General features: G+C 42.0%; 42 protein-coding genes and 6 pseudogenes (2 of these 48 cut by a window edge). 23 read left to right on the forward strand and 25 right to left on the reverse strand.

Annotation, left to right across the window (positions count from 1 at the left end):
- On the reverse strand, window positions 1–2,562 hold the 5' portion of the coding sequence (locus tag KA717_05820) for a valine--tRNA ligase (protein UXE62321.1). It extends 159 nt beyond the left edge of the window; the window shows 2,562 of its 2,721 coding nt (coding positions 1–2,562); its start codon is at window positions 2,560–2,562; its stop codon lies beyond the left edge, outside the window.
- Between the two features lie 257 nt (window positions 2,563–2,819).
- Between KA717_05820 and KA717_05825 the strand changes: the two genes are divergently transcribed.
- Window positions 2,820–6,005: an N-6 DNA methylase gene (locus KA717_05825; protein ID UXE62322.1), complete on the forward strand. Its 3,186-nt coding sequence runs from the start codon at window positions 2,820–2,822 to the stop codon at window positions 6,003–6,005.
- A 216-nt stretch (window positions 6,006–6,221) separates the two neighbouring features.
- Here the strand turns inward: KA717_05825 and KA717_05830 are convergent, their stop codons facing one another.
- The gene (locus KA717_05830) at window positions 6,222–6,887 is read right to left on the reverse strand and encodes a cytochrome b/b6 domain-containing protein (protein UXE62323.1); all 666 of its coding nucleotides are present in this window, start codon (window positions 6,885–6,887) and stop codon (window positions 6,222–6,224) included.
- Between the two features lie 612 nt (window positions 6,888–7,499).
- Between KA717_05830 and KA717_05835 the strand changes: the two genes are divergently transcribed.
- Entirely contained in the window at window positions 7,500–8,366 is an 867-nt protein-coding gene (locus KA717_05835; GenBank protein UXE62324.1) for an EI24 domain-containing protein, read from the forward strand.
- On the opposite strand, the gene KA717_05840 is transcribed toward KA717_05835, so the two are convergent.
- On the reverse strand, window positions 8,347–9,303 hold the full coding sequence (locus tag KA717_05840; protein UXE62325.1) for a S1 family peptidase: 957 nt from the start codon (window positions 9,301–9,303) through the stop codon (window positions 8,347–8,349). The two genes, KA717_05835 and KA717_05840, sit on opposite strands and share 20 nt — an antisense overlap.
- Before the next feature lie 192 nt (window positions 9,304–9,495).
- On the opposite strand from KA717_05840, the gene KA717_05845 reads away from it, so the two are divergent.
- Entirely contained in the window at window positions 9,496–10,422 is a 927-nt protein-coding gene (locus tag KA717_05845) for an NAD(+) kinase (protein UXE62326.1), read from the forward strand.
- A gap of 1,025 nt (window positions 10,423–11,447) precedes the next feature.
- Here KA717_05845 and KA717_05850 read toward each other — a convergent pair.
- Window positions 11,448–11,918, reverse strand: a pseudogene (locus KA717_05850) (IS630 family transposase).
- A 198-nt stretch (window positions 11,919–12,116) separates the two neighbouring features.
- Between KA717_05850 and KA717_05855 the strand changes: the two are divergent.
- Together KA717_05855 and KA717_05860 are read left to right on the forward strand one after the other, a co-directional pair.
- Window positions 12,117–12,311 carry a transposase gene (locus KA717_05855; GenBank protein ID UXE62327.1) on the forward strand — a complete coding sequence of 65 codons (195 nt, stop codon included), beginning with the start codon at window positions 12,117–12,119 and terminating at the stop codon, window positions 12,309–12,311.
- 17 nt (window positions 12,312–12,328) lie between these two features.
- Window positions 12,329–13,504 carry an IS4 family transposase gene (locus KA717_05860; protein UXE62328.1) on the forward strand — a complete coding sequence of 392 codons (1,176 nt, stop codon included), beginning with the start codon at window positions 12,329–12,331 and terminating at the stop codon, window positions 13,502–13,504.
- Between the two features lie 13 nt (window positions 13,505–13,517).
- On the opposite strand, the pseudogene KA717_05865 reads toward KA717_05860, so the two are convergent.
- The 6 genes and pseudogenes from KA717_05865 to KA717_05890 form a co-directional block, all read right to left on the reverse strand.
- Window positions 13,518–14,102: pseudogene (locus KA717_05865) on the reverse strand (helix-turn-helix domain-containing protein).
- Window positions 14,103–14,153: 51 nt separating this feature from the next.
- Window positions 14,154–15,059, reverse strand: coding sequence for an IS110 family transposase (locus KA717_05870; GenBank protein ID UXE62329.1), 906 nt, complete (start codon window positions 15,057–15,059; stop codon window positions 14,154–14,156).
- Between the two features lie 639 nt (window positions 15,060–15,698).
- A complete protein-coding gene (locus tag KA717_05875; protein ID UXE62330.1) occupies window positions 15,699–15,872 on the reverse strand; it encodes a hypothetical protein in 174 nt (57 codons plus the stop codon).
- Window positions 15,873–15,920: 48 nt separating this feature from the next.
- Window positions 15,921–16,166 (reverse strand): hypothetical protein, encoded by a 246-nt coding sequence (locus KA717_05880; GenBank protein UXE62331.1) that lies wholly within the window; start codon window positions 16,164–16,166, stop codon window positions 15,921–15,923.
- Between the two features lie 278 nt (window positions 16,167–16,444).
- Window positions 16,445–16,618 carry a hypothetical protein gene (locus tag KA717_05885; GenBank protein UXE62332.1) on the reverse strand — a complete coding sequence of 58 codons (174 nt, stop codon included), beginning with the start codon at window positions 16,616–16,618 and terminating at the stop codon, window positions 16,445–16,447.
- Between the two features lie 37 nt (window positions 16,619–16,655).
- Window positions 16,656–17,309, reverse strand: coding sequence for a hypothetical protein (locus tag KA717_05890; GenBank protein UXE62333.1), 654 nt, complete (start codon window positions 17,307–17,309; stop codon window positions 16,656–16,658).
- 95 nt (window positions 17,310–17,404) lie between these two features.
- Between KA717_05890 and KA717_05895 the strand changes: the two genes are divergently transcribed.
- A complete protein-coding gene (locus KA717_05895; protein UXE62334.1) occupies window positions 17,405–17,839 on the forward strand; it encodes an IS1634 family transposase in 435 nt (144 codons plus the stop codon).
- Between the two features lie 119 nt (window positions 17,840–17,958).
- Here the strand turns inward: KA717_05895 and KA717_05900 are convergent, their stop codons facing one another.
- Window positions 17,959–19,968, reverse strand: a complete 2,010-nt coding sequence (locus KA717_05900; GenBank protein UXE62335.1) for a hypothetical protein — start codon at window positions 19,966–19,968, stop codon at window positions 17,959–17,961.
- 189 nt (window positions 19,969–20,157) lie between these two features.
- On the opposite strand from KA717_05900, the gene KA717_05905 reads away from it, so the two are divergent.
- Both KA717_05905 and KA717_05910 read left to right on the forward strand, forming a co-directional pair.
- Window positions 20,158–21,516, forward strand: coding sequence for a proton extrusion protein PcxA (locus tag KA717_05905; protein ID UXE62336.1), 1,359 nt, complete (start codon window positions 20,158–20,160; stop codon window positions 21,514–21,516).
- Between the two features lie 455 nt (window positions 21,517–21,971).
- A complete protein-coding gene (locus KA717_05910; protein ID UXE62337.1) occupies window positions 21,972–22,157 on the forward strand; it encodes a transposase in 186 nt (61 codons plus the stop codon).
- Window positions 22,158–22,337: 180 nt separating this feature from the next.
- Here the strand turns inward: KA717_05910 and KA717_05915 are convergent, their stop codons facing one another.
- The 3 genes from KA717_05915 to KA717_05925 form a co-directional block, all read right to left on the reverse strand.
- The gene (locus KA717_05915; protein ID UXE62338.1) at window positions 22,338–22,949 is read right to left on the reverse strand and encodes a heme-copper oxidase subunit III; all 612 of its coding nucleotides are present in this window, start codon (window positions 22,947–22,949) and stop codon (window positions 22,338–22,340) included.
- Between the two features lie 64 nt (window positions 22,950–23,013).
- Window positions 23,014–24,675 carry a cytochrome c oxidase subunit I gene (ctaD, locus tag KA717_05920; GenBank protein ID UXE62339.1) on the reverse strand — a complete coding sequence of 554 codons (1,662 nt, stop codon included), beginning with the start codon at window positions 24,673–24,675 and terminating at the stop codon, window positions 23,014–23,016.
- Window positions 24,676–24,777: 102 nt separating this feature from the next.
- A complete protein-coding gene (locus KA717_05925) occupies window positions 24,778–25,758 on the reverse strand; it encodes a cytochrome c oxidase subunit II (protein UXE62340.1) in 981 nt (326 codons plus the stop codon).
- 250 nt (window positions 25,759–26,008) lie between these two features.
- On the opposite strand from KA717_05925, the gene KA717_05930 reads away from it, so the two are divergent.
- From KA717_05930 to KA717_05960, 7 genes and pseudogenes are all read left to right on the forward strand, one after another.
- Window positions 26,009–27,511, forward strand: a complete 1,503-nt coding sequence (locus KA717_05930) for a hypothetical protein (GenBank protein UXE62341.1) — start codon at window positions 26,009–26,011, stop codon at window positions 27,509–27,511.
- 83 nt (window positions 27,512–27,594) lie between these two features.
- Window positions 27,595–28,080 carry a hypothetical protein gene (locus KA717_05935; protein UXE62342.1) on the forward strand — a complete coding sequence of 162 codons (486 nt, stop codon included), beginning with the start codon at window positions 27,595–27,597 and terminating at the stop codon, window positions 28,078–28,080.
- A gap of 24 nt (window positions 28,081–28,104) precedes the next feature.
- Window positions 28,105–28,632, forward strand: a complete 528-nt coding sequence (locus KA717_05940; GenBank protein ID UXE62343.1) for a transposase — start codon at window positions 28,105–28,107, stop codon at window positions 28,630–28,632.
- Window positions 28,633–28,917: 285 nt separating this feature from the next.
- Window positions 28,918–30,255 (forward strand): annotated as a pseudogene (locus KA717_05945) (IS5 family transposase).
- Window positions 30,256–30,482: 227 nt separating this feature from the next.
- Window positions 30,483–30,797: pseudogene (locus KA717_05950) on the forward strand (IS4 family transposase).
- A gap of 142 nt (window positions 30,798–30,939) precedes the next feature.
- Window positions 30,940–33,171: a tetratricopeptide repeat protein gene (locus KA717_05955; GenBank protein ID UXE64561.1), complete on the forward strand. Its 2,232-nt coding sequence runs from the start codon at window positions 30,940–30,942 to the stop codon at window positions 33,169–33,171.
- 238 nt (window positions 33,172–33,409) lie between these two features.
- Window positions 33,410–34,691 (forward strand): annotated as a pseudogene (locus KA717_05960) (ISKra4 family transposase).
- Between the two features lie 36 nt (window positions 34,692–34,727).
- Here KA717_05960 and KA717_05965 read toward each other — a convergent pair.
- Window positions 34,728–35,012, reverse strand: a pseudogene (locus KA717_05965) (IS4 family transposase).
- Between the two features lie 315 nt (window positions 35,013–35,327).
- Window positions 35,328–36,884 (reverse strand): PAS domain S-box protein, encoded by a 1,557-nt coding sequence (locus tag KA717_05970; GenBank protein ID UXE62344.1) that lies wholly within the window; start codon window positions 36,882–36,884, stop codon window positions 35,328–35,330.
- 94 nt (window positions 36,885–36,978) lie between these two features.
- Here KA717_05970 and KA717_05975 point away from each other — a divergent pair, with 94 nt between their 5' ends.
- Complete coding sequence (locus KA717_05975) at window positions 36,979–38,646, forward strand: ABC transporter substrate-binding protein (protein UXE62345.1); 1,668 nt, start codon at window positions 36,979–36,981, stop codon at window positions 38,644–38,646.
- 134 nt (window positions 38,647–38,780) lie between these two features.
- Here KA717_05975 and KA717_05980 read toward each other — a convergent pair whose 3' ends face one another.
- Window positions 38,781–39,974 (reverse strand): glycosyltransferase family 4 protein, encoded by a 1,194-nt coding sequence (locus KA717_05980; GenBank protein ID UXE62346.1) that lies wholly within the window; start codon window positions 39,972–39,974, stop codon window positions 38,781–38,783.
- Between the two features lie 24 nt (window positions 39,975–39,998).
- Complete coding sequence (locus KA717_05985; protein ID UXE64562.1) at window positions 39,999–44,036, reverse strand: PAS domain S-box protein; 4,038 nt, start codon at window positions 44,034–44,036, stop codon at window positions 39,999–40,001.
- Between the two features lie 411 nt (window positions 44,037–44,447).
- On the opposite strand from KA717_05985, the gene KA717_05990 reads away from it, so the two are divergent.
- A complete protein-coding gene (locus tag KA717_05990; protein UXE64563.1) occupies window positions 44,448–46,154 on the forward strand; it encodes an ATP-binding cassette domain-containing protein in 1,707 nt (568 codons plus the stop codon).
- Between the two features lie 322 nt (window positions 46,155–46,476).
- Here the strand turns inward: KA717_05990 and KA717_05995 are convergent, their stop codons facing one another.
- Window positions 46,477–46,971, reverse strand: coding sequence for a glutathione peroxidase (locus tag KA717_05995; protein UXE62347.1), 495 nt, complete (start codon window positions 46,969–46,971; stop codon window positions 46,477–46,479).
- A gap of 377 nt (window positions 46,972–47,348) precedes the next feature.
- Here KA717_05995 and alr point away from each other — a divergent pair, with 377 nt between their 5' ends.
- Window positions 47,349–48,467: an alanine racemase gene (gene alr / locus KA717_06000; protein UXE64564.1), complete on the forward strand. Its 1,119-nt coding sequence runs from the start codon at window positions 47,349–47,351 to the stop codon at window positions 48,465–48,467.
- A gap of 62 nt (window positions 48,468–48,529) precedes the next feature.
- Here alr and rfbB read toward each other — a convergent pair whose 3' ends face one another.
- The 4 genes from rfbB to KA717_06020 form a co-directional block, all read right to left on the reverse strand.
- Window positions 48,530–49,618, reverse strand: a complete 1,089-nt coding sequence (gene rfbB / locus KA717_06005; GenBank protein ID UXE62348.1) for a dTDP-glucose 4,6-dehydratase — start codon at window positions 49,616–49,618, stop codon at window positions 48,530–48,532.
- Window positions 49,619–49,620: 2 nt separating this feature from the next.
- Window positions 49,621–50,706 carry a glucose-1-phosphate thymidylyltransferase gene (locus KA717_06010; protein ID UXE62349.1) on the reverse strand — a complete coding sequence of 362 codons (1,086 nt, stop codon included), beginning with the start codon at window positions 50,704–50,706 and terminating at the stop codon, window positions 49,621–49,623.
- A gap of 27 nt (window positions 50,707–50,733) precedes the next feature.
- Window positions 50,734–50,880, reverse strand: a complete 147-nt coding sequence (locus tag KA717_06015; GenBank protein UXE62350.1) for a hypothetical protein — start codon at window positions 50,878–50,880, stop codon at window positions 50,734–50,736.
- Window positions 50,881–51,187: 307 nt separating this feature from the next.
- Window positions 51,188–51,820, reverse strand: a complete 633-nt coding sequence (locus tag KA717_06020) for a Crp/Fnr family transcriptional regulator (protein UXE62351.1) — start codon at window positions 51,818–51,820, stop codon at window positions 51,188–51,190.
- Window positions 51,821–52,010: 190 nt separating this feature from the next.
- Here KA717_06020 and KA717_06025 point away from each other — a divergent pair, with 190 nt between their 5' ends.
- Complete coding sequence (locus KA717_06025; GenBank protein UXE62352.1) at window positions 52,011–53,774, forward strand: N-acetylmuramoyl-L-alanine amidase; 1,764 nt, start codon at window positions 52,011–52,013, stop codon at window positions 53,772–53,774.
- On the opposite strand, the gene KA717_06030 is transcribed toward KA717_06025, so the two are convergent.
- A complete protein-coding gene (locus KA717_06030; protein UXE62353.1) occupies window positions 53,771–54,421 on the reverse strand; it encodes a phosphoribosylanthranilate isomerase in 651 nt (216 codons plus the stop codon). The genes KA717_06025 and KA717_06030 overlap by 4 nt on opposite strands.
- 116 nt (window positions 54,422–54,537) lie before the next feature.
- On the opposite strand from KA717_06030, the gene psaK reads away from it, so the two are divergent.
- The 4 genes from psaK to KA717_06050 all read left to right on the forward strand — a co-directional run bounded on the left by psaK (window position 54,538) and on the right by KA717_06050 (window position 56,971).
- Entirely contained in the window at window positions 54,538–54,810 is a 273-nt protein-coding gene (psaK, locus tag KA717_06035) for a photosystem I reaction center subunit PsaK (protein ID UXE62354.1), read from the forward strand.
- A 298-nt stretch (window positions 54,811–55,108) separates the two neighbouring features.
- Window positions 55,109–55,273: a hypothetical protein gene (locus tag KA717_06040; protein UXE62355.1), complete on the forward strand. Its 165-nt coding sequence runs from the start codon at window positions 55,109–55,111 to the stop codon at window positions 55,271–55,273.
- 70 nt (window positions 55,274–55,343) lie between these two features.
- The gene (locus tag KA717_06045) at window positions 55,344–56,669 is read left to right on the forward strand and encodes an IS4 family transposase (protein UXE64565.1); all 1,326 of its coding nucleotides are present in this window, start codon (window positions 55,344–55,346) and stop codon (window positions 56,667–56,669) included.
- A 5-nt stretch (window positions 56,670–56,674) separates the two neighbouring features.
- A complete protein-coding gene (locus KA717_06050) occupies window positions 56,675–56,971 on the forward strand; it encodes an FHA domain-containing protein (GenBank protein UXE64566.1) in 297 nt (98 codons plus the stop codon).
- A gap of 6 nt (window positions 56,972–56,977) precedes the next feature.
- On the opposite strand, the gene KA717_06055 is transcribed toward KA717_06050, so the two are convergent.
- Window positions 56,978–57,671, reverse strand: partial view of a TlyA family RNA methyltransferase gene (locus tag KA717_06055; GenBank protein ID UXE62356.1) — the 3' portion only. It continues 125 nt past the right edge of the window; the window shows 694 of its 819 coding nt (coding positions 126–819); its start codon lies off the right edge, out of view — the gene reads right to left on this strand; the stop codon is at window positions 56,978–56,980.

Raw genomic sequence — 57,671 nt, forward strand, 5'->3', positions numbered from 1 at the left:
GCCCAGATTTTTAGCTAATTTTGCTTGTAGATTGGCGAGATCAACTAAGCCCGAAAGGGGAATAAGGACTTGAATTGTGCCTACCACTCCAGCAATACATTGCCGACTTTCCTGAGCAAGCTTTTCCGTAATGGTTAATGACTCAATTTTAGCCAAATCCTGAAGATAAACTTGTCCAGATTCTAGCGTTATCCGTTCTGTCTCGCTTTCACTCTGAAAAATAACGGGGACTTTAATACCTGGCTTAATATCCGCTTCAGCCCTGAGATTACGAACGGTACGGATAGTTTCAAAGATTAGGGTAAAAGATTGCTCTAAGGATAAATTAATACAATCCTGGTTAACCGTCGGATAGGATTGCAAGGCTAAAAAATTATCGTTTTGCTGGGAGAGGGTCTGCCACAATTCCTCGGTGATATGGGGCATAAAGGGATGAAGCAGTTTGATAATATTTTCTAGTACCGCCGCTAGGGTTTGTTGAGCGACTAAACGCGAGGGGTCACTGCCATCTTTCCAAAGACGGGTTTTTACGAGTTCGATATACCAATCACAAAAATCGCCCCAAATAAATTCATAGAGTCCTTTGGCGGCTTCTCCTAAACCATAATTCTCGATATTTTCCCTAGTTTGAATAATGACCTGGTTAAGACGAGATAGGATCCAGCGATCGCACAATTCCAGTTGATTAAGATCAGTTTTGCCTAATTGTTCAGGAGTTTTACCCTCCAAATTCATCATCACAAAACGAGCCGCATTCCAAAGTTTATTGGCAAAATTACGGGACGCTTCCACCGATTCCGACTCATCGGTTACTCGATTATATTGCAGACTAATATCCTGACCTGCTCCAGCCACTTCTCGAATTAAGGTATAACGCAGGGCATCGGTTCCATATTTATTAATCAGCAGTAACGGATCAATGCCATTGTTGGCGGATTTAGACATTTTTTTGCCATTTTCATCCCGCACTAGGCCATGAATATAAACATCCTTAAAGGGCATTTCTCCCGTAAAATGACCCGCCATCATCGTCATTCGCGCCACCCAGAAGAAAATAATGTCAAAACCCGTTACTAAGGTCGTTGTCGGATAATAGGTTTCTAAATCTTTAGTATTTTCAGGCCAGCCCATCGTTGAAAAAGGCCAAAGTCCTGACGAAAACCAGGTATCTAAGACATCGGCATCTTGCTCTAGTTTTACCTCATCACCATATTGGGCTTTTGCTTGATTCCAGGCTTCTTCTTCACTATGGGCGACGATAAAAGGAGTATGATCCGTTACTTTACCGTTAGTTTCGCTGACGACATACCAAGCCGGAATTTGATGACCCCACCACAGTTGTCGAGAAATACACCAATCCTTAAGTTTAACTAACCAATCTCGATAAACTTTACCCCAACGTTCAGGCACAAAACGAGGAGAATTTTCCTGATCTAAACAAGCTAAAGCTTTACTGGCTAAGGGTTCAATCTTGACAAACCATTGGGTTGATAATAACGGTTCAACAGGAACTTTACCGCGATCGCTGTAGGGAACCGTATGTTTATAGTCTTCAATTTTAACGAGAAAACCCTGTTCCTTGAGGGCATTGACAACATTTTTTCGCGCCACAAAACGATCTTGACCGACAAAACTACCGCCATTCTCATTAATGGTTCCGTCTTTATTCATCACATTGATAAATTCCAAATTGTGACGTTTCCCCATCTCAAAATCATTGGGATCATGGGCGGGGGTTACTTTCACGCAACCTGTGCCAAATTCAGGATCAACTAATTCATCAGCAAAAATGGGAATTTCCCGACCGACTAAGGGCAATTTAATCGTTTTACCAATTAAATGTTGATAACGGGCATCATTGGGATTAACCGCAACCCCTGTGTCTCCTAACATAGTTTCGGGACGGGTTGTTGCAACGACTAATGAGTCACTGCGATCGCTTAAAGGATAACGAAAATACCACAAATGACCATCAACTTCAGTATTTTCAACTTCTAAATCTGATACCGCCGATTGGGATTCTGGACACCAATTGACTAAATAATTACCGCGATAAATTAAGCCCTCTTCATAGAGTTTAATAAAAGCCGTTTTAACCGCTTGGGATAATCCTTCATCCATCGTAAAACGTTCCCGTGACCAATCCACAGAAACCCCTAACCGCCGCAGTTGATTAACAATCGTTCCCCCTGATTCGGCTTTCCATTGCCAAGCTTTTTCTAAGAATTTTTCTCGCCCTAGATCATCCTTATTTTTACCTTCGGCCTTGAGTTGTTTTTCTAAAATAGTTTGTACCGCAATACTGGCATGATCCGTACCAGGCAACCAGAGGGTATTATCCCCTTTCATGCGATGATAACGAACCAAAGTATCAATTAAAGCACTTTCAAAGGCGTGGCCCATGTGCAGACTGCCCGTAACATTCGGCGGTGGAATGACCACACAAAACGGTTCTCCCCCCTGCTCTGGATTCGCTTTAAAAACTTGCTGGGTTTCCCAGGCTGTTTGCCACTTAGCTTCGGCGATCGCGGGTTCGTATTGAGTGGAGAGGGGTTCAGTCATCAGTTTGGAGGGAGAAAATAACTTTTTGATTATGCCACAGTTGCGAGAAAGGTGTATAAGAATAAGAGCATTAAGAAAAATTTCCTCTAAAATTGCGATCGCCGTTCTTAGATAAAAAAGATAACTTAAAAACTATGGCTACTCCTCATCGGTCATCTCGAAATTTATCTGATCCTTTACGCCAATGGCTTAATCTTAATTGGGAAAGACCTGAACGCTCCTATAATCCTGATGTTCGAGATTTTCTAGCAGATTTATTGGATTATCCCAAAGAGCAAGTCATTACAGAGGATGCAACAGCAGGTGGTTATCCTGATATTAAGTTATTGACTGATGAAAAAATTGCTTGGGTAGTAGGTGATTTAAAAAAAGATGATGCCGAGCTAACAACTTTAAAAGGCAGAAATAACCTTTGGCAGCAAAAAAGAAAATATGTCGAAGGGTTAACTCGTTATGTTTTGTTTTTAACCCCTCATTATTTATGGATTGTTTTACCCACAGGTGAAGCCCTTGAAGATTTTGAAGAACCTTTGAATTTATCAGGAATTACCCTGGCAAATTTAAAATTAAAACTTAAATTTTTATCCCATGAGCAAGCAAATCACCTCAATCAATGGGCAACTTTTATAGAAGGCGAGTTTCCTTATATTTATTTAAAGCTAGATGACCCCCTTATCCTTAATCAATTACAAAGAGATTTACAAAATAGCTTTGCAGAGTTAAATGAAGCGGCAGAGAAAGCCATTCAAAAATTACTATCACAATATGAAGACTATGAAAGACAAAAACAGGAAATTAATCGTAATCTAGTTGATACGGGAGAAGCTAAAAATCGTGCCTTAATGCGACTAGGTAATAAGTATAATTTTGAACGTTTTTTGTTTAACGAAATTCTTCCCCAATTTGAAGATCAGTATGGTAGAGAAGTTACGGCTCAATCCAATAAACAGGCTCAAGAACGGATTCGGGAAGCTTTTATTTCTGATTCTGTTGCTGTTCTAATTGCACGTGTTTTGTTTCTACGATTATTAGAGGATTTAGGGTTAGGTAAAAAAAGACGGTTATCGAATGGGGGCCCAAAGGATTGGGCGGCCTTTGTAGATCATTTAACAGGGGATGCTCGTGCGTTGGTTCAGTTAATTAGTGAAGATGTAGGACGACTTTATCAAGACCCTTTTGAACAAAATTTATTCGATTGGATTTATCGAGCTAATGGAATGTTAGATGAGGCTCTACAGCGTCTCATTTTAAGGTTTAATGCCTATAATTTTTCAGGTTTATCAGAGGAAATATTAGGAGATATTTATCAGTCATTCTTACCAACTGCTAAACGTAAACGACTGGGGGAATTTTATACTCCTGCGTCCATTGTAGATTGGTTACTTGATCAAACGATTTTTAGTCATGAACCTGATAAGATTTTAGACCCTGCCTGTGGGAGTGGCTCATTTTTAGTTCGTTATGTTCATCGAGTGTTAGATGATGCAAAAAAAAGAGGATTAGAACCGAATGATATTTTTAAGGAATTGCAAGATAACGTTTGGGGATTTGACTTAAATCCTTTTGCCGCTTTTATTAGTCATTTCCAATTAACCTGGGCATTGCTAAGGTATAAACAACAAACTACGCCACCGATTATTCATATTTATAATCTTAATAGTGTGCTTAAAGATGCGGATTTAGTGTCTTTGTTGGGTGAGCAATATCTATCCCCTGGTTCGGTGGAACGAGATAGTGCAAAATGGAAATATATTGTTGGTAATCCTCCCTATATTCGCGCTGAACGGGTTAAATATAGTGATGAAATGCGTGGTCTATGGCAACAGATTTGGGGACAAAATGCGGATACAGGGCTAGTTTTTCTCTATCGTGCTTTAACGGAATCTTTAGAAGAAGGTGGATTTCTGGGCATGGTTGTTAGTGGTGGCTATGCAAATTCGGAGGCGGCGGCAAAGGTTTGGAAATTGCTTTATCCTAATCGGGGTGCGGCTTTAAGGAAATTAGTTTGGTTAGAATTCACTGATAAGCCTATTTGGGATGTGGCTCGCGTTCCTTTAATACTGGTAATTGAAAGAGTTTCAGCAAAAGAAAATGATAAAATTGAACTTTATGTTCCTTCCACTTGGCCAACTAAAGAAAAACCGATCAAAATTAAATATAAAGACTTTTTTGACACCAAGGTAAGTCCAAGAGTTACGGCCATTGATCCTAGTAATACTAATGAAGGACGTTGGGGAGATTATCTTTTACCCCTGCTAAATCCGAATGATATTTCTATTTTAAAGAAACTTTATCCTAATGGGAATAATGGCAGTAGCAACACCATTGTTCCGTTGAAAGAAGCCGTCGCTCAACAAGTAAGCCGTAATAATCGTCCTTTTTGGTTTACTTATGGAATTCAACGCGGTGGCGCAGATGTTACTCCAGAACGAACAAGTGAAAATTCAATTCAAGTTATTGCTGGACGTGGCTTATCTATTAGTTGGTACGGAGAGCCTGCGGGATGGGTTGATTTAGATATGATTAGAGAACGTCCCAACGGAAAGTTAAGTTTATGGGCAGAGCAAAGACCGTCTTTATTTTTAGCCGTAACTAATATCGGTTCCGCACCTCTCGCTACATTAGTTGATACTCCATCTATTGCTGCCCTTGACACTCTTATTATTGCTTTACCGAAAGAAGATAATTCAGTTTCGATTAAAGCAGTTGCTAGTTATCTTAATAGCAAATTAGTTCGATTTTATTGGGCTGTACGTTTAAGAAGTGGTGTTATTCAAGGATATTATGCCCATATTTATCCCCGAACTTTAGAAGCTTTGCCCTGGGTTAAAAACCTTGATCCTAACCTTGAACAACAATTAACTAATAACTATAATGAACTAGCCCGATTAGCCGTGATCGCCAAAAACAATCCCGAAGAATGGTTGTTATCAGAAGTAGAAAATCGGATTCAAGAAAAACGTTATAAATTATCGGAGCGACATTTAGGATTAACTTTTATTAACTGGGGTTCTGATAATGTTACCGTTGCCGAATTAAGTCTAGATCATCAATTTATTCGCTCTGGTTTATTCTGGTTTGAGTTAGTCAATGAAGATTTAGCAGAATTAGTGTTCAAATTACTAACTCTTAACTTGGAAGATGATAGTAAGGTTTCAAAGGGAACTATTCAAAAATTATTAATTCCCCAAGATTATCGGTCGCTTATGCAAGAGTATCGTCAACGCTTAGTCAGTTTTCAACAGGTAGAATTAGACTTTTTTGCGGTTTTAGCCAAAATTGATGAAGCCGTCTATACAATGTTTGACTTAACAGCAGAAGAAAAAGCTCATATTGAACAACGCTTAGGCAGTTTCCCCTTAAATCAACTACAACCCCGCTATCCCTGGCAAACCGTTAAACCTCGACCTATCAAAGCCTATACCGAGGATAGATTTGCGTAATTTTATTGTAAAGCGATCGCCCTCTTACCAACCCAAAAATAACAGTTTGTATCCCTCAACAAAAGCTTATCTGATATTGCAGCGATCGCGGGGTCGTATTGAGTAGAGAGAGCTTCAGTCATCAGTTTGGAGGGAGAAAATAACTTTTTTATTGTGCCATAAATTGCGAGGTTATATTTAAGTAGACGTTATATTTAGATATTGTAGAATTTAAAGCTAATTAAACAATGGCAAGATAAAGGCTAAAATAATTCCACCAATCACTATGAATTCTATGATTTTCAAGAGTTTACTCAGCCGATTAACCCGAATATCTTTCAACCAATTAGATAGCTTATCTTCACTGCTTTTTTGGGTACTAAACATGGAAATTAACAGAGAAAATCCCCCTATTTTTGCCCCTAATAATAAATGGAATGCTACGCTTATTAACACACAAAACCATGCTGTTAAATGAGCGATATACCAGGGGTGAAAAAGTTCTCCCGCAGGAAGCCATTCTTCTTCCATCATGCGTCCTGTTATAATGGCAAAGGTTATAGAAAACAAGATTAATGTGTTAGAGATACGATGGAGTGATACCCACCAAATCGGTTTACCAATTTCCGTTAAATGCCTCAAAGACTGCTCTTGTACTAAGCGGCGATAGCCAATACGAAAACTGTATAGAGCAAAGACTGGCAGTATTAATAAGAAGGTCAGAGCAATGGTTCCATGAATATCTTGAATAGCGTCTAATCTGGGTAAATTAAGACTTCCCCAGCGTTTGTCATAGGTGTTGTAAACCCCAAAACCCGAAATAAGAGCCGATAAAGTGAGTATGGCGATCGCAGCGTGTAATATTCTTAATAAAATGGGTTGGTAGGGAGTGGCAGGCGACATCTGATTGAAGTTGATACTAAGACAATAATGGCTCAAGTGTAGCAGAATCAAGATTACAAGTGGGCGATCTCCGTTACGATTTATAGGCTTCCATCTAATTGCTCAATAGTTGATTGATTTAGTTCCGATAGCCTAATCTGGCACTGGTATCGTCTGAGTAAATCCGCAAAAATTTATAGTGTAAGGCTTGGAGAAAACGAAAAAATAATTAAAGACTAGACACAACTCCATTCTTGTTATACTATTATTATTGTCATAATATCAAAGGTAAGAGAAAAGGAAAACCATGTCAACATTGAACAAAATTCTACCTGTAAATAATTCGTTGATAGCTTATCCTTGGTCACGGCATGGTAAGACTTCCGCCATTGGATCAGAAGATATCATCAACGAAAAATTTACAGCAAGATATTTTCTGGAGGGTTCATAACTTTGTTCGCAGACATTTTACTATCAAAAAAGTCCTTGCTGTAGTTCTCGGTATCATTCAAAAAGGGTTAACGTGGGAGGAGTTACTTCAACTTCGTGTGTTTTGTTGAACCCCTCTAACTGTAAGTCTTTTTGTCTCCAGCTAGGCGACACCACTGCCCATTATTTTACAAGCTATAACCGATGTATAGCAAACTTCTACAACAAATCTTGAGTGGTTTTGGTCTTTTAACAGGAGCTAGTTACCCTTTTCAAACATTAGCATTATTTTGGCGATCGCCGTCTCTTTTACCCTATATTATTATTCCCCTCTTACTAAATATTGGCCTCGGTATTTTTCTCTATTGGCAATTATTTTCCTGGGAACAAAATACCATTGAGATTATCCTCATCAATAGCCGCGATCAATGGCAGATAATTTACAATCAGTTACCCACTTGGTTGCAGGGAATTGAGATTCTAATTCAGGTTTTATTCTGGGTAGTAAAGTTATTTTTGCAGTTAGCAACCTTGATTCTCACTGGCTTTATTTTAGCCCAGATCGGTGTCTTGCTCGGTGCGCCCTGGTATGGTCGTCTATCAGAAAAATTGGAATTTTTGCGATTAGGCAAATGTTACCTCAAGGAAGTCGGGTTGCTTCGGGAAATACAACGGGCGATCGCTTTTGAACTTAAGAAATTAGTGATCATTATTGGTTTGGGTTTTCCCTGTTTTCTGTTCAATTTTTTCCCAGGCATTGGCCCACTAATCGCTACGATTGGAGGCATTACAATTACCACAACTTTAACCTGTTTAGATTTCTTAGATCAACCCTTAGAGCGTCGTCGCTTAACCTTTCGGGCTAAATTAGGCCTGATTGTTAAAAGTCTGCCCAGTAGTGGGGGATTTGGTCTAACCTGTTTAGGTTTAGTGAGTATCCCCCTCGTTAATTTAGTAACCATTCCTCTCTGTGTAGCGGCTGGAACTTTATTTTTCAGCGATCGCCTTTATCCCCGCTATTTTGCCGAGCTAGAAAGTCAGTCCCCAAATCTTAAACCAGAGCAATTTTAAAGCGTTGCAAAATTGGGCCAATAGGACTTGCCAGAGAAAAGCCATTTCCCCCGGCCGCTAACAAGCCAACGGGTCGCAACGTCGCTGAATCTACCACTAGGGAACCCGAATCTCCCACCTGACTAAAAGGAGTTCCCACATTACTAATCATAATATGATCTTCTAGACGGGCAACTTTAGAGACATAGGGAATCATCATATCGACGGCTGGATCACTAATAATGCCCATTGTTAAGCCCGTCGTTCTGCCATTTTTGCGAACAGATTGATTCACTTTTGCAGCTATGGGATTCGGGTTAATATTGCCAATCCCTTTAATATTAGGGGTGACTTGACCGGCTGTAAAGACCTGGGCGATCGCAGCATCCATAAAATTAGGAGCACCACTAAAATTCATCACTTGAAAATCTGTCAACTGGGCAATCACCTGATTTCCGCCATCACTAATCGCCGGTTGTACGATAAAATCTCCAATTTTTGCCGTGTTAAAATTAGCAAAGATGTGATTATTAGATAATAAAAAATCAGCATTACTACTGCCATCGGTCTTCCGCACTAGACAGCCAATCGTGCCGGGTTTACCGCTTTGATGACTAACGGAAACACCACAAGGTGTGCTATGGGGATTAACCTCGCCGACTTCGATGACATCAGTGGGAATGCCATTAATTTCCTTGGGGATTTTCATTTTCTCAGATAACTCAGACTCTAATAATTTTGCTCTGACATAAACCCGAATAACTGGTTCCTCCCTGGCAATACTTCCCTGGGTTACTTTATGGCCAAATCCGACCCCAACAATGTTACTTCCTTCAGGAATTGCCTGAAGAATGCTAAGTTTTTCAGTCTCAGTAGGGGAGGATTCGGGTTGACCAAATAGACGGGCAATTAATTCATTTTTATAAGCGCGAGCCTGTGCGAGAAATTCTGAGTTCATTAAATTGCTAAAATTGCGAGATGTATTGTTTTTCTAATTGTAGAATAAGAAATCGAGAAGTTGATAGAAAAGTTTGCAATTCGTTATATTTTTACGGGTAGAAATACTTAATCTAGTCTGTGATCTTTTTGAACCGCCACCAAAGCTCATAAAATAAAATCATCAGCCGTTTCTGGGGAAACAGGAAAAACGATGGAATTAAAGCAAGTCATTATCGCTCACAAGGCAGGTCATCCCCAAAGTAAAGCTTGGGCTGAAACCTGTGCTAAGCAACTAGAAGCCCGCAATTGTAAGGTCTTGATGGGGCCGAGTGGTTTTAAAGATAACCCCTATCCGGTTTTTCTGGCTTCGGCAACCGAAAAGATTGATCTAGCGATCGTCTTAGGGGGGGATGGTACGGTACTGGCCGCAGCGAGACATTTAGCTCCAGAAGAAATTCCTATTTTAGCTGTCAATGTCGGGGGACATCTCGGCTTTTTAACCGAACCCTTTGATATTTTTCAGGATACGGAAGCGATTTGGGAGCGTCTCACAGAAGATCGTTATGCAGTACAACAACGCATGATGTTAGAAGCTGGTCTATTTGAAGGCGATCGCCATAATCCTCAATCCGTCAGCGATCGCTTTTATGCCCTTAATGAAATGTGTGTTAAACCGGCCTGTATTGATCGAATGCCGACTTCGACGATTGAAATTGAAATAGATAGCGAGTTGGTTGATCAGTATCAGTGCGATGGTTTGTTAGTGGCAACGCCCACCGGTTCTACCTGTTATACCGCCTCGGCCAATGGCCCTATTCTTCACCCAGGCATGGACGCGATTATTGTTACCCCCATTTGTCCCCTCAGTTTGTCTAGTCGTCCAATTGTCATTCCCCCCGGTTCCAACGTTAATATTTGGCCCTTTGGAGATTATGAGCTTAATACAAAGCTATGGACGGATGGTTCTCTAGCAACAGGCATTTGGCCAGGGCAATGGGTCGGTGTCTGTATGGCTAAATATGCTGTCAAATTTATTTTGCTCAGAGAAAGCTACTCCTTTTATCAGACACTACGGGATAAATTGCAGTGGGCTGGAGCCAGAATTCATTACGAAAATAATCTACCTGTAAATAATTAGTTGATGGTTAGGTAAAATGAGAAAAAGCAAAAACCTAGTTTGTCTTAAAAAATGAGGAAAAATATGAAAGTAACAGTAGAATTCGTAATTCGTGACGATAAGGGTAATATTCTCAGTCAAAATAGCCCATTTCCAATGGAAATAGGAACTCAAAGTTTGTATGACATAGAGGTAAGCTTGCTGACCCAGACACAAAAGGAGTTCACAGAAGAAGCTAAAAAAACTAAATTTTTCGTGTAATGGTACAAGAAAAGTATGTATAAAAACCTTGCACGGTAAGTTTGAGTTTCAGCAACAAAAGTATCAAATTAATAAAAAAGAAGCCAACTACTTTGAGTTATCGGAGCAATTGCAGGAAAGATTTGTGAGTCCTAGGGCGTGTCATCAATCAGCAATTCTCAGTTTTAAGACACAGCAAGCCTTTTAGGGATTTAAAGAACATTTTAAAGGGGGTTTTTGAGGCAATTCTGGGTGTACTGTTATGCCTAAAAGCCTAAAGACTCGTAAAATGAACTTGTTAATCCCGTTGAATTTTACCCCGTATTATAAAAAATTTCAAAACGGCTGACATACTCAATCCGCTCACCGTAAGGCTTTGACTATCCTGATCTATGACAAGGGTTTTGAAAAATGGTATTACGCGAACTAAAACCTGAAACCCTTGCTACAGCGCAAATTTAGAATTGCTGTGCGGAATGTGGGCTATAAAGTCATCACACATCACGCCGCAAAATCATTTTTAGCAGCTTCCATACTATTCAATTTTTCCTCTGTTTAAAAAGTGAAATCAGCCCTCAGATTTTTAGCTTAGTGGAAGTGGTGGTCGCATTGCCCCGAAAACTAGCCACTTAGTAGATACTGTGTTAAGTGTCAAGGGGAAGCAGGCAAAAAATCAGTTTCCTCCTCTAAAACAACGTTAGGAAGAGCCAACTTAGTCTGGTCAAACGGTTTCCCTGACTTGAGAACCCCGTAAACAATCCGAATGAGTTTGTGCATTACAACCCCAACGATCTGCATCTTATACTTCAAACGTTCATAATCTGAGATTTATCAAAGCGTTGAAATCGTAAGGTGAGCAGAGAATCAAGCTCCTCCTTATATTTTACGTTAGCATCCTCAAGACATCCTGAAATTGCTGCAGAAAACTGCGTAAAATCTTCATAATATTTTGCGTATAAACACTTCTTCTTCACAAACTTCCACAGTCTTTCAATTAAATTCAAGTTAGGAGAATAAGGAGGTAAGTACAGTAACTCTATTCCTAATGATTCTGCCAACTCCTGTACAATTCGGCATTTTTGATAACGAGCATTGTCTAATACCAACGTAATCGGTATTAATAGTCCTAATTCTGCTATCTTTTCTAGGAGTTCACAAACCTGAGTTCCCGTAATATAAGAACTGTTCGTTACCATAATTACTTCATGGGTAATTGCATTTAATGCTCCTAACACATTAAAACGTTTTCTCCCTGATGGTGACTTAATAAAAATCTGACTTTTCCCGTTAAGTCCAAAATCCAGCAATGCAAACTTCTAGAGGCTTTATCTGGCAAGGGTTTGAGTAATGATTCTCTTGACAGGAAAAAAATATTCTGAAGCCATCATCCCGCTTATCGTTCAAATTTCAAAAACAAAGGATGAAGGGAGTATGAGACTGTAAAATGGAGAAAATCTTAAAGGGCAGGTCAAAAAATGTTGGAATGGTGGACAAAAAACTTTGCCAGTTGTGAATTGGGAGACGAGAGGCTAAACAATCGTGCCTTCTCGATTGGGAAAAAGTTAAGTGAGGGGTTTGGAAAAGCCTTATCAGAAGTGTTTAAGGGAGGAAACGAGTTAAAGAGGGCCTATGAATTTTTGGGAATCCGAAAACAGACTTTGTCAAGATAATAGAGCCGCACTGTGAAATGACAACTGCCGCCGTAGAAGAATATAAGATAATGCTATCAGTCGGAGATACGACCTTCTTAGATTATCGCAATATCAAGGAAAAAAGGGAAGGGTATGGGCCGACTGGAAAAGGAGGGAATGGATTAATACTGCATAGTGCTTTAGCAATTGAGCCAGAAAAAGGACAAGTATTAGGTTTATTATGGCAAAAACTGTGGAATAGGGAGGTAAAAGAAAAGCCCCCAACAGATGAAACGGCGAAGCAGAAAAAAGAAAGACAGAAAGAACAAAGAAAAGCAGCTCGTCAAAGACCATTTGAGGAAAAAGAATCCTACAAATGGGTAGAGGCTCTAAACACCTGTGAGAAACAGGTAGAAAGTTCAACGAGGGTAATTCATGTATTTGACAGAGAAGGAGATGTTTCAGAAGTCTTTGACTCAGTGCGTCAACTCAAGCATACAGGAGTGCTGGTCAGAGCGTCTCATAATCGTAGTTTAGACAAAAATAGTGAACGACTTTGGCAACATTTGGAATCAGAACCGATTCGTTTTCATCAAGAAATCGAGATTCCGAGTACAGGAAAAAGAAAAGCACGGAAGGTTAAGCTTGCCGTCCGATTTTGCTCAGTTAATCTACGAACTCCCTATCGTTTTGATAATCGTGACCCGTTGAATGTCTATGCTGTTTATGCGACAGAAATCGATTGTCCCGAAGGCGAAACTCCTTTATCTTGGATGCTTCTGACTACAGAAGTTGTTGAGACTATTGAGATGGCTGTCACTATTCTTCGTTGGTACACCTACCGATGGCGGGTTGAAGAATTTCATAAAGTCCTTAAGTCTGGTTGTCAGAGTGAGCGTTATCGACTTGCCTCTGATGGAATGAAAACTCTTTTGGGTTTTTTAAGTGTCATTGCTGTTGAACTTTTACACGTTACTTATCTTCATCGTACCCAGCCCGATGCTCTCGCGATTGAAATTCTTAATCCTCTTCAACTTCAGGTGTTAAAAGCAGCCGCCTCTCAAAAACTTCCCCCTATTTTGACTGTTGCTTGGGCTGTCGAGTCTGTTGCTTTTCTTGGTGGTTATCTTGAACATCGTCGTAAAACTCCTCTCGGTATCCAAGTCCTTTGGCGCGGTTGGTTGAAGTTGCATGACCTTTGCCAAGGCTGGCAGCTTGCAATCCGCACTTAACGGGAAAAGTCAGAATAAAAATCCTCTTGAAGCACCATATAAAATTTACAAATGCTCCCATTACAAAATGAGAGGCATCTACAAAGAAAACTGCCCTTTTTCCTGCTTTTGCCTCTTCTAGCCTTGGTTCTAGTTCTTTTTCTCTATAGCTATCCTGAGCTTCTACATCTGCTTTTGATGGAATTGTTCCCACCTTTAGAAACCTCATTCCTATTGACTTTAAAAATTTTCTGACTTGCGTCGGACTTCTTTTTATTCCTGTTAATTCTTCTATTCTTTTTACTGCTTCATTTATTGCTGCTGGTGGATTTGACTCAAAATATGCCTCAATTGTCCCTTGATGCTCTGTTAACTCGCTTTTCGGGCGATTAAATTTTATTTCTTTTAGTTTTTCTATCCCGCCCTCTTGATAATCACGGATATAGCTTGTCACCGTATTTACTGAAACTCCTGCGAATTGAGCAATTTTTTGATGAGACAATCCCTGACTTTTTAGCCATAAAACTTCCATCTTTAGCTGCACTCTAGGATGCGGGTGATTAAACCGACCGTAAGACAACAGTCTTTTGTCTTCTTCTGTAAATTCTAACTTAATCATTTCTCAGCCTCTTGACTAATTTTTCTATTTTTATTATATTATCTCTTATTTTTAGAATTCGCAACCTGTGACCGTGTTTAGTATATTTTTTCCTGCCTCTAAAAACCGTTCTCGCAAGTCCTTCATGGGAGAACAATGACGTATAGAACTCAAGGCAGGAAAATAAAGAGCCTTACGTAAATGAGGATTACCAATTTTACACAACCGAGTTTTGCCTTTAACAGAGGTTCCCGATTGATGCTCTTGAGGGGTTAAACCCGCAAATGCTGCTAATTGACGAGCAGAAGAAAACTGATTAATATCGCCAATTTCTGCCAGAATTGTCATTGCTGTCGGCTCACCAATTCCTACAATCGAAGTCAATAAATCTGCTTGACTTTTTAGAGAACTATATTCGTTCAACAATTCTTTTTGTCGCTTTTTTACATTGTCAATTTGAGTTTCTAAAAACACAAGATGAGCTTCAATATCTTCTATGAGACTCTCATCAACTGTTGTTTTTAAACGATTTTTTTCTTGAGTTGCCATCTGCTCTAACGCTCTTAATCGACGGCTATAAGACTGTAATTGTGCCATTTCTGGACTTGGAGGTGTCCAAGCTTGTGGTTTAAGGGCTGCACAGAATCGTGCAATCGTTGTCGCATCTGCTTGAGCATTTTTTGTTCGACTCAAGCGACTTTGAGCAAATCCCTTAATTCGGGCAGGATTAACAATACTGACAACGTGACCTAAACTGTGTAAATAAGTTGCTACTGAATGGCCGTAGGTACTGGTAGCTTCTAAGCAGGCATGAACTTTTTCCAGTTGGTTTTGCTCTAACCATTGTTTGAGTTGCTCGAACCCTTCAAGGTTATTGGAAAATTCTTTGACCTGACTTTTTTTCTCTCCCTTAAGTAAAGCGGCTGAGAATTTGTCTTTACTAATATCTATGCCGAGAATGGCTTCTTTTTCGCTCATGGTTTAACTCCTTGTGAGTCAGAAAAATAGTTGTCACTCTGCTGCGCTATCCTTGCAAATACTAGGTTTTTTGAGAAAAAGCCACGTTGATACTGTCCAGTCTGCGGAAGGTGACATTCCGAAGAACAAATAGGAGGCTCTTTATCTACGAAGCAAGCTTTTTGCTTTAGGTTGGGTTCAGAGTCACTCTTTTTCTTGTTCTTCTTGAGATTAGGATAGCTCCTATCCTCCATTCCCAACATACAAGGTTGGGTTGACAACAGGAAACCCAGAATCGCTTTTCTCTGGTAATACTAATCAGAAGCCAGCCGTAGGTTAGGTTCACAAGAAGAAGCTAGATTAAACTTTCGCAAGGCTAAAATGAGAGAGCGATCAGGGTATAACAAATCACTGAGTTAGAGGCGATCGCAAGGCCAAAATGAGAGTGCGATCGGGGTATTAGGTTTTGAGTTAGAGGCGATCGCAAGGCCAAAATGAGAGTGCGATCAGGTATAGGTTTTGAATTAGAGGCGATCGCAAAGCTGAAATAAGAGTGCGATCGGAGTATAGGTTTTGAGTTAGAGGCGATCGGAGTATAGGTTTTGAGTTAGAGGCGATCGCAAGGCCAAAATGAGAGTGCGATCGGGTATAGGTTTTGAGTTAGAGGCGATCGCAAGGCCAAAATGAGAGTGCGATCGGGTATAGGTTTTGAGTTAGAGGCGATCGCAAGGCCAAAATGAGAGTGCGATCAGGTATAGGTTTTGAATTAGAGGCGATCGCAAGGCTAAAATGAGTGCGATAGGGGTATAGGTCTTGACTTAGAGGCGATCGCAAAGCTGAAATAAGAGTGCGATCGGAATATAGGTTTTGAGTTAGAGGCGATCAGGTTATAGGTTTTGAGTTAGAGGCGATCGCAAGGCTAAAATGAGTGCGATAGGGGTATAGGTCTTGACTTAGAGGCGATCGCAAGGCCAAAATGAGAGTGAGATCGGGGTATAGGTTTTGAATTAGAGGCGATCGCAAGGCCAAAATGAGAGTGCGATCAGGTATAGGTTTTGAATTAGAGGCGATCGCAAGGCTAAAATGAGTGCGATAGGGGTATAGGTCTTGACTTAGAGGCGATCGCAAAGCTGAAATAAGAGTGCGATCGGAATATAGGTTTTGAGTTAGAGGCGATCAGGTTATAGGTTTTGAGTTAGAGGCGATCGCAAGGCTAAAATGAGTGCGATAGGGGTATAGGTCTTGACTTAGAGGCGATCACAAGGCCAAAATGAGAGTGCGATCGGGTATAGGTTTTGAATTAGAGGCGATCGCAAGGCCAAAATGAGAGTGCGATCGGGTATAGGTTTTGAGTTAGAGGCGATCGCAAGGCAAAAATGAGAGTGCGATCGGGTATAGGTTTTGAATTAGAGGCGATCGCAAGGCCAAAATGAGAGTGCGATCAGGTATAGGTTTTGAATTAGAGGCGATCGCAAGGCCAAAATGAGAGTGCGATCGGGTATAGGTTTTGAATTAGAGGCGATCGCAAGGCTAAAATGAGTGCGATAGGGGTATAGGTCTTGACTTAGAGGCGATCGCAAGGCCAAAATGAGAGTGCGATCAGGTATAGGTTTTGAGTTAGAGGCGATCGCAAGGCCAAAATGAGAGTGCGATCGGGTATAGGTTTTGAGTTAGAGGCGATCGCAAGGCAAAAATGAGAGTGCGATCGGGTATAGGTTTTGAGTTAGAGGCGATCGCAACAATATTCAACGGTTTTGATTCCTTTTGATAGAGAGCGAGAATTCTCGCTCTAACGACTGTGGCAAGACTTATCGGTTCTTCTACCTCAGTATTAAGAGGAGCAACGAGATATTCAAATCCCCCTTTGGGTGTTTGTAACATTGCTACATCGGTAATGACGGCGGGAATCTTATCCTTGGTGGTATCTGGACTTGGAGTATGGGTAGTGGATTCACTACGGGAATTGCGCTCAGACTTTTGTCCTTTGACTTGAATACCATCGTCAAATAGGAGAATTTCTGACTCCTCTACGTTATAAATCTCTACGTTTTTTTTAATCTGAATCTGCCCAGATGTGGTCGATTCTAACGATTCTTGTACAGTTTGTCGGATTTGCTGACTATAGGTTTCGGCTTTCCCTTTCACTATTTCCCAAATGGTCTGGTCACTCAATAAGTTTTCTCCTGTTACTCGTTCTACTAAACCAGCTACATTCTCATAACTGAGCCGATTCGCGTAATAACCGCATAATTCCTCTAGTCTTTGACTCACAAACCTTTCCTGCAATTGCTCCGATAACTGAAAATAGTTGCTTTCTTTTTTATTCGTTTGATACTTTTGTAAGTAAAACTCAAACTTACCGTGTAATGTTTTTATCTACTAATGTTCTTGATTCTCAGGCTTTGAGTCCTGACCAGATGTTGGCTGAATATAAGGCACAACAAATTACCGAGCGTGGCTTTCGTTTCCTTAAAGACCCTTTCTTTTTTGCTTCTGCTCTTTTTCTCAAGAATCCTCAACGCATTATGGCTTTGATGATGATTATGGTTGTCTCTTTATTGGTTTACACTTTGGCACAACGTCGCCTACAACTGGCTTTGGCTGCTTCCCATCAGACCATTCCTCATCAAAAAGGCATACCTACTTCTACTCCCACTCTGCGTTGGGTTTTTCAGTCTTTTCTGTTTATCCGTTGGTTAGAGATTGATGGTATTCCAACTATCGTTAATTTCACCTCTAACCACAAACATATTCTTTCTTTTCTTTGCTCTTACTGTCAAAAATACTACTTTATCTCTTGACCTACCTGCGGAATGTAGGATACAAGCTTTTCAGTCTGATTTTTGTGTAATTAATTTTGTACAACTACTTATTTTACTGTTTGCCATCTAATGTCAGGCTTTAACAAAATTTAAGAAAGTTAGGAATGGCTGGATAAGGGCGATCGCTGAATTAATGCCAACAAAGGGCCCGTTTGTTCTACGCCGCGCACACTTAAATCACTGTGACAGAGATAAAGGCGATCGCTAACTCGTGCCAATAAATCCCGCATGATGCGCTCAAAACGTTCTTGATCCGCTTGTAAACTGTTGTCTTCCATCCATTGCCAGCCAGACCAACCCCGTTGAAAAATAGGGGCCGCAAAAAGCTGAGACGCTCCTCCTTTCTTCCACAGTTCCGATCCTGCATCGAGCCAAAAATGCCAAGGGTGCTGAGTTCGCAGTGATCGATATTGAAAAATAGTCGCTAAAATAATGCGTGGGGATGGATGGCCCAAAGCTCGATGGGGTAAGGGATTGGCGGTAATGGTTCCCTGCCGTAGCAATTGAATAAAATCTGCCAAAGCAAAACGAGTAAGGTTCACATTTTCAGGATTTTGAGCTAAACGTTGCTCCACTTTCCAGAAATGTTGAGCGGTTTCCATCAACTCTCGTAAAGCCGATACCTGGGAATAGGGCAGCTTGGCCATCGGGGGAACTAATTCCTGCATAGCCTGGTGCAGCATTTCGAGGGGACTAAACTCAGGACTTTGCGCCACTTCTTTTTGACGTTGTTCAATCCATTCAGAAAGAGATTTGTAAGCTGTGGCTGCTTGATAACCTAAACGATCCCAACGGGCAAAACGCTCAAAGGGTAATAGTCGAGGTTGAGCCAAATCCAATTGATAGCAGGCATCGGCAAGAATTCCCGCCCGTACCGGATCAATGGCTGGTATTAGCCGTTGATGTTTTTCCCCAGAACTGTCTTGAGATGTTTGGCTCAAAATCACTAACATTTCGGCGACATCATCTCGCAAAGCTAATCTACCTAAATCGGGATAAACCAACGCTGAAAGGGTGAGTAGGGAACGCACAAAAGGGGAACTATGCAGAGGACGTTGCTCATTCAGGGGTTCGATAGGGATCTGGGCGGCTGTGAGCATTTCGATCAAGCTGTAGCGAGCAATGTCATCCAAGCCAGGGGCAATAATGGCAATCTCTTCGGGTTTAATCTCTCCGTCTTTAACCGTTTCAATGATCAGATTGGCAGTGGTTCGCAGCAGCTTTGCTCTAGAGGTGGTTTGTAGAGATTGAAGGGTAGGAGGTAAGGGTAAATTGGCGAGGGGATCGGTTAACAAAGTTAAAATATTCTCGCCCCAATCTGCTGCTAATCCAGAGGGACAGTCTAAGGCTTCAATTTGGCAATAGCTGGCTAACGTAGCCAGATAATCGGGATCGGCATTGAGTCCTAGACGAATTTTGCCATCAAGGTTGTAAGTCAATAATCCCCAGGCTCCCCCCTGTAGAAGGGTTTCAATTAAGTCGGCGGCGATCACTGGATAATCATCGAGATCATCAGCAAAAACAGCCGTGAATCTTTGTTGCAGTCGTGCTTGATAATCCTCTTGGGGAAGTAGATATTGCCAATACAGATCATAGATCAAACCATAGGTCAAGAAACCTTGCTCTAAACACCACTGTCGCCAGGCCAACAAAAAACGTCCCCGTTCTGCTGGGGAACAATCCTGCTGTTGATGGTCGGGCCAACTATTGGTTAATAACGTAGAAATTTCTGTCAAGGGTAAACCGGCAGCCCCCCCTAACTGCATCACATCCAAACTATCTCGTACTAGGCGATATTCCGCCGCTAAGGAACGGGGGGTTTCTTGCTTGGCATTCATCTTTCGCCACAAAGCCGTTGCCAAGGCCTGTTCCGTTTCTGGTCGTAATCTCAAGGGAAATTGAGCGGGACAGACGGCTTGTTCAAGAATGAGAGGCCAAAAAAGTAAGACTTCTTCGCTGATAAATCCTAAAGGGGTTTTACATTGCACGGGATAGCGTCCATCCACGGCGATCGCTAACCGATCAGCTAATTGACGGCGATCGCTTTCATTGGCCGCAAGAACAAGACAGAGATTTGCAGGAATGATCGGGGTCGCAAAATTGATCACCCAATCCCGAAATCCTTGACAGAGACGCTGGGTTTTACCACTGCGCGTCCTTCCCCTCACCCAAATTGATCGTTCAAACACGATTTCCCCTTCAATAAATCTGCTAAGATACCCCTTATTCTTAAAAGTGCCAGCAAATCCACGAGGCTGACGCTTTTATTTTGTTGCATTAGGATGACTCAGCCATCAATGAAACTCAATACCTTGTGGAATAAAACAACTCAATGGTTGACTGGCCGGACGGAACGCTCTTTAGAGCAAGCCTTTCAAGCCGCGCTTCAAATTAAGGAACTAGAAGATCACTATTTCCAAGGACATAAAGTTTCAGCCGATTCGATCGCCTATGGTGCTAGTGTTATTACTTATTTTACAACGGAAGTTAAACAGCATCTCCAAACCATTCAGGTCAATCTTGCGGCCTTTAAAAAAACGCCACATTTTCAACCAGTTGTCCCTGACATTGTAGAAAACAATCAACCAAAAGATCACTCATTGAAGGGACAAGATGAGGTTAACTATCTTTTAGAAAAACTTCAGTTTATTGATGGGATGGTAGCGCGATATTCTACTCTCGCCATAGAATCTGCCTCTTCAATCGCGATCGCGGCCGCTCCCTTACCCCCATCAGAGATTCTTCCCCCAGCCAGGATTATGGATAATCAACGGAAAGCTCGACCCATGCCCAAAAATAGCTCGCGTTATCTTCGACCCAATGATGGCAATCAGAAGTTAGACAGTGCCTCTCGTAAGACCGGGATGCTACCCCGCTCTTTTTTACGAACTCTGAATCGTCTTAAGCAGGAAATGGATCCTCAATCAGATGAAAAAGAAGAAGAGGTTTTAAATCAATACCGCAGTGCCCGTTATAAAACGACCCTCTCGGTCAAATTTTTATTGATGTTGATTATTATTCCCTTACTAACCCATCAACTCACCAAGACCTTTTTCCTGACCCCCATCGTCGAAAAGTATTTTGATAACCATTTAGAGATGGTTTTTCTGAACCAGAGTTTAGAAACAGAAGCTTTTGCAGAATTGAAACATTTTGAAGATACCCTGCGTTTTCAAGGGTTGATCCAACCAGAAAAAAGGTTATCGACGGAAGAGATCGATGAAAGACTTAAGGAAAAGGCTCAGGAAATTTCCAATAGTTACCGCCATGTAGGAGCCAATGCGATCGCTAATATTTTTGCCGATCTATTATCCTTAATTGCCTTTGTCATTGTTTTAGTTAGTAGCAGAGAAGAAATTGAAGTAGTTAAAGAGTTTATTGATGAGATTGTCTATGGTCTGAGTGACTCGGCTAAGGCCTTTTTAATCATTCTATTTACCGATATGTTTGTGGGCTTTCACTCCCCTCACGGTTGGGAAGTAATTCTTGAGAGTATTGCTCGTCATTTTGGGCTACCGGAAAACCGAGACTTTAATTTTCTATTTATCGCCACCTTTCCCGTTATTCTAGACACAGTGTTTAAATACTGGATTTTCCGCTACCTGAATAGTATTTCCCCTTCTTCCGTGGCCACTTACCGCAACATGAATGAATAGCGGGAACCTCGAAAAAAAGATTTTGTTAACAAAAAGCTGGTCAAGGCAAATTACTTGACATACAGTAACAACGGAAAATAGTTTTAAACAACTAAAAATGTGTTTCGTAACTTATATTTTCTAGCCTCATCGGACTTTATCCCTCAGGGTAATCGCATATTGGTAGAGTGGAATCAAAAAAGAAATCTAGCTTAAAAATAGACTATGTCAGTGTGCGACCTTTTCTTGATAAAAGCTGGTGTAATCAGGGTTCTACAGGGAACCCATATTGATCAAGTTTTGCCCAAAATTGACTCCATCGTTCCTTGGTCAATACCAAAGCAGCAAAAATAAATTTGGAACGGTTTTGCGTCGTTTCAGCCCACATTCCGTACATAAAAGAAGAACAAAGGTAACGATTCCAAGGTAATGGGGACGGTAAAAATCCAACGGCGAAAAAAGGCTGGTTATGGGTATTGGTTAGTAAAGCTATTACGGTATTTAAAGTTGCTTTAAGCCGTTCTCAAGAATCAGCAAAGCAGATGTTGGGAGAAGATTATCAGGGCATTGTGGTATCTGACCGTTACAGTAGCTACAACTGGTTGGATGTCAATCAGCGTCAAGTCTGTTGGGCCCACAGGGCAAACGAATCTAAATTCTAGACTCCTTTCTGATAAGACTTTCAGAGTTTCATAAAAAATCAATCATGAGCTCGGAAACCCTTATCCAGCCTACCTTTCAAAAATAAGATGCGTTCGCCCTGGGGGATAAAACCTCAAAGCGTGTCTTTTTTCAAGATGTGTGTACACAGTAGACTAAGCAGGAGGATAATTTATTTCAGCCTAGAGCAAATAAACCAGGATAAATAGGATTACCCAAATGACATCGACAAAGTGCCAATAAAGTTCTGCTGCTTCTACCCCAAAATGGGAGTGGCTAGAATAATGGCCTGCCGTCCGCGATCGCCAAAGGACTGAGAGAATCAGCATTAAGCCAAAGGTAACGTGCAAACCATGAAATCCCGTTAACACGTAAAAACAACTGGAAAACAGATTAGTCGTTAAGCCCATTTCTAAATGGAAATATTCATACAACTGTCCAGAGAGAAAAATCGCGCCCATGAGAGCCGTGATGCCTAACCACAATTGCAGCCCTTTTGTATCATTCTTCCGAATGGCCGTTTGACCCTGGTGCATGACAAAACTACTGGCAATCAGGATGACACTGTTAATCGCCGGTAAGAGTAATTCCCGCTCCGGTGTTCCTTCCGGCGGCCAAATCGGAGACATACTGCGATAAATCAAGTAAGCGGTAAAAAGCCCCAGAAAAATGGCACTTTCTGCCACGAGGAACATCACCATCCCAAACATTCGATAATCGGGATGACCATGATGGGTTGCGACTTCGGCCTGGGTATAGGCCGTTAAATTGGTTGGCGTAATAGAACCTTGCATGATGATTAATTGGTAAATCCAGCTTGCGATGATTGAAAACGATCTCTATTTAATGGGTCTGACGTTAGCGAGATTCTGCGACCACATTCGCCAGCATTTCCTCTACGGAGTCTTCCTCGTCTAGACTTTCCGAGTCAATGCCGAAATCGTAGGGGCCAGACCAGAGTACTGGTTCCTCCTCAAAGTTTTCGATAATGGGAGGAGAGGCGGTTTGCCATTCCAGGGTTAAGGCACGCCAGGGATTACGGGCTGCTTTTTCTCCCTTAAATAAACTCCAGGCCACATTGATGACGAGAGGGACAGTGGAAACGGCCATGATGTAAGCCCCGACAGTGCAAACCAGATTGAGGGGTTGGAATTGCACATCATAAAGGGCAATACGGCGATTCATTCCCAATAACCCCAATTGGTGCATGGGCAGAAAGGTCAGATTTAAGCCAATAAAGGTCAGAACAAAATGCAGACGACCTAAGTTTTCATTGATCATTCGCCCTGTCATCTTGGGAAACCAATGATAAAAGCCAGAGAATAAAGCTAGGGCACTACCCCCAAAAAGCACGTAATGGAAATGGCCGACGACAAAATAAGTGTCATGGACATGAATATCAAAGGGCACTGAGGCCACCATGATGCCGGTCAGTCCTCCCATTAAGAACGATGCTAAGAAGCCGATCGCAAAAAGCATGGCCGAATTGAGGTTAATCTTGCCGCCCCAGAGAGTTCCGCACCAGCTAAAGATTTTGATTCCCGTTGGTACTGCGATCAGCATAGTGGTGGCCATAAAGAACATCCGCAGCCAACCAGGTGTTCCACTGGTAAACATATGGTGGGCCCAAACAATTAAACCCAGAAAACTAATGGCTAGACTGGAATAGGCGATCGCCCGATAGCCAAAAATAGGTTTACGGGCATGAACCGGAATCACCTCAGAAATGACCCCAAAGAACGGCAGAATCATAATGTAAACCGCCGGATGGGAATAGAACCAAAACAAATGCTGATAAACAACAGGATCACCGCCTCCAGTCGGATTAAAGAAACTGGTTCCCGCAATTAGATCAAAGGAAAGCAGAATTAAAGCGGCCGCTAAAACGGGGGTAGAAAGCAAAATCAAAGAAGAAGTTGCTAACATCGCCCAACAGAAAAGGGGCATACTGTGCAAATCCATATCAGGAATTCGCATTTTTAAAATGGTGGTGACAAAATTAATGGCCCCCAAAATCGAAGAGGTTCCCACCAATAAGACACTCAAAATCCAGATTTCCTCTCCCCATTTACCACTAATTAAACTGAGGGGAGGATAGGAAGTCCAACCAGATTGGGGCGCACCCACAAAAAAACTGGCAATTAATAAAACGCCGCCTGGAGGGGTTAACCAAAAAGCGACAGCGTTGAGACGGGGAAAAGCCATATCTTCGGCCCCAATCATCAGGGGAATCAGATAATTAGCAAAGGCGGCTCCGGCCGGTACAATCCAGAGAAAGATCATGATCGTCCCATGCAGAGTCATGAACTGGTTATACATCTCTGGCGAGACAAAATCGGGGTTGGGAGTGGCCAATTCGGTTCGCATCACTTCCGCAAAGGAACCGCCAATAAAGAAAAATAGAAACGAGGTAACGAGATATTGAATACCAATTACTTTATGGTCTGTACAAAAGGTAAAGTAATCTGTCCATTTTCGTTGGGGATGACTCGCCGTCAAGGTATCAGCAGAGATGGTCATAGTTTTAGCTAAAGAAAATCACAAAATGTAGAAAACGAGTCGGGAAACGAATGGGGGACTGGGAGACTGGGAGACTGGGGAGATGGGGGGACTAGGGGTTATTTAGATCATGCTGTGATGACTGGGTTTAAGTTGAGCTAAATGACTCTGATCAATGCCCATTTCCTGAGCGTAGGGAGCCAAATATTCACCATTACTCAAATCCTGAACATTTAAGGCGACAGGTTCACTCGCGGGGCTAACTTCTGGGGCATTGGCCTGTACCCAAGCATCAAAATCTTCTTGGCTTTGGGAATAGAACATTGATTTCATGCCGCCATGATAGGAACCACAGAGTTCAGCACAGATAATCGGATATTCGCCAATGAGATTGCTTTTAAAAACGAGAGTAGAATCGCGTCCTGGAATGGCATCCTGTTTGAGGCGTAGTTGGGGAATCCAAACCGCATGGATCACATCCCCTGCACTAATATTCAATTGCACAGGTCGATCAACGGGAGCATGAAGTTCTCCAGAGATAATGCCCGTTTCGGGATAAGTGAAAATCCAAGCATACTGAATCCCTTTGACATCCACTACCAAAGGTTTGACTCCATTTTCATCTACGCTATCTCCAATGCCCAGGGCGACCCGTGACTGAGGGGCCATGGCCAACATATGGTTATGGGAATGACCGGAATGATTCATGGCCATTTTGTCGGGGGCGTTATCGGCTGAAATAACCGGATCAAGACCGCCTAGACTGTTATAGACTTCAAAACTATAGACAGCCAGAATAAATACAACAATGGTGGGAATGGCTGTCCAGAGAATTTCGAGGGGAACGTTACCTTCAACCGGAGGGCCATCGGTTTGATCGCCCTTACGTCGCCGAAAACGAATCACACAGTAAATGAGGACTCCTTCCACTAACAAAAATAAGCCAGTGGCGATGGTCATCATAAAGTTAAAAATACCGTCAATTGACTGGGCATCCGTAGAGGCAGCTACAGGCATTAGCCCATGATTTTGGCCATACCACAGGCTAATCAGGGTAATGACGATGCCGATAAGAAGCGTGATGACGTTGGAGGGAATTTTCACGGCTGAATCACGGAAATGATGAATAATGGCCTTTTCTTTAACAGGGTAAAGCAAATTTCCGGTTACGACTGACTGATCTCCTTAAATCTTCAGGTATTTTTAACATTCCAGAGGATCTTGTGCTAACGGTTATGGAGCGATAGACGAGGAGAACTTACAATTTTCAACGCCTAGCTCTCACTGAGTCTCAAACTGTAGAGGACAACTGTGATCTTCGCTAGAATCTTGGCAGAAGTTATAACCGACTATTGTGAAAAGACTTTTAACGACTTCGGCTCTTTGTATTGCGGGAACGATAAACGCGGGACTCTTGGGCGCGGCGGGAGCAACGGGCATTAGTGTTTTGACGGGCATGATTGCCAATGATTTGGGGTCAGGCTGGGAGCTTTTGGGCAAACATTTAAGCGATCCTGATGCGGTTTTGGCTAATCACGATTTAAAGCGGGCTGTGGGATTGGCGATCGCCGCCGTTTTAGCTCAAACAGCCAAGAATGAGGAGCAAATTTATTTTACGGATCGGCCCCGTGTCCGCAAATTAGCAAAATATGTGGCCCAACATTGGGCGGAATTTTATCAAGAAAATTTGTCATTATTTCCTGAAAATAGTGCTATTCAAGAGCATCAGTTAGGGTCATTATTTCTAGGACAAGTTGGGGTTACGGTACGAGTTTTTAGTGAAAATATAGGAGAGGATTGCACGATTTGGCAAGGTATTTTAGACAAGTTGATTGGTAAAAGTGGAGCGTTTGCTGATTTATTGTTGATGCCTGAATCTGCTGAAGAATTGCATCAAACTGTGGTGAATTTAGCCAAGGCTCTATCTGCACAATTTACCCAGGCGTTACGCGAAGTTTTTAAGGAAGATTTTGCCACAGGGGGAAGGGCTTTTGCGGGGCTAAGTTTGGATTTATTGCAATTAATTCACCAGTCTATAACGCGATCGCAGACAGAAATTATTGAGCGTTTGGATCGGTTAGCAATGCTTCCTAATCTCGCTTCAGTGGAGGGAGCAGATCAAATTTTTCTAGAGGACTTAGCTCATTTAAGAGAGCAGTCGTTGGAAAATCAAGCTGATCTGGTGGCATTTAGAAAGGATTTAGAAGGGGAAGTTAATCGGGTTAATCAACAGTTAGTTTTGTTACGCTCCGATAATCTGGAGGCATTTATTCAGTTAGGCGATCGCCTGGAGTCTGGTTTTGGTAATTTGCGGCCTTTGTTTGATGAAATTGGGTTCAAGTTAGAGGATTTATTTGCTGTTACCGTTGCTGGTTTTGAGGAAGTTAAGGAAACGCAACAGGAAATTATTGAAAAAGTTGAGGTTGGCAATCAAAACGTTAGTAATATTTTGGCCATTGTTCAAGGTTTGGACGAGCAACGAATTTTAGAGCAGTCCAAGCGATCGCCGATTTTATTAACTTTGGGTAAGCCGCCCAAAATGATTGCCCATTGGCAGGGTCGGACCGAAGAAATTCAGCAGTTACAGACCTGGTTTAGCGATCGTGTTTCCTTGATTGGCATTGATGGGGTGGGCGGTATCGGTAAGTCGAGTTTGGCGGGTAAGGTTTTTGCAGAGGCGATTTTGATCCCCCCAACCCCCATTAAAAGTGGTTTGATCCCTCCAACTTCCCCTGAAAGTTTGATCCCCCCAACCCCCCTTAAAAAGGGGGGCAAAGATACTGATGAGAATTTAATCTCCTCCGTCTCCCCAGTCTCCCCCGTCTCCCCAGTCCCCCAAGCATTGGTGTCAACTTAAGCCAAAATGCCTACTCACAAAAGATTAGCCTAAAAGCAGGCGGAAGTAAGAGTAGGCTGAAAAAAAGGTTAGTATATAAAAAAGTGAGCAAAAAACAAATGGCAAGACAACATCCTCGGAGAAAAGGAAACCCAGACTTACGTCGTAAGACAAATCAGCCAGGGGTAGAAATCCCTGAAATAACAAAAGAGTTGTTTGAATTACTAGAACCCACAATGTTTACACCATTAAAATATTTACAGGGAACTCATGAGAAAATGATGAGAGATAGGGTATTAAATTTACCAGTAATGGTGGCATTAGTGTTAAGTATAGTGTATCGTCAAATAGCGGGTATAAGTGAAGCGGTAAGACTGTTAGAGGAAGAGGGATTGCTATGGGTAGCATCATTAAAAGTAAGCAAACAGGCAGTATCAAAAAGAATGATGAATGTGCCAGCCGAAATATTTGCAATATTACTAAAAGAAGTGTTAGAAAAAGCAGCCGAAAAAGGGAAGAAGCTCCAAGTAGGAGAAAAATGGGAAAAAATAAGAGAAAAGTTTAGTGCAGTGTGGATAGCAGATGGCTAAACGCTAGAGCAGATAAGGAAAAATATGAAAATAAGTAAAGAAGAAAAGAGTAAATTGGGGGGTAAAATAATGATGGTAGTGGAAGCCTTTACCCAAAGACCCGTTACTTTATGGTACACAGAAAATGATAAATCAAATGATAAAATATGGTGTGAAGAATTGGCAGCTAAATTACCAGAAAATGGTTTAATTCTCGTAGATATGGGATTTTTTAGCTTTGTGTGGTTTGATTTGTTAACAGAAGCTAAAAAGTTTTTTCTAACCAGATTTAGAGCGGGTACATCTTACAAAACCAAACAAGTATTGTCTCAAGGTAGTCATTACAGAGATGAGATTATCATTATGGGAAATTACCGTTCTAATCCTTGCAAGCATCCGGTGAGATTAGTCTCAGTATTATGGGGAACAATCTGGTATCAGTATTTAACAAATGTGTTGTCTCCCGAACAACTGTCCGCCGAAGAGGTCTGTGATTTATATCGAAGACGATGGACAATCGAAGAAGCCTTTTTATTAACTGGAGAGTGCGAAGTTCTCTGTCAGACATTTTGATAAAATGCCTAAAAGCCTTGCATTGAAAGAGTTTCAGCGATTGTGAGTCTGGAAGAGGGTAGAAGGGCGTTGGGGGCTGAAACCCTAGTAAACTCGTTGATTTTCCTAGAACTTCGCACTGTCCAGTTATTAACGAAAAGACTTTTAGGACTAGCCTATTTAGGGCTTGCTGAAAAAAGCTGAGACCTTTACGGAGAAAAATAGTAGGCGAATTAAGAACCGCTAGAATGCACGAAAATAGGGTAGAATGCCTCAAAACCATTGCATTAAGAAGAGAGAAAGCAGATGTACCGAAAGCAACAGTACTCAATTGAAACACCAGAAAACTTGAAAAATCTGTTCGGCGGGCAGTTAGACGAAGAAAATCGTTGGATAGAAATGTCAAAAATGATTCCCTGGGAAGAATATGAGGAAGAATATGCAAAAAACTTCACAGAAAAAAAAGGAGCCCCAGCCAAATCATTTAGAATGGCATTAGGAGCATTAATTATCAAAGAAATTTCAGGAAAAAGTGACAGAGAAACAGTAGAACAAATAAAAGAGAACCCTTATTTACAGTACTTTATAGGAATGGAAAGCTATAGTAGCAAAGAAGCATTTAATGCGTCAATGATGGTTCATTTTCGTAAAAAAATAGGAATGGAATTAATAAATAAAATTAATAAAGAAATAGAAAAAAAAGCGACGGGTGTAGCGTCAGAAAAAAAAGAAAATGAAGGAAAGTTATTGTTAGATGCGACTTGTACACCAGCAGATATAAAATATCCAACGGATATAGGAATATTGAATGATGCCAGAGAAAAAACAGAAAAAATAATAGATAAGCTGTATGAAGAAATAAAAGAGAAAAGGAAAGAAAAGCCGAGGACTTATAGGGAAGTGGCAAGAAAAGAGTACTTAGCCATAGCAAAAAAACGTCGTGTGTCAAAAAAAGAAAGAAGAAAAGGAACAAAAAAACAACTAGGATATATAAAAAGAAACTTGTCTGATATAGAAAAAATGATAGAAGAGGGAGCAAAGTTAGAAAAACTAACGAAAAAAGAGCAAGAAGAGCTTGTAACGATAGGAAAAGTGTATGAGCAACAGTTAGAAATGTATGAAAAAAAGACAAATAAAGTAGAAAACAGAATTGTGAGTGTAAGCCAACCTCACGTGCGTCCAATAGTGCGTGGAAAAGCGGGAAAAGCAGTAGAGTTTGGAGCTAAAATATCGGCAAGTAATGTGAATGGCTTTGTCTTCTTAGACAAATTAAGTTGGGATAATTACAACGAATCGGGAGATTTACAAGCGCGAATAGAAGAATATAAAAGGGAAACAGGATGTTATCCGGAATCGGTTCATGTGGATAAAATCTATCGAACAAAAGCGAATCGAGCTTATTGTAAAGAAAGGGATATAAGAATGAGTGGTCCCCGATTGGGAAGACCGCCGAAAGAGGTGAGCAAAGAAAAAAAGAAAGAGGCACGCTCAGATGAAAGAGTGCGTAATGCCATTGAGGGTAAATTCGGACAGGGAAAGAGGAAATTTAGTCTTGGTCGAGTGATGGCCAAACTACCTGAGACCTCGGAAACGGTAATTGCGATGAACTTTTTGGTAATGAATCTTTCTACTCTACTTCAGAAGACAAAAAGTAAAAAGTTGTAGAGTCGTTTTTCTTGTGAAAAATGGTGTTAATTTTCCTCTCTTTTGTGAGGAGTGATTTGTGTTGACCTTTTTAGACAGAAAGGAACAATAGATTAAACAAAATCTGTATTTTGATTTGTTTCCATAAGGATAAGTTATCTATGCTTTTTCAGTCCATACTTCCCTAACCCACATTTCTTTCGTTTTTTGACTTTTTCAGCAAGCCCTATTTATGGGTAGGGAATAAGAATGGTGTCCAAATCCAGATTATTTGCACTTTGATTTTCTATACGGTCTTAAATCAATTGGTAGGGGAAGTGGCGATTGCTCTAAATCAACCGAAAGAAAAAATCTCAGTAGAGATGGTGTTTCGGAGTCTATACTATGTAGCGAAGGCTATTGCTAGAGGAGAAAAGCCTGATACAGTAACCTATCTGGCTGAACGTGCTAAGTTATTTGGTTTGGTCAAAGCTGAGAGAAAGCGACATCGAGAAAAGGCCGCTCTCAATCAACAAATTTGGGAACCCATTCCTTTAAGTTGACACGGATGTCCCCCAAGTCTCCTCTACCAACTTCGATCGCGGCTTCTGGGCCGATGTCAGCAGTGGGGTATTATTTACCGATTTGGCGCGGCAGGTAATTGAGGCGTTTGGGGGGAGGGTTCCAGAGCAGGAAACGGCTTTGGTGGATGGTTTGGTGTCCTGTTTGCAGTCGGGACGGTTTTTGTTGGTGGTGGATAATTTGGAGAGTTTGTTAACGGCGGAGGGGCAGTGGAGCAGCGAGTTTTATGGGGACTTTTTTTCCGCCTGGTTGGAGTTGGGCAGTAATAGTACGATTCTGGTGACGACGCGGGAAAAGCCTGATCTGCGGGGTATGGAGTGGTTGGATTTGACGGGCTTAAGTATCACGGAAGGGGCCAATTTACTGGCTGAATTGGGGATTCAGGGCAATTTAGCGGAATTTTCGGCATTAGTGGGGGGTTATCCTCTGTTATTGAAGTTAGTCGCGGATTTACTGAAGGATGAGTATCCCCAAGACCCCCATTTGGAGCGGTTAACGGCCTTGGGATTGGGCAATTTACAGCAGTTGTTGACGGATGAGCGGGTGAAGGGGGTTCATCGTCGGCAAACGGTGGTGATCGTGGCGGTTTTGGAGGCGATGGTGGCGCGTTTAAGTCCCCAGCAACGGCATTTTTGGCAGCGTTTATCGGTGTTTCGACCTGCTTTTGATAGTGAGGCGGCGAGTTATTTGGTACAGGAAGGCCCCGAAACGCTGGTTCCCTCCAACGTTGGGGGGCTAGGGGGGCAAAATGACTTGCGAACGGTTGAGACAGAGTTAAGAAAGTTGGTTAAATGTTCGCTTTTGCAGGAATTTTTGCAGGATAATCGCCGTTATTTTGATTTTCAGCCTGTGGTGCGTGAATATGCCTGTTATGGGGCGGCAGATTTAACGGAAGCTCACCATCAAGCCATTGCTTTCTATCGTTCGATTGCGGAACCGAATCCCCAAAGTAAGCAGGCAGTGGAACCCTATCTGGAGATTTTTCACCATTGTTGCGAATTAGGGGAATATGGTACAGCCTTTGATGTGATTCGAGAGGTGGACACTTTTCTCACCTTGCGAGGATTTTATACGGTGAGGGTTGATACCTATAGCCGTTTAGTGACTGCCTGGGAAAAAGCAGGCTTGCGAGATCATTGGCAATATGGAGCCGCTTTAACGTCATTAGGCAATGCTTATTTTTCATTAGGAGAATACCAACGGGCGATCGCTTTTCATCAACAATCCTTAGAAATTGAAAGAAAAATCGGCAATAAAAAAGGTGAAGCGGCTTCTTTGGGCGGTTTAGGAAATGCTTATCGATCTTTAGGAGAATACCAACGTGCGATCGCTTTTCATCAACAATCTTTAGAAATTGCCAGAGAAATTGGGGATAGACAAGGAGAAGCTGGTTCTTTGAACAATTTAGGAAATGCTTATCGATCTTTAGGAAAATACCAACGTGCGATCACTTTTCATCAACAATCCTTAGAAATTAGTAGAGAAATTGGGGATAGACGAGGGGAAGCTGCTTCTTTGGGCAATTTAGGAAGTGCTTATAATGCCTTAGGAGAATACCAACGTGCGATCGCTTTTCATCAACAATATTTAGATATTGCCAGAGAAGTTGGGGATAGACAAGGTGAAGCTGCTTCCTTGGGCGGTTTAGGAAGTTCTTATTTTTCTTTAGGAGAATACCAACGGGCGATGACTTTTGATCAACAACATTTAGATATTGCCAGAGAAATTGGGGATAGACAAGGTGAAGCTAATTCTTTGGGCAATTTTGGCATTTTTTATAATTTATTAGGAGAATACCAACGGGCGATCGCTTTTTATCAACAATCCTTAGAAATTAAAAGAAAGATGAGGGATAGACAAGGTGAAGCTAATTCTTTGGGCAATTTTGGCAATGCTTACCTTTTATTAGGAGAATACCAACAGGCGATCGCTTTTTATCAACAACAATTAGATATTGCCAGAGAAATTGGCGATAGACGAGGTGAAGCTAATGCTTTGGGCAATTTAGGCAATGCTTACCTTTTATTAGGAGAAGACCAACGGGCGATCGCTTTTCATCAACAACATTTAGATATTGCCAGAGAAATTGGGCATAGACAAGGTGAAGCAATTGCCTGGTTTAATCTAGGTTTAGCCTTAAAAGAACTGCAACGAGCAGCCGATGCTTTGGGCGCTTTTCGCAATGCCCGTCAACTCTATCAAGCAATGGAATTAGAAAGCATAGTTCAAAATTGCGACAATGAAATTAACGCCCTTTCTGCTCCTATTTCCCCTTCCCCTCCGCCCACCCTCTGGCAAAGAATCCGTCAAATCTTGCGTCGTTTCTGGCGATGGATCTCCCACCTATTCCACTAGTCCAGTTTTCCCCCCTTATCAAGGCTACTGTGTACACACAAGTAGGGCTTGCTGAAAAAGTCAAAAAACGAAAGAAATGTGGGTTAGGGAAGTATGGACTGAAAAAGCATAGATAACTTATCCTTATGGAAACAAATCAAAATACAGATTTTGTTTAATCTATGGGGTGTGACCTTTAGTTGATGAAGGAAAAGAAAAGTGTTAACATGAGATGAAAAGTGACAAAGAGGAAACAATGATGACAGCAAAACTAATTAATGTAGAGGGTTCAAAGATAAAAATAGAACTAACATTAGAACTCAGTCGTTCAATGTTGGATACAGAAATAAATATTCAAAAAGGCTTAAACGAAGTAGGTTGCATCGCCAGCAAAGAAGCCTTGAAATATTTAGATACAGATGGTTCACCCTTAAAAATCGGTGAAGAAATCTGGAAGAGTAAGGGAGAGCAACCGAAAGAATATCAAACACCTTATGGTGAGGTTATAGTGAATCGTCATGTATATCAGCGTTCACCTTTGAGGAAAAACGTATTGCCCCTTAGAAAGAGAAGCAAGGATAATCATAACATCAACGCCATTATTGGCAAAACAGGTATCCTCAAAAATGTCAGGGATGGCAGGCAAAGAGGTGAAAAATGATTTATTAGAAAATCATGGTAGAAAAGTAGCGCTATCCTATATCCAAAGATTGAGTGAAGCAGTAGGAAGTGTGGTACAAGCAAAAGAAGAAGCGTGGAGTTATGCCCCGCCCAAGGAGGATAGCCAAATTGCAACAGTGGGAATAGGATTAGATGGAACCTGTATGCTGATGTGTGAGGATGGCTACCGTGAAGCAATGGTGGGAACCGTTTCCCTATACGATAGTGAAGGCGAACGTCAACATACAATCTATCTAGGTGCGGCACCAGAGTATGGAAAAAAGAGTTTTCTAGAAAGATTGGAAAGAGAAATTGAGCGAGCGAAAAACCGTTATCCAGAGGCAACATTGGTCGGGATAGCAGACGGGGCAGAATCAAATTGGAAGTTTTTAGAAAAGCAAACGGAAGAACAGATATTAGATTTCTATCATGCCTCTGGTTACTTAGGTGCCTTGGCAGAAGCGTTGCATCCGAATACCGTGTCAAAACAAAAAGAATGGTTGACTGAAAATTGTCGAGAACTCAAGCATGAAAAAGGAAAAGCAGGAGAACTGCTAAATCTGATGAAAGAAGTCAAAGAAGAAAAAAGTCATTCTAAGAATCTTACCGAGAAACTACAAGCGGCGATTACTTATTACGAGAATCATCAGCATCAAATGGATTATGCTGAATACTTAGAGAAAAAGTATCCGATTGGTTCAGGTGTTACGGAAGCAGCTTGTAAGACGTTGGTCAAACAACGATTATGTTGTTCAGGGATGCGATGGAAGGAAAAAGGAGCAGGAATTATTTTGAGCCTACGAGCTTTGGTATTGACCAAGGAACGATGGAGTCAATTTTGGGCAAAACTTGATCAATATGGGTTCCCTGTAGAACCCTGATTACAACAGCTTTTATCAACTAAAGGTCGCACCCTTTAGTACTAGCGTCGGATGCAGAAAAAAGCCTATGTCTCGGTTATTTCCCACTACTCCCTGCCCTTCTGCCTTCAGTCGTCCTCTGTGTGCCTCCAAGTTAATTTCACTCGTATCATTTACTGCTAATACGTGTAAGCCTTCTACTTGCTGCTCACAATGCTCTGACAAGCTTTGTATTAGCTCTGATACTGTCACCTTGTCATTCTCCAAAAAGCGGTAGTAACCTACTTGCTCGGCACGGTTTTTGCTCATTTGACGGATGTTTACCGATTGCTTCCGTAACATTGCGACCTACAATTCCGCCCCCTTTTTACTAAGCGTGGGTCTCCAAATGCTTTTCCTTTTGCCTGTTCAGCGTGAATGAGTATCGGGTTGGTCATTTTTCAGTCCTCTTTTTAGTGGTTTTTCCCTTTTTCTAGGCTACACTCGACTTGTGTGTACACAGTAGCCAAAGTTGGGGGGCTGGGGGGGCAAAATGAGGTTTAGACCAGTATGTGTGTGCGCGGCAGTCTTTTCAAGAGGGGTTGGGGGGATCGCCTTGGATAATCAAAAAACTATGGGTTTCGAGTTAGACGGGGTTTAATAACCCTCATAAAGCTTTTAACGCAATGTCTGGGGTAAGCAAAACGCGAAGGTTGCCCCTTCTGAACTGGGGATCAGAGCAATTTGGCCGTCGTGAGCTTCAATAATTTGTCGGCAAAGATATAGGCCTAATCCTAGCCCAGGGGTCTTGCCGGTATTCTTCCCCCGTTGATACCGTTCAAAGAGAGAGTCAACTAGATCGGGATGGATTCCTACGCCATTATCTTGGATCTGACAATAGAGAGATTGATCCCGTAGTTCCACTTGGATCGTAATAGTAAGATGGCTCGTATTGTGTTTGAGGGCATTCGCTAAAAGATTTTCTAAGACTCTCCATAATAGATTGCTGTCGGCGGTCAGTAGGGGTAGGGGATCAGGAATATTTAGGTTTAACTGAGCTTGATGTTGTTTGAGGATGGGTTCCCATTCCGCCGCCAATTGATGGAGCAGTTGACTGAAATCCAAAGACTGGCGGTTGAGGATAATCCCTTTGGTGTCAAAATGTTGGCTTTCCACCAGGGAATTAATCAGAGCTAATTGGCGATCGCAGCTTTGGGACATACGCTCTAGGATCGGACGGGGTAGAGAGATCTCAGAGACTAGAGTTGAATTTTTTAAGAAATTTTTGAGGATCATGGCCATACCCAAGACCGGATTGCGTAGATCATGGGAAACAATGTGGAGATAGATCTGAAGAGCTTGTTCTGCCTTTTGCCGCTCCCTAATTTCTGCTTGCAGTTTTTGCTCCTCCCGATGGCGATCCGTAATATCTCGACTCAGACCAATTAGGCCTCGCACTTCTCCGCGTTCATTTAAAACTGGGGTTTTGACGGTTTCCAAACAGCAGAGACGACCATCGGCAAACGTCACCCATTCTTCATTCCGTTGAGAGGTGGCTTTTTCAAACATTATTTGATCTTTTTGGCGAAAAAAGCTGGCCATTTCAGGTTCAAAGAGTTCAAAGTCCGTCTTGCCTAAAATTTCTTCCCTTGGCCGACCGACAAACTCCTGAAAAGCCTGATTACAAAGTCGATAAATTCCTTGACAATCCTTAAAAAAGATCAGATCCGGCATCACATCGATCAGCGATCGCAGTAGTTGTTCGGATTCTGTTAGTTCTGCTTCGGCACATTTACGCTGACTAATATCGGTATTGGAGCCAGCCAGCCGGATCGGGTTGCCATCTTGATCCCGCAGTAGTTTCCCCCGCGACAACATCCACTGGTAACTACCATCTTTGCGCTTAATTCTCAATTCCACTGCATAGTGAGCAATTTTCCCTGCGACATAATCCTCATAACACTGCACCACTCGCGCTTGATCTTCGGGATGGATCAAGTCAACCCAGTGTTCAATCCGGTTGATAACTTCATGCTCTTCGTAGCCTAAAAGGGCTGTCCAAGGCCGGGAAATGAACAATTCTCCGGTGGCAATCTTTAAATCCCAGATGCCTTCATTGGTTCCCTGTAATACCAATTCCCAGCGTTCCTCATGATCCCGAAGTTTTTTTTGCACGGCTTCAAGTTCATTGCGAAGACATTCAATTTCTAGGAGTTGGCCATCAGAAGCATTCATGGAAGGTTTGACAGAGAATTTGAGTGAGGATGAAAAGTGAACGATAGGTCTCAGTTTTAGATTATATTTTAGTTAAAATTCTAGATAAAATTTTATGTTTCAGGGCTTCTCCCCCAGAATTAGCAAGAATTCCCGCCTTTTTCAAATTATTATTCTATTCTGTCTGGGGATCAGTCTCCTGGTCGGATGCGGCGATCGCGCCCTTAAAACTGAAACCTCTCCTAGTTCCCCTAAAGATCGCGTTACGGTGGGGACAACGCTCAAGCCTCGGACTATTGATCCGGCGGATAGTTACGATCTAGCAGGCCTTCTGGTGGTGTATAACCTGGGAGAAACCCTCTACAGCTATAAACTGGGCACAACGGAACTAGAACCCCGTTTGGCGATCGCCATGCCGAAAATGAGTGCGGATGGTCTGATCTATCGCATTCCCCTGCGTCAAGGGATCAAATTTCATGATGGTACGCCCTTTAATGCGGCGGCGATGGTATTTTCCCTCAATCGTTTTATTCAAAATGCTGGCGAACCCTCTTTTTTGCTAAGTGATACGATCGATAAAGTGAAGGCATTAGGAGAATGGGAAATAGAAGTTACCCTGAAAAAACCCTTTTCTGCCTTTCCCGCTTTACTTGCTTTTCCTGGAGCCTGTGCGGTTTCTCCCCAGGCCTACGAAATTGGCGAAGGAAAATTTAAACCGGAAAGCTTTGTTGGTACTGGCCCCTATCAACTGACTCAATTTAATAGTGATTCTCTACACCTAAAAGCCTTTTCTGACTATTGGGGAGAAAAACCCAAGAATCAAGGGATTAATCTGCAACTGTATCCCAGCAATCCGGCCAATTTATTCAATGCTTTTCGGACGCAAACCATCGATGTGGCCTATCAATCCTTAATGGCCCAACAGATTAAAACCCTTAAGGCAGATGCTAGTCAAGAGAAATATAAGGTGATCGAATCGTCGGGATCAGTGATTAATTTTATGGCTCTGAATATGCAAACCGATGCTCTCAGACAAGTTTTAGTCCGTAAGGCGATCGCTACTTTAATAGATCGAAAATTACTCATTGATCGCATTCTACAAGGTCAAGGCGAAGCTCTCTACAGTATGATCCCGATTAGTTTTAGTGCCTATCAACCGGTTTTTCAAACTAAATACGGCGATGCCAAGGGCACGCTGCGCGCACGCAATCTTGAACAAGCCAAGCAATGGTTAAAGGAAGCAGGATTTAGTAAGGAGAATCCCGTCAAGGTGGAAGTTTGGCATTCATCGGGATCAATTACCAATAGTATCGTGGCCGCCTTACTAAAAGCACTTTCCCAGCGAGATTTAGATAATGCCATTCAATTTGAACCCAATAGTATTGCTGGGGCTGCTTACTTTAAAAATGTGAGTAAAGGTTTATATGAAAGTACCATTTCTAACTGGTATCCCGACTTTCTTGATCCTGATAACTATATTTTTCCTTTTTTACATTGTGCCAAGGGTTCACTGAGTAAAGGCTGTGAAGAAGGTGGCGCACAAAATCAGGGATCTTTTTACTACAATCCTAAAATGAACCAGTTGATTGATCAACAACGCCGTGAACTCGATCCGCAAAAACGAGATGCTATTTTTGCCGAAATTCAGACAATTTTAGCGGCAGATGTACCTTACATTCCTCTCTGGCAAACTAAAGATTTTGCCTTTGCTCAACAGAATATTACTGGCACCGTGATTAATCCCAGTCAAACCTTTCCTTTTTGGACATTGGGAAAAAGTTAGGAAATTTGTAAACTCGCTATTTGTCATTAAAACCCATACAGGCAAGGGGCTTAAGCCCCTTGTTAAAAGACCTTCAGCAAAATTATTATGAAATCTAAATGTGTGACTACTTATAAGTTTTGTGAACAATAACCTTAGTTTTTTTGCAATACAGCTTCATAATCTGCACCTAATCGTTGCCAAGTGTAGTTTTTTTCAATTAAACGACGGCCATTTTCAGAAAGTTCGGCTCTGAGACTGGGATCATCTAACAGTTGACTAATGACAGTGATATATTCAGAGACTTGATTAGCCCGTAATGCCTGGGGGTGATGGGGATCAATGGTTAAGCCTTCTAAGGCGCGATCGCTGCCCACTACTGGAACACCGGCGGCCATGGCTTCTAAGGTCTTATTTTTTATGCCATAGCCCGATCGCAGAGGCACAATACAAACCGTTGCTTGATGTAAATAGTCCACCATGCGAGGCACTCTGCCCGTAACCGTAATCTGAGAATTATGGGTTAAAGCCAGAACTTGAGGCGCAGGATTAGCACCCACAATCCAGAGTTGAAGTTGAGGATATTGGCTTTGTAGAAGCGGAAAAATTTCCTGAGCAAAAAAGCAAGCGGCATCAATATTCGTAATATAATCCATGCCACCGGTAATCATTAATTGATAGCCATTGGGATCACAGGAACGCAGGGGAAATAGATCGAGATCAACGCCGTTGGCAATCACCTGAACAGGAATTTGGGGGTTATAGGCTTGAATTTGGGACTGATCTTCTTGGGTGGTGACAACAATCTCGCTAAATTTTTGGCATAGTCTTTTCTCGTAACCTTTTAACATCGGTAAATAAAGGCGATCTCGGTTAGGATAGTCAGAAATACCGATACTTAATTGCTGTTGACAGGTGCGATAAACAGAACTGTGTAAATTAAGAACCACTTTAAGCTGTTTTTGCCAGTGCGGTCTAACATAAATTTCGTTAACACTATGTTCACAGGTTAAGACATCAAAATTCCCTGTTTGTATTGCCTGGTCAAGCCAAGTTTGTAGCTCAGGGGAATAGTAACTGGCAACATTGGGGGGCGTTCCAGACTGGAGAAATTGAGCAAAACGGCCAATTTTGGTTAAAAAGTTAGTGTGAGGCTGATCATTGCGAGGAAATACCTGTAGATGACTAACAAATCGCCCTAGATCATGGATTTGGGCCTCAGTGACATCTGGACTTTGTTGAGTTACAAGCGTAACTTGATGGTATTGACTGAGATATTTCAGTAAATTAAACGTTCTGACCTGGGTTCCGCCGCGACTGGGAGGATAGGGAAAGGTCATGGAGAGCATTAGAATTTTGAGATTGAACATTGTTCACAACAAGATAGACGAAACCCTTACTCGATTTCTGCCAGCTTCTTTTGCTTGATAGAGGCCTATGTCAGCAGCATGGATGATTTCATTAATCGTAATACCTTGATCTGGAAAACAAGCGACACCAAAGGAAGAAGTGAGGTTAATCGTTTGATTTCCGTGATATTTTAAGGACATTTGGGTAATAGCAATTCGGATCTCTTCGGCTTTTTGGGCAGTAGCTTCTAGGGAACTTTCCGACAAAATCAAGAGCATCTCTTCCCCACCATAGCGATAAGCGGTATCAGAGCTACGAATGCTATTTTTGAGAAGCATCCCCATTTCTTTTAAGATAAAATCGCCAGCATCATGACCAAAAGTGTCATTAACTTGCTTGAAATGATCCAAGTCAATCATAACAATGCCAATGGGATATTGTTGGCGAGCGGCTCGGTGAATTTCTTTGTTCAGATATTCCTCTAAATAACGACGATTAAATAATCCTGTCAGTGGATCACGAATACTTTGATTTTGCAATTTTTCCCGAAGGATTAAATTAGCGATCGCGGCACTGACTTGTTCAGAAATTGTCTGGGCTAATTGTCTTTTAGCATCACCCAGTTGATCCGGTTTCGAGGAATATACAGAGAACAAACCCAGGGTTTCGCCTTGAGCAATCATCGGGATACAAATGGACTCAAATGGTGGATTTTGGCGGTTAATGTGGCTACAAAAAAGTTTATGGTGATCAGGTGCGACATAGTGCAATTTTCCACGTCGTAAGGCCCAACAATCATGAGCCTCAAACAGATTCTCTGAATAAAGATGAGTTCCCCAGTGTCCGATCATTTCCAAATAATTACGGGAATTATTAATAATAGCAGTGCCTCCTGAACAATTTGGAAATAATGGTTGAATAAGAGTATTGATGGTGCAGCAAATCTCCTCAATAGTGGTGCAAGATTGTAGAAAATCATTGATCTCGCTAATGACTAACATTTCGGCATTTCGCTCTTTAAGTTCCTTCACCCGTTCCTCTAATTGTTCAGTTGTTAATTGCAAAAATTGCTTAGAGGATTCTAATTTTTGCTGAATTTGAATCATGTCTGTGATATCAGAATGAGTTCCGATCATCCGAACAACTTTACCTTGATTATCTTTAAGGTGAATAGCTCTAACAACAATATAAATAGTAGAGCCATCCTTGTGATGAAATCGTACCGTCGTTAAAAAGTGATCAATTTTACCGAGATTGTAATCTTCCATTAATTGGATGGCGAGAGGATAGTCTTCTGCAAAGATAAGCGATTCCCAGGTATGACTTGTGTTGGGTAATTCATAATCTTTGTAGCCTAATATTTCTTTCCAGCGTGGTGAATAGTAAATTTCATTGGTTACAAGATCCCAATCCCAAAAACCATCATGGGAAGCTCGAATTGCTAATTCATATTGTTCTTTTGTTTGTCTTAAGCTATCCTCCGCCTGTTGCCGTTCTTTCAGTTCCATTTGTAATTGTTCATAGAGTTCTGATTGCTGAATAGCGATCGCCAGTTGGTTAGCAATTTGTTCCAGTAAGTCGATCTCCCAAATCTGCCAGTCACGAGGGGTTGAATTTTGATAAATTCCTAATAGTCCCCAAAGCAAATTTCCTGAAAAAATGGGAGACACGGCATAGGCTTTAACTTGAAACGCTTCTAGAAGTTCGATATGGCAGGATTGAAGATTGGCCTGATAGATATCAGGAATAATGAAAGATTCGTGGTTACGGAAACGTCCGCCTTGATTTTCCTGTAAATAAGTGTCTTGCCAAATAACTGGAATATCTATCTTTACCAATTTGTTCCAATTATCATTGACTGACTCGACAATAAAATCTCCACTCCAATCTAGATTAAAACGGTAAATGACCACTCGATCAAGGTCAAGTATCTCCTTTATTTTTTGAGTTGCTGTTTCTAAAATCTGATTGAGATCTAAGGACTGGCGAATAACTTGGCTAACCTTGAAAAGTAATTGCTCTTGCTTAATTTTTTGTTGCAAGATTTTTTCATTGTGTTTACGCTCAGTGATGTCTCGATTGACTCCAATAATGGCAATTACTTGTTCCAAATTGTCACGGAGAAGGATAGTATTTGTTTCACAAATTCCTTCACTAGCATCTTTGCGTAAAATTGGTAACTCTCCCGACCAGTGACCATCCCGCAATGTCCCTTCAATCACTGAATTTGATAACTGTACTGCTTCCTCTGGTTTATGTAAAAGATGGGGCTTTTGTCCTAAAACTTCGGCTTTACTATAACCAAATAATCTTTCCGCGCCCTTATTCCAATCAATAATAATCCCTTGCAGATTTACAACAATCACCCCATCAAAAATATTCTCAAAAACCAATGCTTGTTGTTGTAAGATAATTTCTATTTGCTTGCGTTCATTAATATCTAATAAGACACCGAGAGAGCGCACAGGTTGACCGGCCTGATCATAGATAGCTTTCCCTCGACCTAAACACCAGTGAATAGAGCCGTCTGGGTGAATTACTCGATATTCGGCTTCATAGTTAATTTGGTGTTTAAGGGAATTTGAGAATTGTTCTTCGACCCGCTCTTTATCGTCAGGATGTAACCTCTCTTCCCAGACTTTATAATTTGGTTCTATTTGCCCTGGCACCAAACCTAGTAATGTAAAATGATTATCATTCCAAATCATTTCTCCTGTCAATAAATTGAGATTCCAAAAGCCGATGCGAGTTAAATCTAGGGCTAATCGACGTTGTTGTTCACTTTGTATTAACGCCTCTTCCATTTGTTGGCGTTCTTGTTGCATTTTCTGCTGTTCTGTAATATCTCTGATAATTTTTGAAGTTCCAATAATCACATCTTCTTTATTTCTAATTGGGGAAGCACTTACAGAAACATGAATTCGTCTTCCATCCTTGAATTGTCGTATAGTTTTGAAGTGCTCCATCGTTTTTCCTTGATGGATTTGCTCTAAAATATAACTCTCTTCATCTTGATAATCTAATGGGACAATGATCCTTATCGACTGACCAATCATTTCTTGGCTAGTATAGCCAAATAGCACTTCTGCTGATCGATTCCAACTGGTGATCTTACCGTCTAAGGATTGGCTAATAATGGCATCTCCTGAAGACTGAACAATTGCGGCTAATTCGGAAAGATCGGCTTCTATTTGTTTGCGATCGCTGATATTTTCACCGGACAACACGAGATGAGTGGTTCTGCCTTGGTTGTCATAGAGAGGATTGATAGCAAAATCCATAATACCCAGGTGACTATCGGCCGTTGTAATAGAAAGTTCAAAGCGAACTCGGTTGCCCTGACTAGCCTTTTCAATCGCGTTAGTAATAATGGTTTGGGCTTCGGTGGGTTCAAGCCAGGCATAAACTTCTGTAAAGGGTTTCCCGATCACAGATTCCTTGGTTAATCCGGTAATAACGAGGGGAGCTTGATTGGCTTCTAAAAAAATGCCATCAGGGGACAAAATTCCCACATAGGAAAATAAACTATTGAGCACTTGCCGCCAAAATCGGCCTTCTTCCCTCTCTGCTTCTGATTCCTGTAACTGTTTAAGCAATTGGAATTGTTTGAGAACCCCTGATACTGCCCGTTGTAAATTATCCTCAGTAATTTGGTTGTTATCTAAATAATCTTCTGCCCCATTTTTGAGCAATTCTACAGCAATCTCTGTACTACCTTGGCTCGTTAAAATAATAACAGGAATTTTGCTCAGTCCGGTTTGCTGACGTAGCTTAACCAAAAATTCTAGCCCGGTCATATCGGGTAAAAAATAATCAATCAGGAAAATATCTGGCATCTGTTGTTGACACCAATTTAAGCCTTCTTCTCCCGTCTGAAATTCCACCAGTTGATAGTTGGCGGGTCTCGGTTGATCTTGGGTTGTTTTTGGGCTAGTCAAAAATCGTCGATAAAGGGCGCGATCGCTTTCCGAATCTTCGACAACCAGAATTTTATAGGACTGGGAGACTCTCTTATCTGGCCATCTTGGCGTTTTTGGGGAGTGTTTAGGGTGCTGGCTCATATCTATTTTGTACCTAATCAAGTACCGAAAAGTATAAATATAAGATTTATCGAGAAATATAGTCCGTTTTCTATCAAGTTCTCATTTTCTTAGCTTACTAGCTAATCTCACCTTTGTGATTTTTCTAGGAGCATTTTCGGCTTATTGATTTAGCTCACCCTTACCAGAGGAAAACATAGTACTTGTCAGACAAAATTGGTTAACCTGAGTTAACACCCTTTGCTATCATAGTCAAGGCATCTTTGTTGATGTTCAGGGCGAACGCATCTTATTTTTGAAAGGTAGGCTGGATAAGGGTTTCCGAGATCATGATTGATTTTTTATGAAACGCTGAAAGTCTTATCAGATAAGGAGTCTAGAATTTAGATGCGTTTGCCCTGTGTTGATTTTAACCTTTCTGGAGACAACCCCATGCTACGACTTGAACATATTAGTAAAATTTATCCGACAGGGGAGGTTTTGAAGGATGTTACCTGGGAAGTCAAAGTCGGCGATCGCATTGGTTTGGTGGGGGTAAACGGAGCGGGTAAATCGACGCAACTAAAAATCATTATGGGGGATGTGGAACCCACCGCCGGGGAAATTATTCGGCCAGCCAGTTTGCATATTGGCTATTTAACTCAGGAATTTGAGGTCGATCCGACTCGTACCGTGCGGGAAGAATTTTGGACAGTATTTGGGGAAGCAAATCAAACTCACCATGATCTATTAATTGTCCAGCAGCAAATGGAGACCGCCGATCCAGAAGCCTTAGATCGTTTGATTAACCAACTCGATAAGTTACAACGCCGATTTGAAGCTCTAGATGGCTACGGTTTAGATGCCCGTGTGGAGAAAATTTTGCCTGAATTGGGTTTTGATAGTGATGACGGCGATCGCCTGGTGAGTGCCTTTAGTGGCGGTTGGCAGATGCGCATGAGTTTAGGAAAGATTTTATTACAAAGTCCCGATGTCTTGCTCTTAGATGAACCGACTAACCATTTAGATCTGGAAACCATTGAATGGCTGGAAAAATATCTCAAAGGCTTAACCACACCGATGGTAATTGTGTCCCATGACCGCGAATTTTTAGATCGGCTCTGTACCCAAATTGTGGAAACGGAACGGGGGGTTTCAAGTACCTATCTTGGCAATTATTCTGCCTATTTACAGCAAAAAGAAGAGGCTCAATTAGCGCAACTGAGTGCCTACGAACGTCAACAAAAGGAATTGGAAAAACAACAGGTCTTTGTTGATCGCTTCCGTGCCAGTGCAACCCGCAGTACCCAGGCAAAAAGTCGGGAAAAACAACTGGAAAAAATTGAACGCATTGAAGCTCCCATCGGTAGTGTTCGTACTCTTCATTTTCGTTTTCCGCCCGCTCCCCGCAGTGGTCGAGAAGTGGTCATCATTGAAAATCTTGTCCATACCTACGATGATAAAATTCTTTTTCTCGATGCTAATCTCACCGTTGAACGCGGCGATCGCATTGCCTTTTTAGGCCCCAATGGAGCCGGAAAATCCACACTGTTACGATTGATGATGGGCTTGGAAAAACCCACAGAAGGCACAATTGAACTCGGAAAACATGGCGTTATCCCTGGCTATTTTGAACAAAATCAAGCCGAAGCTTTAGACCTTAAGAAAAGTGTTCTTGATACCATTCACGACGAAGTTCCCGATTGGAAAAATGAGGAAGTACGTACCTTGCTGGGTCGTTTTCTCTTTAGTGGAGAAACGGTCTATAAAAATGTGGAAGCCTTGAGTGGTGGCGAGAAAGCCCGCCTTGCTTTAGCGAAAATGCTATTACAACCAGTTAATCTCTTAATCCTAGATGAACCGACCAATCATTTAGATATTCCCGCCAAGGAAATGATGGAAGAGGCTCTACAACATTACGATGGCACAGTTTTAATTGTTTCCCATGATCGTTATTTCATTTCCCAGGTCGCTACTAAAATTGTAGAAATTCGGGATGGTCAACTACTGGTTTATGCGGGAGATTATCACTATTATCTCGATAAACTGGAAGAGGAAAAATTCAAAGCAAAACAAGAAAAGTTAGCAGCCGAAAAGGCTGCAAAAGCTTCTGAAAAACGAGAAAAGGAGAAAATGAAAAAGACTGCAAAAAAAAGTTGATTGTTAACAGCAAGCTCTTTATTAGTATTAGCCTTGTGTATTTACCTCAATTGAGCGGACTCACTAGTCTTTTCTTAAAACTGGCAATGCGTTCTAACAGCTAATAAATTCGGTTCTTCGGTATTTGTTATGCCAAGCATGAGGTTATCTACTCCAGAACCCATGCCAAGAAAGGGTTTCCTTGTCCTTACACTCAATTCATGCCAAATTAACTGACGGTTTTAACTGAAAGTCTTATATAGCAAGGGTTTTGGGAGTTGATAAAATGACTTAGCATCGTAACTACCGATGAACCTTATTTTTTTAGCGTATATTTTCTAGGTTAGAGCAAGGCTTTAATGTCTTTAGCTAGATCCTCTGGTTTAGTCATAGATGAGTAACGTTTAATTACTTTACCGGAGCGATCCACTAAAAATTTGGTGAAATTCCACTTAATTGCTTCCGTTCCCAATAGACCAGGAGCCGCTTTAGTTAGGAACTGAAACAGAGGATGGGCATTAGCTCCATTAACTTCAACTTTTTCAAACAGGGGAAAGGCCACACCAAAGCGAGTTTCACAAAAAGATTGGATTGTAGTCGCGTCGCCCGGTTCCTGTTGACCAAATTGATTGCAGGGAAAGCCCAAAATGACGAATCCCTGATTTTTATACTGTTCATAGAGGGATTGTAAGCCTTGATATTGGGGCGTAAAACCACATTGACTGGCAGTATTAACGATTAGTAGCACCTTATCTTTAAATTCGCTCAGTGAGATGGTCTTACCTTCAATACTATTGGTAGAGAAGTCATAAACAGTTTGAGTCATTTGTGCGGTCATAACACCCTAATAATTAAATACAGAACTATTATTACATTAGGGATCAAGGAAAAGATCGCTTCTTCTCCTCTCTTTTGTCAGTCTAAGCAGAGAAGTAGCAAAAGTCATCCCACAAATAGACCAGAAAACGAAGACAATCAAAACCATTCATTAGATCAGTTAGTTTGGATAATATCCAAGAAAGTTGAGGGTTAGGAAAAACCTTTAACCACCGACTTATCACGTTATTATAAATATACCCCTTATAGGTTTAACATAATCTGTGGTGTGAGTGTGGTTGTCAGGAGTAAACAACGGTGTTCAGTCAAGAGGTCTTGAGCAAAGATCCGGCTCTCTATGAGGTTAGGTCAGGTCGTTATGATTATCGTTTATCGGAATTGATTCGCCAACGGGCTTGGGTAGAAATTGATCAGCAGGCTCTTATTCATAATGTGCAACAATTCAAAGCCTTTTTGAAGCCAGGGACAGAATTGATGGCTGTGGTCAAGGCAGATGCCTATGGTCATGGAGCGATCCGCATTGCTCAAACCGTTTTACAAGCAGGGGCTAGTTGGTTGGCGATCGCCACCTTGGGGGAAGGTATTGAGTTACGGGAAGCGGGCATTACGGCTCCCATTCTGATTTTAGGGGCAGTGAATACACCGGAAGAAATTAGTGCGATCGCCCATTGGCAATTAGAACCTACCCTTTGTCATGGGGAACAGGCCCAATTATTTTCCGATACGCTTAAACAGTTGGGGCGTAGTCTGCCGGTACATCTCAAGCTAGATACAGGAATGTCTCGTTTAGGAACGTCTTGGCGACAGGCTTTTCGTTTTGGCAAGTTAGTGAAGGATTTACCCTATTTACGTTTGGCGAGTGTTTATTCCCATTTGGCTACGGCGGATGATCCCAATCCCCAGCAAATGCAAATGCAACAACAACGTTTTGAAACAGCGATCGCCTCTTTACGTCAAGCGGGTGTTCAAGCGAATCGTTTTCATCTCGCTAATTCGGCAGCCACTTTAAACGGTCAGACCTGGCATTATGATTTAGTACGGGTCGGTTTGGGATTATATGGACTTTATCCGGCTCCCCATCTACACTCTCAGATTAGCCTTAAGCCGGTTTTAGGGGTCAAGGCAAAAGTTACCCAAGTTAAAACCATTGAGTCTGGTACGGGGGTTAGTTATGGTCATCATTTTGTCAGCGATCGCCCGATGCAAATTGCAGTTGTAGGGATTGGCTATGCGGATGGTGTGCCTCGTAATTTGTCCAATCGTTTACAAGTGTTAATTCGTGGCCAGCGTGTCAACCAGATTGGGGCAATCACGATGGACCAAATCATGTTAGATGTTTCCCAGATTCCTGATCTAAGAGCGGGAGAAGTGGTGACATTAATTGGCCAAGATGGTCTGGAGAATATTGCTGCGGATGATTGGGCTGAAGCCTTAGGCACGATTTCCTGGGAAATTCTTTGTGGCTTTAAGCACCGCTTGCCTCGGATTACGATTTAAAAGACCGACTGCCTGCTCTCACTTTTGGCTCTTCCCTACTATCGAATCACTACCGATCAACTTTAATGTCCGTAAACCGATTGATAATAATGCTTATGTTCTTCAGATAATAACGGCTGCCACCAGTCCTGATAACTTAAATACCACTGAATTGTTTTGCGTAAACCCTGTTCAACAGTTTGCTGGGGAACCCAACCCAATTCCGTGCGAATTTTAGTGGCATCGATCGCATAACGACGGTCATGGCCCAGGCGATCTTTGACAAAAGTAATTAATTGTTGGCTAGGTTTAACGGGTAAGGTGGGAGCCAACTCATCCATTAAGTCACAAAGTAAATGAACTAAGTCTAAATTTTTAACTTCATTATTGCCGCCAATATTATAGGTTTCGCCTGGTTTACCCTTCTGCAAAACCAAATCTAGAGCCTGACAATGATCCTCTACATAGAGCCAATCCCGCACATTTTGTCCATCCCCATAAACGGGTAACGGCTTGCCTAAAAGCAGATTAATACACATCAAGGGAATCAGTTTTTCAGGAAAATGATAGGGGCCATAATTATTGGAACAATTAGTAATTAGGGTTGGCATTCCATAGGTGTGAAAATAGGCTCTGGCTAAGTGATCACTGCCTGCCTTTGAGGCTGAATAGGGACTGTTGGGAGCATAGGGTGTGGTTTCGGTAAAGGCGGGATCTTCCGGGCCTAAGCTGCCATAAACTTCATCGGTAGAAACGTGCAGAAAACGAAAATGATCCGGTTGTCCTGCGGTTAACCAATGCTGTCGAAAACTTTCCAATAAGGTAAAAGTTCCCACTACGTTGGTTTGTACAAAAGCATCAGGGCCAAGAATGGAGCGATCTACGTGGGATTCGGCGGCAAAATGGGCAACAAAATCAATGTTTTCAGTTTGTAATAATTGATCAATTAAGGAGCGATCGCCGATATTGCCTTGAACAAAACGAAAATTTTCTAAGGATTCTAAAGGAGCTAAAGTTTGTCGATTACCCGCATAGGTCAGAGCATCTAAAACAATGACGCGATCCTGGGGATAATTGCGACACCAATGGTAGACAAAATTGGAGCCAATAAAACCCGCTCCTCCCGTGATTAAAATATGCCGTAATTGCCCTAAACTTTCTTGTTCTGTCATCATCAAACCTCAATTTGGGAGTCATCACCAATTAGAAATCGTAAGGCTTTGGGAAGCTGGGGGGCAACCGTTAATTTGGCCCGTTGACCAATCACACTATCGACAATCCGTTGCTGAATCCCTAAGATCTGAGCCTGTTGTAAAACCACACAATGTTCTAAATCAGCTTCTTGAAGTTTAACGCCATCGGCAATACTGGTATAGGGGCCAATAAACGTATTTTCAATGTGACAATCTTTACCGATAATCACCGGCCCACGAATAGTACTGTTAATGATTTGGGTATTGGCGGCGATCGCGACCCGTCCTGTAATTTGACTGGTTTCGTCGATCTGACCCTGAATTTGCTTTTCTAAGAGAGTATCGAGAATAATGCGATTGGCCTCTAAGAGATCATCTTTTTTCCCCGTATCTAGCCACCAACCCTGAAGTTGTCGCGCTTCAACCCGTTTTTGATCCGTCAGTAGAGCCTGGATCGCATCGGTGATTTCTAATTCTCCTCTAGGGGAAGGTTGAATGGCATCGATCGCCCCATGAATAGACGGTGCAAAAAAGTAGAGACCGACTAAGGCTAAATTAGAGGGAGGAACTTTCGGTTTTTCCACGAGGGCTAATACTCGACCTTGTTCATCCACCGTCGCCACCCCAAAAGCCGAGGGATTGGCAACCTTACGCAGTAGGATCAGGGCATCTAAATGATGTTGCTGGAATGTCTCTAAAAAGCCCTCTAAGCTGTCCTGAATGAGGTTATCCCCTAAATACATGACAAAGGGAGAATCCCCTAAAAAGGGTCGGGCAATTTTCACCGCATGAGCCAATCCCGCCGCCTGCTCCTGCAAAATATAGGTAATCTTCGCCCCAAAGCGATCGCCATTTCCCGTTTTAGCTTGAACTTCTTGACCTGTCTCAGGACTGATAATAATACCAATATCGGTAATACCCGCCGCCACAATGGACTGAATTCCATACCAAAGAATCGGCTGATTAGCCACCGGAACTAGTTGCTTGGCCCCTGTATAGGTAAGAGGACGCAAGCGAGTGCCTTTACCACCGGAAAGGATCAGTGCCTTCATAAGGTCTGCGAGCATATTGAATATTTCCCCATCGTAGCGGTTTCAGACCATCCTTGTCACCCAAGTCTTTAAATGGCGATTAGGGGGATCGAAATTAATAATGGCAATAACCTTATTACCGGTGGTACTGGCGTAGATAGTCTTACTGGTGGTACTGGCAATGACACAATTAGTGGTATGGCGGGTCATCGGAACGGCTGCTATCCAACAGCAAAAATAAATTTGGAACGATTTTGCGTCGTTTCAGCGATCACTCCAATTGTTAAGAATTGTACAACCCTCTTGTTATAAGGCTTTTTATGTCATGAAACCCTAAATTTAGAATTGTTGGCTATCCAAGGAACTGGTCAGTTTATCTATAACAGTAGTCTAGGGAAACTCCTATTTGATGCGGATGGTACGGGTGTAGGGGCGGCTGTTCAGATTGCCTTTTTTACAGTCAAGCCTGTTTTGACCACATCTTGCTTTACTGTTATTGCCTAAAGCCCTCTTCTTACTACAGCTTTGGGTGAATAACTAAATGACGATCGCCGTCAAAACTAATACGACCTTTAATTTGCAGATCTCCCAGGAGGCGAGTAATGGTTACTCTTGTTGTTCCAATGGCATTTGCCAACATCTGATGGGTGAGTCGTACTGATATACGGATTCCCTCTGCGATCGGTTGGCCCATTTCCTGGGAAAGGAGTTTCAGTAATTCCTCTAGACGTTCATCCACCCGTTTTAAGCCGGCGATCGCCAAGAGGGTTTCGGTTTGATGCAGACGACGCACCACTTGAGTTAATACCCATTGAGAGAGTTTGGGGGTCGCTTCAATCTCGGCAATAGGATACCAACGCAAATAAACGTCTGATAGAGCCTTCGCCTGATAGGTTTCCAACTGGGAAAGACTTAACCATAATCCAAAAAAGGTTGACGGATGTGACCACCCCAACAAAATTTCATCCCCATTGATTGACAACTGACTCATTTGCACAATGCCACGATACACCTGCCATAGCCCTTCTGCGCTTAAGGGAATGCTGTCACCTCTGTCATAAAAATGGAGCCGACGGTTTTCTAAACCATCCTGGGCCAGGAGAGAATCAGAGGGAGAATAGGTCAGCATAGGGGAAGGGACACTGGGCAAGGGAACTTTTGTAACCCAGCATACTTAACCAAGGTAAACCTTTGGTAATCAAAATATTAAATCTTCTCCCTATCTCCCCATCTCCCCATCTCCCCATCTCCCCAGTCCTCCCCCAAAGAGATCGCTTCAAGTTAAACTAAAACCCAATGATCGTGTGGTTTTCTGCGTAAGGACGTGGTTAAGAAAAGAAATGTTTAAAGGGTTTGCACTTATTCCCCTCAGTCTGGTTTTACTTAGTACCCAGGCAGGTGTCGTGATGGCCCAACCGGAAAAAGCTCTTTTTTTAGCCTATCCCCCCGATCAACATCAAACCACTGCCAACCAAATTTTTCTGATCGGTTCTGCCCAACCCGATGCCCCCGTCTTGATTAATCAGCAACCCATTGAGCAAAGTCCCTCTGGTTATTTCGCTGCGATTATACCGCTACAGTTAGGGACAAATCAAATTACGCTGCGCTACAAAAATCAAGAGATAAAACGCACGATTATTCGTAATAGCAATACTCCCACGCTGCCGAATGTTCTGGGCTTTGCTCCCAATTCCCTTGTACCCAATCGCAATATTAGTCGCCTTCCCCAGGAACCCATTTGTTTTAGTGCAGTGGCCCCTAACCCCGCGACAGTAACGGTACAATTAGGCGGGCAAACCATTAATCTCCAGCCCCAGGATAAAACGGTTCAATTACCTCCCAACAATGCAGTTTTAAATGGCAATAATCAGCCTATTATTGCACCTGTCACCCAATATCAAGGTTGCGCCAGATTTTCGCAATTGGGGAATTTGGGCAAGCCCACTTTTCAACTGCAAGTCAATGAGCAGATGACTACGGCCACAAGTGACGGTACGGTGACGATTCTTGACCCGAATCAATTGGCGGCGATCGCGGTGACGGCAGATCCAGGGGTTGCTCGAACCGGCCCCACGACCGATCATTCTCGTTTAACCCCTTTGCCCCAGGGAACCCAAGCCAGTGTGAATGGAACCGAGGGAGAATGGTTGCGATTAGATTATGGAGCCTGGATTAACAGTGCAGAAACTAAAGTCTTAGCGGGCCAAGCCCCCCCTCAAAGTCTGATTCGCAGCATTAATTATCGTCCTTTGCCCACTGCAACTGAAATTATTTTTCCTCTTCAAGTTCCTGTTCCCATTACCGTTAAACAGGAAGATGATCAATTAAGTTTAATCCTTTATAATACAACTGCCCAAACCGACACGATTCGCCTGGATAATGATCCCATTATTGAGCGTTTAGACTGGCAACAAATTCAACCGAATCAAATTAAATATACCTTTCATTTTAAATCGAAACAACAATGGGGCTATGATTTGCGCTATGAGGGAACGAGTTTAATTCTTTCTCTGCGTTACCCACCAACTTTGAGTCAAGATCCCCAATCTCTTCAGGGTGTTAGCATTTTGTTAGATCCAGGTCATGGCGGTCAAGAACCGGGCGCGATCGGCCCGAATGGTTATCCAGAGAAGGCAATTAATCTTTTGATTGCTCAAAAATTAGCTCCTTTATTGCGGCAACGGGGAGCAACGGTCTATCTTACGCGGGAAACGGATCAGGATGTGTCTTTGCAGGAACGGGTGAGACAAATTAATACCCTCAAACCGGCGATCGCGGTTTCTATTCACTATAATTCATTGCCCGATGGCGGTAATCCAATTAAAACAAAGGGATTGAGTGCGTTTTGGTATCAACCCCAAGCCGAAAATTTAGCAACTTTTTTACAAACCTATTTAGTCAAAAAACTGAATCGTCCTTCCTACGGTATCTATTGGAATAATTTGGCTTTGGCTCGTCCCCATACCACCCCTTCTGTATTATTAGAATTAGGTTTTATGATTAATCCCCAGGAGTTTGAATGGGTGACAAATTCCCAGGAGCAAGATAAATTGGTTAGGGCTTTAGCTGATGGTATTACTGCCTGGTTTCATCAGCCGTCCTAAGGCCAAATTCCCTGAAGTTTTTCCAAAAGTAGTTTGACTTTTTCTAGATCCTTATCGGCCGGCGATCGCTCTACTCCACTGGAAAGATCAATCCCATCAGGGTTTAGATAACTTAAGGCTATTAAAACATTCTCTGGGGTTAACCCCCCCGCCAATAGCCAGGGAATAGGGGCGCGAAAGTGGCTTAAGCTATCCCAGGGCAAGGTTTGACCAGTACCGCCCAATTGTTGGGGATGGTAAGCATCCAGTAACAAGGTATCTACTACGGTAAAATAATTCTCTGCTTGAACTAATGCGGCTGCATTTTCAATTCGTAAGGCTTTGATGATTTCCTGTTGGGGCATGGCCCTTTTAACGGCTTGGCAAAACTCAGGAGGTTCCAGCCCATGCAGTTGAATCCCTATTAAACCGGTGTCTCTCACCACTTGCTCAATCATTGCCAAACTGCTATTGGCAAATACTCCAATACTTTCGATGCCTGGGGGTAAAATCGCTAAAACTTGACTGATCTGATCTGGCGTAACATAGCGGGGAGAACTGGGGACACAGATAAAACCCAGGGTCTTAATTCCTAAAGCGGCGATCGCTTTTCCCTGCTCTGGCTGACGAATACCACAGATTTTTACCCTTTCTAGCTGGCGATCCATGCTTTGACCATACCCTAAATGTTAAGTATTCAAACGAAATTTCATTTCTGGGGTAATAGATTTTTATAATCCTTAGTGTTTGTTACAAAGTTTATCAACTCAGGATAATGAGCTTCATGAATAACCTGTTTTTAATCTTAGCCCAAACCACTCCAACCACGACCAGTTGGAATCTATCGGTTGGCATTATCATGTCATTGTGCAATGTTTTTGCCTTTATCATTGGCTATTTTGCCATTCAAAAGACTGGCCAAGGCCAAGGACTCCCCCTACCCCAATTGGCCTCGAAAAAGACCTTTGGTTTGCCTGAACTACTCGCAACCATGAGTTTTGGCCATATTCTGGGGGCAGGAATAGTACTAGGATTGTCCAGTGGCGGTATTCTCTAAGGGGAAATATTCACCCTAAGAACGGGAGGAGCGGACTGAAAAGAGGGCTACTCCTCCTTGGTAAACCTTAGATCAGGTCAAATCAAGAGATTTAGAATTAACAGCAAAAATAAATTTGGAACGGTTTTGCGTCGTTTCAGCGATCACTGTCATTGTTAAGAATTGTACAACCCTCTTGTTATAAGGCTTTTTATGTCATGAAACCCTAAATTTAGAATTACTGTAGAATTAAAGACTTTAAACTTCAAAGAAAAAGTAAGATTATAATAAGATACTCTTTTTTGCAAATCTAATGTCGGTGATTACTCTGACTTTATTGCTTCCGGGCAAAACTGTTCCTGTCCAAAGTTGGACGTTTGAAACCGAGTCGGTGGTTCGGGTTGGACGGGCCGCAGACAGTGATGTGGTTCTCTACAGTCATTGGTGTCAACTTAAGCCAAAATGCCTACTCACAAAAGATTAGCCTAAAAGCAGGCGGAAGTAAGAGTAGGCTGAAAAAAAGGTTAGTATATAAAAAAGTGAGCAAAAAACAAATGGCAAGACAACATCCTCGGAGAAAAGGAAACCCAGACTTACGTCGTAAGACAAATCAGCCAGGGGTAGAAATCCCTGAAATAACAAAAGAGTTGTTTGAATTACTAGAACCCACAATGTTTACACCATTAAAATATTTACAGGGAACTCATGAGAAAATGATGAGAGATAGGGTATTAAATTTACCAGTAATGGTGGCATTAGTGTTAAGTATAGTGTATCGTCAAATAGCGGGTATAAGTGAAGCGGTAAGACTGTTAGAGGAAGAGGGATTGCTATGGGTAGCATCATTAAAAGTAAGCAAACAGGCAGTATCAAAAAGAATGATGAATGTGCCAGCCGAAATATTTGCAATATTACTAAAAGGAGTGTTAGAAAAAGCAGCCGAAAAAGGGAAGAAGCTCCAAGTAGGAGAAAAATGGGAAAAAATAAGAGAAAAGTTTAGTGCAGTGTGGATAGCAGATGGCTCAACGCTAGAGCAGATAAGGAAAAATATGAAAATAAGTAAAGAAGAAAAGAGTAAATTGGGGGGTAAAATAATGATGGTAGTGGAAGCCTTTACCCAAAGACCCGTTACTTTATGGTACACAGAAAATGATAAATCAAATGATAAAATATGGTGTGAAGAATTGGCAGCTAAATTACCAGAAAATGGTTTAATTCTTGTAGATATGGGATTTTTTAGCTTTGTGTGGTTTGATTTGTTAACAGAAGCTAAAAAGTTTTTTCTAACCAGATTTAGAGCGGGTACATCTTACAAAACCAAACAAGTATTGTCTCAAGGTAGTCATTACAGAGATGAGATTATCATTATGGGAAATTACCGTTCTAATCCTTGCAAGCATCCGGTGAGATTAGTCTCAGTATTATGGGGAACAATCTGGTATCAGTATTTAACAAATGTGTTGTCTCCCGAACAACTGTCCGCCGAAGAGGTCTGTGATTTATATCGAAGACGATGGACAATCGAAGAAGCCTTTTTATTAACGAAAAGACTTTTAGGACTAGCCTATTTATGGGTAGGGAATAAGAATGGTGTCCAAATCCAGATTATTTGCACTTTGATTTTCTATACGGTCTTAAATCAATTGGTAGGGGAAGTGGCGATTGCTCTAAATCAACCGAAAGAAAAAATCTCAGTAGAGATGGTGTTTCGGAGTCTATACTATGTAGCGAAGGCTATTGCTAGAGGAGAAAAGCCTGATACAGTAACCTATCTGGCTGAACGTGCTAAGTTATTTGGTTTGGTCAAAGCTGAGAGAAAGCGACATCGAGAAAAGGCCGCTCTCAATCAACAAATTTGGGAACCCATTCCTTTAAGTTGACACGGATGCTCTACAGTGCGGTGGTTTCTCGTCACCATCTTGAAATTCGACAGGTTGAGGCAGGATGGGAAGTGGTGAACCTGGGGGCCAATGGAGCCTATATTAATGGAGAAGCGATCGCCAAAATTACGGTACAAGATGGCATGATTATCCGTCTGGCCAGTTCTGTCCCAAAAATTCAAATTCATATCGAGCCACAGGTTGCTCCCACAAAACAAAAAACGATGAAATTGCAGCCGCCTCAGCCCACAACACCCATTGAGGCTTCTCATGATCCGACCAAAGAAACGGTCGTCAATTAAGCACAATCAGTTTTTTCGTCCTAGTTGAATGAGAGAGGTCTGGGTTAGTTCTCTAATCGTTTCTAAAGCGGGGGTAGGAGTCGTTAATCCCATTTTTAACCAGAGCAAATATTCAATATTGCCGGCCGGGCCAGGTAGGGGGGAGGCAGTCAGGCCGCCAAAATGCCAACCAAATTGTTGAGCCGTTAATAAAACTTTGGCGATCGCCTCGGCTTGATCCTGAGCATTACGAACCACCCCATTTTTACCCACCTTGGCTCGCCCAACCTCAAATTGCGGCTTAATCAGTAAGACCACTTCTCTAGGGGGAATCAGTAGTTGCCAGAGAGGTTCCAATACCTGGGTGAGAGAAATAAAGGAAAGATCCATCACCCCAAAATCTGCCGGAGTTTGCTCTCCATAGAGTTTTTCCAGGGTTAAATGACGAAAATTAGTTCTTTCTTTAAGAATGACTCGCGGATCCTGTCTTAATTTCCAAGCGACTTGTCCATAGCCCACATCGACTCCATAGACCTGGGCTGCTCCAGCTTGCAGTAAACAGTCGGTAAAGCCCCCCGTTGAAATGCCGCCATCTAGACAAATGCGATCGCGGACAGTGATGGGAAATGCCTGGAGAGCCTGGGCTAGTTTTTCCCCACCGCGTGACACATAGGGAGGTTTTTCGGCGATTTCTAAGGTGGCAGTGAGATCAATTTCAGTC

The sequence above is a fragment of the Woronichinia naegeliana WA131 genome, assembly GCA_025370055.1.
GTDB lineage: Bacteria > Cyanobacteriota > Cyanobacteriia > Cyanobacteriales > Microcystaceae > Woronichinia > Woronichinia naegeliana.

Bases quoted from the DNA above. Each gene is read 5' to 3' on its own strand.
- KA717_05980 (UXE62346.1), bottom strand. From the start codon at position 39,974: ATGCTCTCCATGACCTTTCCCTATCCTCCCAGTCGCGGCGGAACCCAG.
- KA717_05855 (UXE62327.1), top strand. From the start codon at position 12,117: ATGTTGGAATGGTGGACAAAAAACTTTGCCAGTTGTGAATTGGGAGAC.
- KA717_06030 (UXE62353.1), bottom strand. From the start codon at position 54,421: ATGGATCGCCAGCTAGAAAGGGTAAAAATCTGTGGTATTCGTCAGCCA.
- KA717_05985 (UXE64562.1), bottom strand. From the start codon at position 44,036: ATGAGCCAGCACCCTAAACACTCCCCAAAAACGCCAAGATGGCCAGAT.
- KA717_05970 (UXE62344.1), bottom strand. From the start codon at position 36,884: ATGAATGCTTCTGATGGCCAACTCCTAGAAATTGAATGTCTTCGCAAT.
- KA717_05995 (UXE62347.1), bottom strand. From the start codon at position 46,971: ATGACCGCACAAATGACTCAAACTGTTTATGACTTCTCTACCAATAGT.
- KA717_05905 (UXE62336.1), top strand. From the start codon at position 20,158: ATGAAACTCAATACCTTGTGGAATAAAACAACTCAATGGTTGACTGGC.
- KA717_05830 (UXE62323.1), bottom strand. From the start codon at position 6,887: ATGTCGCCTGCCACTCCCTACCAACCCATTTTATTAAGAATATTACAC.
- KA717_05835 (UXE62324.1), top strand. From the start codon at position 7,500: ATGTATAGCAAACTTCTACAACAAATCTTGAGTGGTTTTGGTCTTTTA.
- KA717_05845 (UXE62326.1), top strand. From the start codon at position 9,496: ATGGAATTAAAGCAAGTCATTATCGCTCACAAGGCAGGTCATCCCCAA.
- KA717_05840 (UXE62325.1), bottom strand. From the start codon at position 9,303: ATGAACTCAGAATTTCTCGCACAGGCTCGCGCTTATAAAAATGAATTA.
- KA717_05895 (UXE62334.1), top strand. From the start codon at position 17,405: ATGTTTTTATCTACTAATGTTCTTGATTCTCAGGCTTTGAGTCCTGAC.
- KA717_06025 (UXE62352.1), top strand. From the start codon at position 52,011: ATGTTTAAAGGGTTTGCACTTATTCCCCTCAGTCTGGTTTTACTTAGT.
- KA717_05870 (UXE62329.1), bottom strand. From the start codon at position 15,059: ATGAGCGAAAAAGAAGCCATTCTCGGCATAGATATTAGTAAAGACAAA.
- KA717_05990 (UXE64563.1), top strand. From the start codon at position 44,448: ATGCTACGACTTGAACATATTAGTAAAATTTATCCGACAGGGGAGGTT.
- psaK (UXE62354.1), top strand. From the start codon at position 54,538: ATGAATAACCTGTTTTTAATCTTAGCCCAAACCACTCCAACCACGACC.
- KA717_05940 (UXE62343.1), top strand. From the start codon at position 28,105: ATGAAAATAAGTAAAGAAGAAAAGAGTAAATTGGGGGGTAAAATAATG.
- KA717_06010 (UXE62349.1), bottom strand. From the start codon at position 50,706: ATGCTCGCAGACCTTATGAAGGCACTGATCCTTTCCGGTGGTAAAGGC.
- rfbB (UXE62348.1), bottom strand. From the start codon at position 49,618: ATGACAGAACAAGAAAGTTTAGGGCAATTACGGCATATTTTAATCACG.
- KA717_06050 (UXE64566.1), top strand. From the start codon at position 56,675: ATGCTCTACAGTGCGGTGGTTTCTCGTCACCATCTTGAAATTCGACAG.
- KA717_05860 (UXE62328.1), top strand. From the start codon at position 12,329: ATGACAACTGCCGCCGTAGAAGAATATAAGATAATGCTATCAGTCGGA.
- ctaD (UXE62339.1), bottom strand. From the start codon at position 24,675: ATGACCATCTCTGCTGATACCTTGACGGCGAGTCATCCCCAACGAAAA.
- KA717_06015 (UXE62350.1), bottom strand. From the start codon at position 50,880: ATGACCCGCCATACCACTAATTGTGTCATTGCCAGTACCACCAGTAAG.
- KA717_05915 (UXE62338.1), bottom strand. From the start codon at position 22,949: ATGCAAGGTTCTATTACGCCAACCAATTTAACGGCCTATACCCAGGCC.
- KA717_06045 (UXE64565.1), top strand. From the start codon at position 55,344: ATGGCAAGACAACATCCTCGGAGAAAAGGAAACCCAGACTTACGTCGT.
- KA717_05975 (UXE62345.1), top strand. From the start codon at position 36,979: ATGTTTCAGGGCTTCTCCCCCAGAATTAGCAAGAATTCCCGCCTTTTT.